This window comes from Micromonospora sp. NPDC005254 (assembly GCF_042872525.1).
Classification (GTDB): Bacteria; Actinomycetota; Actinomycetes; order Mycobacteriales; family Micromonosporaceae; genus Micromonospora.
The window spans coordinates 580,596-636,456 of sequence record NZ_JBIAKM010000004.1; the positions used below are offsets into that span (position 1 = coordinate 580,596).

General features: G+C 72.0%; 56 protein-coding genes and 1 tRNA gene (1 of these 57 running past the window's edge). 20 read left to right on the plus strand and 37 right to left on the minus strand.

What is annotated here, in order from left to right; genetic code table 11:
- Positions 1–18, minus strand: partial view of a hypothetical protein gene (locus tag ACFYPR_RS15920; RefSeq protein ID WP_354855810.1) — the beginning only. 723 nt of this gene lie to the left of the window's left edge; only the first 18 of its 741 coding nucleotides appear in the window; its start codon is at positions 16–18; its stop codon lies off the left edge, out of view.
- 167 nt (positions 19–185) lie between these two features.
- Between ACFYPR_RS15920 and ACFYPR_RS15925 the strand changes: the two genes are divergently transcribed.
- Positions 186–1,403 carry an arginine deiminase gene (locus ACFYPR_RS15925; RefSeq protein ID WP_355063441.1) on the plus strand — a complete coding sequence of 406 codons (1,218 nt, stop codon included), beginning with the start codon at positions 186–188 and terminating at the stop codon, positions 1,401–1,403.
- Positions 1,404–1,421: 18 nt separating this feature from the next.
- Here ACFYPR_RS15925 and ACFYPR_RS15930 read toward each other — a convergent pair whose 3' ends face one another.
- From ACFYPR_RS15930 to ACFYPR_RS15985, 12 genes are all read right to left on the minus strand, one after another.
- Entirely contained in the window at positions 1,422–2,309 is an 888-nt protein-coding gene (locus ACFYPR_RS15930) for a DUF5926 family protein (protein WP_387260526.1), read from the minus strand.
- 127 nt (positions 2,310–2,436) lie between these two features.
- The gene (locus tag ACFYPR_RS15935; RefSeq protein WP_355063530.1) at positions 2,437–2,853 is read right to left on the minus strand and encodes an ATP-binding protein; all 417 of its coding nucleotides are present in this window, start codon (positions 2,851–2,853) and stop codon (positions 2,437–2,439) included.
- Between the two features lie 61 nt (positions 2,854–2,914).
- On the minus strand, positions 2,915–4,369 hold the full coding sequence (locus tag ACFYPR_RS15940; protein ID WP_355063445.1) for a PAS domain-containing sensor histidine kinase: 1,455 nt from the start codon (positions 4,367–4,369) through the stop codon (positions 2,915–2,917).
- 110 nt (positions 4,370–4,479) lie between these two features.
- Positions 4,480–5,268: a glycerophosphodiester phosphodiesterase gene (locus ACFYPR_RS15945; protein ID WP_387260529.1), complete on the minus strand. Its 789-nt coding sequence runs from the start codon at positions 5,266–5,268 to the stop codon at positions 4,480–4,482.
- 10 nt (positions 5,269–5,278) lie between these two features.
- Positions 5,279–5,614, minus strand: coding sequence for a rhodanese-like domain-containing protein (locus ACFYPR_RS15950; RefSeq protein ID WP_354855816.1), 336 nt, complete (start codon positions 5,612–5,614; stop codon positions 5,279–5,281).
- Between the two features lie 59 nt (positions 5,615–5,673).
- Positions 5,674–6,636 carry an LCP family protein gene (locus ACFYPR_RS15955; RefSeq protein WP_363939075.1) on the minus strand — a complete coding sequence of 321 codons (963 nt, stop codon included), beginning with the start codon at positions 6,634–6,636 and terminating at the stop codon, positions 5,674–5,676.
- A 239-nt stretch (positions 6,637–6,875) separates the two neighbouring features.
- Complete coding sequence (locus ACFYPR_RS15960) at positions 6,876–8,135, minus strand: LCP family protein (protein ID WP_354855817.1); 1,260 nt, start codon at positions 8,133–8,135, stop codon at positions 6,876–6,878.
- 196 nt (positions 8,136–8,331) lie between these two features.
- A complete protein-coding gene (locus tag ACFYPR_RS15965) occupies positions 8,332–9,555 on the minus strand; it encodes an LCP family protein (RefSeq protein WP_387260531.1) in 1,224 nt (407 codons plus the stop codon).
- A 76-nt stretch (positions 9,556–9,631) separates the two neighbouring features.
- A complete protein-coding gene (locus ACFYPR_RS15970) occupies positions 9,632–10,609 on the minus strand; it encodes an NAD-dependent epimerase/dehydratase family protein (RefSeq protein WP_354855819.1) in 978 nt (325 codons plus the stop codon).
- A gap of 81 nt (positions 10,610–10,690) precedes the next feature.
- Positions 10,691–12,382, minus strand: coding sequence for a cation acetate symporter (locus ACFYPR_RS15975; RefSeq protein ID WP_355133797.1), 1,692 nt, complete (start codon positions 12,380–12,382; stop codon positions 10,691–10,693).
- A complete protein-coding gene (locus ACFYPR_RS15980; protein WP_234582629.1) occupies positions 12,360–12,725 on the minus strand; it encodes a DUF485 domain-containing protein in 366 nt (121 codons plus the stop codon). Before ACFYPR_RS15980 ends, ACFYPR_RS15975 begins: the two co-directional genes overlap by 23 nt.
- A 177-nt stretch (positions 12,726–12,902) precedes the next feature.
- On the minus strand, positions 12,903–13,655 hold the full coding sequence (locus ACFYPR_RS15985) for a flavin reductase family protein (RefSeq protein WP_387260656.1): 753 nt from the start codon (positions 13,653–13,655) through the stop codon (positions 12,903–12,905).
- Positions 13,656–14,117: 462 nt separating this feature from the next.
- Between ACFYPR_RS15985 and ACFYPR_RS15990 the strand changes: the two genes are divergently transcribed.
- Both ACFYPR_RS15990 and ACFYPR_RS15995 read left to right on the plus strand, forming a co-directional pair.
- Positions 14,118–14,903 (plus strand): Scr1 family TA system antitoxin-like transcriptional regulator, encoded by a 786-nt coding sequence (locus tag ACFYPR_RS15990; RefSeq protein WP_387260658.1) that lies wholly within the window; start codon positions 14,118–14,120, stop codon positions 14,901–14,903.
- Positions 14,900–15,115, plus strand: a complete 216-nt coding sequence (locus ACFYPR_RS15995) for a DUF397 domain-containing protein (protein WP_387260533.1) — start codon at positions 14,900–14,902, stop codon at positions 15,113–15,115. The genes ACFYPR_RS15990 and ACFYPR_RS15995 overlap by 4 nt, the downstream gene beginning before the upstream one ends.
- Here the strand turns inward: ACFYPR_RS15995 and ACFYPR_RS16000 are convergent.
- From ACFYPR_RS16000 to ACFYPR_RS16020, 5 genes are all read right to left on the minus strand, one after another.
- Positions 15,112–16,815, minus strand: coding sequence for an ABC transporter permease (locus ACFYPR_RS16000; protein ID WP_355063449.1), 1,704 nt, complete (start codon positions 16,813–16,815; stop codon positions 15,112–15,114). The genes ACFYPR_RS15995 and ACFYPR_RS16000 overlap by 4 nt on opposite strands.
- Positions 16,800–17,564: an ABC transporter ATP-binding protein gene (locus tag ACFYPR_RS16005; RefSeq protein ID WP_266247300.1), complete on the minus strand. Its 765-nt coding sequence runs from the start codon at positions 17,562–17,564 to the stop codon at positions 16,800–16,802. The genes ACFYPR_RS16000 and ACFYPR_RS16005 overlap by 16 nt, the downstream gene beginning before the upstream one ends.
- A 203-nt stretch (positions 17,565–17,767) precedes the next feature.
- On the minus strand, positions 17,768–19,408 hold the full coding sequence (locus tag ACFYPR_RS16010; RefSeq protein ID WP_387180704.1) for a cation acetate symporter: 1,641 nt from the start codon (positions 19,406–19,408) through the stop codon (positions 17,768–17,770).
- Between the two features lies 1 nt (position 19,409).
- Positions 19,410–19,823 carry a hypothetical protein gene (locus ACFYPR_RS16015; RefSeq protein ID WP_354857349.1) on the minus strand — a complete coding sequence of 138 codons (414 nt, stop codon included), beginning with the start codon at positions 19,821–19,823 and terminating at the stop codon, positions 19,410–19,412.
- Between the two features lie 44 nt (positions 19,824–19,867).
- Complete coding sequence (locus ACFYPR_RS16020; protein WP_387260536.1) at positions 19,868–21,211, minus strand: DUF4153 domain-containing protein; 1,344 nt, start codon at positions 21,209–21,211, stop codon at positions 19,868–19,870.
- Between the two features lie 82 nt (positions 21,212–21,293).
- Here ACFYPR_RS16020 and ACFYPR_RS16025 point away from each other — a divergent pair, with 82 nt between their 5' ends.
- The gene (locus ACFYPR_RS16025; protein ID WP_387260538.1) at positions 21,294–21,920 is read left to right on the plus strand and encodes a hypothetical protein; all 627 of its coding nucleotides are present in this window, start codon (positions 21,294–21,296) and stop codon (positions 21,918–21,920) included.
- A 100-nt stretch (positions 21,921–22,020) separates the two neighbouring features.
- On the opposite strand, the gene ACFYPR_RS16030 is transcribed toward ACFYPR_RS16025, so the two are convergent.
- The 7 genes from ACFYPR_RS16030 to ACFYPR_RS16060 form a co-directional block, all read right to left on the minus strand.
- On the minus strand, positions 22,021–23,097 hold the full coding sequence (locus ACFYPR_RS16030) for a HAMP domain-containing sensor histidine kinase (protein ID WP_355133785.1): 1,077 nt from the start codon (positions 23,095–23,097) through the stop codon (positions 22,021–22,023).
- Positions 23,094–23,771: a response regulator transcription factor gene (locus ACFYPR_RS16035; RefSeq protein WP_355063457.1), complete on the minus strand. Its 678-nt coding sequence runs from the start codon at positions 23,769–23,771 to the stop codon at positions 23,094–23,096. The genes ACFYPR_RS16030 and ACFYPR_RS16035 overlap by 4 nt, the downstream gene beginning before the upstream one ends.
- A 172-nt stretch (positions 23,772–23,943) precedes the next feature.
- Positions 23,944–24,606, minus strand: a complete 663-nt coding sequence (locus tag ACFYPR_RS16040) for a DUF5701 family protein (protein ID WP_387260540.1) — start codon at positions 24,604–24,606, stop codon at positions 23,944–23,946.
- 65 nt (positions 24,607–24,671) lie between these two features.
- Entirely contained in the window at positions 24,672–25,430 is a 759-nt protein-coding gene (locus ACFYPR_RS16045; protein WP_053651534.1) for a LytTR family DNA-binding domain-containing protein, read from the minus strand.
- Positions 25,427–26,653 (minus strand): histidine kinase, encoded by a 1,227-nt coding sequence (locus ACFYPR_RS16050; protein ID WP_354857335.1) that lies wholly within the window; start codon positions 26,651–26,653, stop codon positions 25,427–25,429. The genes ACFYPR_RS16045 and ACFYPR_RS16050 overlap by 4 nt, the downstream gene beginning before the upstream one ends.
- Before the next feature lie 32 nt (positions 26,654–26,685).
- Positions 26,686–28,257, minus strand: a complete 1,572-nt coding sequence (locus tag ACFYPR_RS16055; protein WP_354857367.1) for a sugar transferase — start codon at positions 28,255–28,257, stop codon at positions 26,686–26,688.
- Between the two features lie 264 nt (positions 28,258–28,521).
- On the minus strand, positions 28,522–29,382 hold the full coding sequence (locus ACFYPR_RS16060; RefSeq protein WP_387180687.1) for an Fpg/Nei family DNA glycosylase: 861 nt from the start codon (positions 29,380–29,382) through the stop codon (positions 28,522–28,524).
- 24 nt (positions 29,383–29,406) lie between these two features.
- On the opposite strand from ACFYPR_RS16060, the gene ACFYPR_RS16065 reads away from it, so the two are divergent.
- A complete protein-coding gene (locus tag ACFYPR_RS16065) occupies positions 29,407–30,672 on the plus strand; it encodes a glycosyltransferase (protein WP_387260543.1) in 1,266 nt (421 codons plus the stop codon).
- Positions 30,673–30,841: 169 nt separating this feature from the next.
- Here the strand turns inward: ACFYPR_RS16065 and ACFYPR_RS16070 are convergent, their stop codons facing one another.
- From ACFYPR_RS16070 to ACFYPR_RS16090, 5 genes are all read right to left on the minus strand, one after another.
- Entirely contained in the window at positions 30,842–31,564 is a 723-nt protein-coding gene (locus ACFYPR_RS16070; RefSeq protein WP_387260545.1) for a CDP-alcohol phosphatidyltransferase family protein, read from the minus strand.
- Entirely contained in the window at positions 31,539–32,606 is a 1,068-nt protein-coding gene (locus tag ACFYPR_RS16075) for an iron-containing alcohol dehydrogenase family protein (protein ID WP_355133775.1), read from the minus strand. The genes ACFYPR_RS16070 and ACFYPR_RS16075 overlap by 26 nt, the downstream gene beginning before the upstream one ends.
- Positions 32,594–33,325 carry a sugar phosphate nucleotidyltransferase gene (locus tag ACFYPR_RS16080; protein ID WP_007453659.1) on the minus strand — a complete coding sequence of 244 codons (732 nt, stop codon included), beginning with the start codon at positions 33,323–33,325 and terminating at the stop codon, positions 32,594–32,596. The genes ACFYPR_RS16075 and ACFYPR_RS16080 overlap by 13 nt, the downstream gene beginning before the upstream one ends.
- A gap of 79 nt (positions 33,326–33,404) precedes the next feature.
- Positions 33,405–34,172, minus strand: a complete 768-nt coding sequence (locus ACFYPR_RS16085; protein WP_387180650.1) for a hypothetical protein — start codon at positions 34,170–34,172, stop codon at positions 33,405–33,407.
- Positions 34,169–34,618, minus strand: a complete 450-nt coding sequence (locus ACFYPR_RS16090) for an NUDIX hydrolase (RefSeq protein WP_387260547.1) — start codon at positions 34,616–34,618, stop codon at positions 34,169–34,171. The genes ACFYPR_RS16085 and ACFYPR_RS16090 overlap by 4 nt, the downstream gene beginning before the upstream one ends.
- A 114-nt stretch (positions 34,619–34,732) precedes the next feature.
- Between ACFYPR_RS16090 and ACFYPR_RS16095 the strand changes: the two genes are divergently transcribed.
- The 4 genes from ACFYPR_RS16095 to corA all read left to right on the plus strand — a co-directional run bounded on the left by ACFYPR_RS16095 (position 34,733) and on the right by corA (position 38,319).
- Positions 34,733–35,125 (plus strand): CBS domain-containing protein, encoded by a 393-nt coding sequence (locus ACFYPR_RS16095; RefSeq protein WP_354857317.1) that lies wholly within the window; start codon positions 34,733–34,735, stop codon positions 35,123–35,125.
- Positions 35,126–35,208: 83 nt separating this feature from the next.
- On the plus strand, positions 35,209–35,667 hold the full coding sequence (locus ACFYPR_RS16100; protein WP_354857315.1) for an ester cyclase: 459 nt from the start codon (positions 35,209–35,211) through the stop codon (positions 35,665–35,667).
- 106 nt (positions 35,668–35,773) lie between these two features.
- Positions 35,774–36,868, plus strand: a complete 1,095-nt coding sequence (locus ACFYPR_RS16105) for a PLP-dependent aminotransferase family protein (RefSeq protein ID WP_355063471.1) — start codon at positions 35,774–35,776, stop codon at positions 36,866–36,868.
- Between the two features lie 302 nt (positions 36,869–37,170).
- On the plus strand, positions 37,171–38,319 hold the full coding sequence (gene corA / locus ACFYPR_RS16110; protein ID WP_354857309.1) for a magnesium/cobalt transporter CorA: 1,149 nt from the start codon (positions 37,171–37,173) through the stop codon (positions 38,317–38,319).
- A 102-nt stretch (positions 38,320–38,421) separates the two neighbouring features.
- On the opposite strand, the gene ACFYPR_RS16115 is transcribed toward corA, so the two are convergent.
- Positions 38,422–39,198, minus strand: a complete 777-nt coding sequence (locus ACFYPR_RS16115; RefSeq protein ID WP_354857307.1) for a hypothetical protein — start codon at positions 39,196–39,198, stop codon at positions 38,422–38,424.
- 84 nt (positions 39,199–39,282) lie between these two features.
- On the opposite strand from ACFYPR_RS16115, the gene ACFYPR_RS16120 reads away from it, so the two are divergent.
- Positions 39,283–39,813, plus strand: a complete 531-nt coding sequence (locus ACFYPR_RS16120; RefSeq protein WP_354857306.1) for a peptidylprolyl isomerase — start codon at positions 39,283–39,285, stop codon at positions 39,811–39,813.
- 100 nt (positions 39,814–39,913) lie between these two features.
- On the plus strand, positions 39,914–40,825 hold the full coding sequence (locus ACFYPR_RS16125; RefSeq protein ID WP_387260551.1) for a rhomboid family intramembrane serine protease: 912 nt from the start codon (positions 39,914–39,916) through the stop codon (positions 40,823–40,825).
- 4 nt (positions 40,826–40,829) lie between these two features.
- On the opposite strand, the gene ACFYPR_RS16130 is transcribed toward ACFYPR_RS16125, so the two are convergent.
- Positions 40,830–41,258, minus strand: a complete 429-nt coding sequence (locus tag ACFYPR_RS16130; RefSeq protein ID WP_354857302.1) for a PH domain-containing protein — start codon at positions 41,256–41,258, stop codon at positions 40,830–40,832.
- 118 nt (positions 41,259–41,376) lie between these two features.
- Between ACFYPR_RS16130 and ACFYPR_RS16135 the strand changes: the two genes are divergently transcribed.
- From ACFYPR_RS16135 to ACFYPR_RS16160, 6 genes are all read left to right on the plus strand, one after another.
- The gene (locus ACFYPR_RS16135) at positions 41,377–42,549 is read left to right on the plus strand and encodes a thiolase family protein (RefSeq protein ID WP_387260554.1); all 1,173 of its coding nucleotides are present in this window, start codon (positions 41,377–41,379) and stop codon (positions 42,547–42,549) included.
- 81 nt (positions 42,550–42,630) lie between these two features.
- Positions 42,631–43,644, plus strand: coding sequence for an aminoglycoside phosphotransferase family protein (locus tag ACFYPR_RS16140; protein ID WP_354857298.1), 1,014 nt, complete (start codon positions 42,631–42,633; stop codon positions 43,642–43,644).
- A gap of 112 nt (positions 43,645–43,756) precedes the next feature.
- The gene (locus tag ACFYPR_RS16145; RefSeq protein ID WP_354857365.1) at positions 43,757–44,269 is read left to right on the plus strand and encodes a hypothetical protein; all 513 of its coding nucleotides are present in this window, start codon (positions 43,757–43,759) and stop codon (positions 44,267–44,269) included.
- Positions 44,270–44,362: 93 nt separating this feature from the next.
- Complete coding sequence (locus ACFYPR_RS16150) at positions 44,363–45,055, plus strand: response regulator transcription factor (protein WP_363936271.1); 693 nt, start codon at positions 44,363–44,365, stop codon at positions 45,053–45,055.
- Entirely contained in the window at positions 45,048–46,514 is a 1,467-nt protein-coding gene (locus ACFYPR_RS16155) for a histidine kinase dimerization/phospho-acceptor domain-containing protein (RefSeq protein ID WP_387260557.1), read from the plus strand. The genes ACFYPR_RS16150 and ACFYPR_RS16155 overlap by 8 nt, the downstream gene beginning before the upstream one ends.
- A gap of 56 nt (positions 46,515–46,570) precedes the next feature.
- On the plus strand, positions 46,571–47,170 hold the full coding sequence (locus ACFYPR_RS16160) for a hypothetical protein (RefSeq protein ID WP_354857291.1): 600 nt from the start codon (positions 46,571–46,573) through the stop codon (positions 47,168–47,170).
- 42 nt (positions 47,171–47,212) lie between these two features.
- Here ACFYPR_RS16160 and ACFYPR_RS16165 read toward each other — a convergent pair whose 3' ends face one another.
- Together ACFYPR_RS16165 and ACFYPR_RS16170 are read right to left on the minus strand one after the other, a co-directional pair.
- Positions 47,213–48,814, minus strand: coding sequence for a ricin-type beta-trefoil lectin domain protein (locus tag ACFYPR_RS16165; protein WP_355133759.1), 1,602 nt, complete (start codon positions 48,812–48,814; stop codon positions 47,213–47,215).
- A gap of 211 nt (positions 48,815–49,025) precedes the next feature.
- Positions 49,026–51,212 carry a glycosyltransferase family 39 protein gene (locus tag ACFYPR_RS16170; protein ID WP_387260560.1) on the minus strand — a complete coding sequence of 729 codons (2,187 nt, stop codon included), beginning with the start codon at positions 51,210–51,212 and terminating at the stop codon, positions 49,026–49,028.
- Between the two features lie 124 nt (positions 51,213–51,336).
- On the opposite strand from ACFYPR_RS16170, the gene ACFYPR_RS16175 reads away from it, so the two are divergent.
- Positions 51,337–52,041: a glycosyltransferase family 2 protein gene (locus tag ACFYPR_RS16175; RefSeq protein ID WP_355063487.1), complete on the plus strand. Its 705-nt coding sequence runs from the start codon at positions 51,337–51,339 to the stop codon at positions 52,039–52,041.
- Between the two features lie 59 nt (positions 52,042–52,100).
- Positions 52,101–52,556, plus strand: a complete 456-nt coding sequence (gene soxR / locus ACFYPR_RS16180; RefSeq protein WP_387260562.1) for a redox-sensitive transcriptional activator SoxR — start codon at positions 52,101–52,103, stop codon at positions 52,554–52,556.
- Here soxR and ACFYPR_RS16185 read toward each other — a convergent pair.
- Positions 52,539–53,516 (minus strand): NAD(P)H-quinone oxidoreductase, encoded by a 978-nt coding sequence (locus ACFYPR_RS16185; protein ID WP_387260565.1) that lies wholly within the window; start codon positions 53,514–53,516, stop codon positions 52,539–52,541. The two genes, soxR and ACFYPR_RS16185, sit on opposite strands and share 18 nt — an antisense overlap.
- A gap of 201 nt (positions 53,517–53,717) precedes the next feature.
- Between ACFYPR_RS16185 and ACFYPR_RS16190 the strand changes: the two genes are divergently transcribed.
- Positions 53,718–53,804 (plus strand) — tRNA-Ser (locus ACFYPR_RS16190).
- A 256-nt stretch (positions 53,805–54,060) separates the two neighbouring features.
- On the opposite strand, the gene ACFYPR_RS16195 is transcribed toward ACFYPR_RS16190, so the two are convergent.
- Together ACFYPR_RS16195 and ACFYPR_RS16200 are read right to left on the minus strand one after the other, a co-directional pair.
- Positions 54,061–54,780 carry a phosphoribosyltransferase gene (locus tag ACFYPR_RS16195; RefSeq protein ID WP_387260567.1) on the minus strand — a complete coding sequence of 240 codons (720 nt, stop codon included), beginning with the start codon at positions 54,778–54,780 and terminating at the stop codon, positions 54,061–54,063.
- 28 nt (positions 54,781–54,808) lie between these two features.
- Positions 54,809–55,726, minus strand: a complete 918-nt coding sequence (locus ACFYPR_RS16200) for a DNA-processing protein DprA (RefSeq protein WP_387260570.1) — start codon at positions 55,724–55,726, stop codon at positions 54,809–54,811.
- Positions 55,727–55,861 lie beyond the last annotated feature (135 nt).

The window sequence follows — 55,861 nt, forward strand, 5'->3', positions numbered from 1 at the left end:
TGCGGGAAAGACAGTCATCGTCGTCGACCTCCGGCAAAAGGTCCCTCGAAGTTATGTCCTCACTACCCTACGTTGCCACTCCCGGTGTTCGGCAAGCCGGAGCGCCGGAGTGACTGTGGATGAATGCCATATTCATCCACAGTTCTTTTGTCGGATGCCGCCAAACCCTGCCCTACGCTGCGGGGGTGACCCACTACGTCGACAGTGAAGTCGGCCGGCTCGGCACCGTGTTGCTGCACCGGCCCGGCCCGGAACTGGCCCGGCTCACCCCTCGCAACAACGACTCACTCCTGTTCGACGCGATCCCCTGGGTCGGCCGCGCCCAGGAGGAGCACGACGCGTTCGCGGCCGCGCTGCGCGAGCGCGGGGTCGAGGTGCTCTATCTGGCCACCCTGCTGGCCGAGACGCTGGCCGTCGAGGATGCCCGCGCCGAGTTGACCGAGGAGGTGCTGCGCTCCCGTCGACTCGGCGACACGCTCCGCGCCCGGGTCGCCGACCACCTCGCCTATCTGGACCCGGCCGCGCTGGCCGACGTGCTCACCGCCGGGCTCGCCCACGAGGAGCTGCGGATCAGCTCGGAGCGGCCGGGCGGGCTGGTCTACACCCTGATGGACCGGCACGACTTCGTCATCGACCCGCTGCCGAACCTGCTCTTCACCCGGGACTCGTCGTTGTGGATCGGTGACCGGGTCGGTGTCACCAGCCTGGCCATGCCGGCCCGCCGCCGGGAGACCACCCTGACCGACGCCATCTACCGCCACCATCCGCGCTTCGCCGGCACCGAGTTCGTCTACCGCCCCAATCTGGAGCACCTGGAGGGCGGGGACGTCCTGCTGCTCGCACCGGGCGTCCTGGCGGTCGGGGTGGGCGAGCGGACCACCCCGGCCGGCGCCGAACGCCTCGGCCGGCAGGTCTTCGCCGCCGGGCTGGCCCACACCATCCTGGTGGTGCCGATCGCGCAGAAGCGCGCCACCATGCACCTGGACACCGTGTGCACGATGGTCGACGCCGACGCCGTGCTGATGTATCCGAACATCGCCAGCACGCTCTCGGCGTACACCGTGATCGCCGGCGCGGACGGCGAGGACCCGCGCGTGGACGGCCCGGCGCCCTTCCTGCGGGCCGCCGCCGACGCGATGGACCTGGACCAGCTCCGGGTCATCGACACCGGCCTGGACCCGGTCACCGCGGAACGCGAGCAGTGGGACGACGGCAACAACACCCTCGCCCTGGCGCCCCGGCTCTGCGTCGGCTATGAGCGCAACACCGAGACCAACGCGCAGTTGGAGCGGGCCGGCATCGAGGTCATCCCGATCGCCGGCTCGGAGCTGGGCTCCGGCCGGGGAGGCCCGCGCTGCATGTCCTGCCCGATCGTGCGCGACCCGCTGCCGGTCAACGGGTGAACGGGCCGCGCTTCGGGGTCAGCGGAGGGTGAGCTGACGGCCGAGCAGCCCCTGGCGGGCCCGCCGGCCGGCGGCGTCCAGCGGTTCGGTGGTGGCGAGCGCCTCCGCGTACCGCTTGGCGAACTGCGCGACCGGGTCCTCCCAGTCGTCGGCCGGAGTCTCCTCCGGCAGGTCCCACACCGGCACCAGCCGGCCGTGCGCGCGGAACATCCCGGCGAACTTGGTCTGCTCGCCGAGCGTCAGCGTGCCAGCCGCGCCGAGGCGGGCCAGCGCGTCCAGGGCGGCGTCCTCGTCGTCCGGGAGCACCCAGCGCACGTGCGCCTTCTCCGGGACCTGGCACCAGTACGCGGCCTTCGCGGCGGTCATCCGCACGGTCGGGTAGATGGCGGCGTTCGCCCGTTCCAGCGACGCCTGGACGCTCGGGTCGTCGGTCGCGCCGGGGTCGAGCCAGAACTCGAACCCGTCGTGCATGGTGATCTCCAGCGGGCCGTCCACCAGGATGTCCTGCAGTCGTGGCCCGGGACCGGGCAGCGGTGGTACGGACACCTGGCCGCCCGGCTCGGTCCGCAGCGCGCAGAGCAGCGCCTCGGCCAGGTCCCGGGAGACGTCGCCGGACTGCTGGTGGCGTTGCAGACCGATGAGCACCCGGCCGTCCGGCTTGCTCACCGCCGGCGCGGCCATCGGCAGCACCGTGGCCAGCGTGGCCGACCGGTCCCCGAATTCCTCGACGAGGGCGGGCGCCAGCCGCAGCGGCGCGGACGCGGCGGGCACCAGCTCGCGCAGCGCGATCCACTCGGACTCGTCGGCCAGCCCCTCGAACGGTCGCGGCACGAAGACGTCGCGCACCTTGTCCTTCCGGGGCGCGGTTTCGGCGGCGGTTCGCTGGCTCTTTCGACGCTTGCTCACGGCGTCACAGCCTAAGGCCCCGCCCGTCCCGCCGTGGGCCGGACCCACCCACCCCGCCGCTTGTTGATCATGAAGTTATTGTCACCGCGCACGGCGTGTCGTGGCAGTAACTTCATGATCAACGATGTCAGGCGGCTGGTACCAGGTCGGGGTGGGAGGCGGGGGTGGGGTCGAACTCCGCCCACACGCGCTGGCCCATGCCGTCGCGCTCGACGCCCCAGCGGGTCGCCAGGCCGGCCACGATGTGCAGACCCCGCCCGTCCGCGGCGTCCGGGCTGGCCGTGCGGATCCGCGGGCTGGTGCCCGCGCCGCCGTCGGTCACCCGCAACTGGATCCGCGGGCCCTCGGCCGAGGCTCGCAGCCGCCACGCCACCCGGACCACGCCGCCGGGCAGCGGCCGGGCGTGCCGGACCGAGTTGCCCACCAGCTCGGCGAGCACCGCGATCAGATCCGCGAGAAGCGCCGGCGTCACGACGTCAGCCAGGTCGTCGGCGAGCCGGTGTCGCGCCAGTCGTGCGCCGGCGGCATGGTGGGGAACCACCACGCACCACGCCCGATCCCTCACTGCCGCTGCCACCGTCGCCTCCACGTCGCGCCACCGTCGGTCAACCGCGCGGTAGCCGCACCTCTGCGACCGTACCGCCGTCGGTCCTCGGACGTAGGGATACCCATCCATTCTGTTGTTCAACGATCCGGCGGACGAGATAGAGGCCGAGCCCCGCTCCCGGGTAACCGCGCCGGTCGCCGGACTCGCCCTGCCAGAACCGGTCGAACGCCCGCTCCACGTGCTCCGGCCGGATGCCGATGCCCCGGTCACTGACCCGGAACGCGACCAACTGGCCGTCCACCCCGGCGGTGATCTCGATGGGGGAGCCCGGCGGCGAGTACTTGCCAGCGTTGGTCGCCAGCTCGGTCAGCACGGTGGCCAGGCTGGGCCGGTGGCCGAGCGCCTTGGGCAGGTCGGCGGGGAGGCGCAGCGTCAGCCGGTGCCGCAGCTCCGCCGGCAGGTCCACGATGGCGGCGCGCAACGCCTCAGCGAGGTCGAACGGGGTCGGTGGGTCGTCCCCCGGCCCCGCCTCGGCCGCCGAGGAGAGCAGCCGGTCGACCAGCCGGGCCAGCTCGTTGGCGCGCTGCCCGATCACCCGGGCGGCCTGTCGCCGGTCTCCCTCGGTCAGCGACTCCCAGTGGTCGGTGAGGGTGTCCGCGTACCCCTTGATGACGGTGACCGGCGTGCGCAGCTCGTGGCTGGTGACCGCGACGAACAGTTCCCGGTCGTGATCGCGGCGCTGCTGGTCGGTGATGTCGCGGAAGGTGACCACCCGCAGCGCGCCCGGGCCGGGCAGGTCGCCGGAGGTGATGCGCAGCCAGCGCCCGTCCGGCAGCCGGTGGTCGCGGACCTGCCCGGAGGGCGGCAACGGGAACGGCAGCGGGCCTTTCAACGCCTGCTCCGCTGTCCGGCCGGTGACCTGGGCGGCGGCCGGGTTCCAGAGCCGGACGTGGCCGTCCCGGTCGACCACCGCCAGCCCGTCGGCGAGTGCCGCCACCACCGGCCCGTCGCCGTGCACCGGCAACCCGCTCTGGTCGCCGTACATGTGCCCGACGCACGAGGCGAGGTAGGCGACCACCCCCCGCTGCTCGGCGTCCGGCTCGTCGTCTGCCGCATAGAGGGCGTGCAGGCTGCCGACGGTGTGACCGCCGATCTCGGCTCGGGCCACCACCATCCGGCGTAACCCGCTGCCGGCCAGCTCAGCGGCGAGCTTGCCGTTGAGGTCGGTCACCCGAACCTGGGCCACCCGTGGCCCGGAGAGCAGGCAGACGGTGTCCGGGTCGTCCGCCGCGAGCGGTCGGCCGAGCGCCCACTCCGCCGCGCCGGTCGCCGCGATCACCCGGCCACCGGTCGGGCCGAACTCGACGAACGCCATGCCGGTCGCGCCCAGCGCCGGTTGGGTTACCCGGAGCAGTTGGGTGAGGACCGGCAGGCCCGCGTCCCCAGCATTGATCGACTCGATCGCGACGGTGTGGCCGGCGAGAAGAGCGGGAAAATCGATACGCTCCGGCATGTGCCGAGTCTGCCCCGCCGGCCCGGCTTTCGGCACCCCCGGTTGTCGCGTAGGTGCAGGCGCTGCCGGCGGTCGGCACGCTGGACGGCCAGCTCGGCGTGGGGGCCCGTTCAGCGGTCCCGCCGGGCCAGGACGTGCGCCGGGCGGTCGGTGATGATCCCGTCCACCTCCTCGGCCAGCACCAACTCCACGTCGGCCGGCTCGTTGACGGTCCAGACGTACACCTGGTTGCCGGCGGCGCGCAGCGCGGGCAGCAGGTGCGGGCGGGCCCGGACCAGGCCGATGCCCGGCCCGGCGATGCGGGCGCCGAACGGCAGCCGGCCCAGCCGCAGCCAGGGCGGCAGCACCTCCAACAGCAGCACCGTGGGCAGCGCCGGGGCCAGCTCCCGGACCCGTCGGACGGCCAGCGGGGAGAACGACATGACGGTGAGCTGGACGGGGTCGTCCGGTGCCGGGTCGGCCAGCCCGTACCGCCGCAGCAGCTCGACCAACCGCCGTTCCACGGTCGAGCCGTAGCGGGACGGATGCTTCGTCTCCACCAGCAGCCGGACCGGCCGCCCGGCGGCGAGCACCGCGTCGAGCAGCCGGGCCAGCGTCAACAGCCGGGTGTGCGACTCGTCCGGCGGCAGGTCACCGCTCGGCGCGCTGCCGGGATGCCAGGAACCGAAGTCCAGGACGTCCAGCTCGGCCAGGGTGCGCGCGCTGACCAGACCGCGGCCGTTGCTGGTGCGGTCCAGTCGCCGGTCGTGGACGCAGACCAGATGCCCGTCGCGGGTCAGCCGGACGTCGCACTCCAGCCCGTCGGCACCCTCGTCGAGGGCGCGCAGGTACGCGGCGAGGGTGTGCTCCGGAAGGTCGTACGAGGCGCCGCGGTGCGCGAAGACCAGAGGACCGCCCATCCCGGCCGCCTCAGATGACCTGGCCGGGCTGCCCGTTCGCGTCGACCACCGGACGGCCGACCGCTGCCCACTGGCGCATCCCGCCGTCGGCGTTTCGCACCTGCTCCCAGCCGTTGTTGACCAGGTAGGCAACGACCTGGGCGGAACGTCCACCGGAGCGGCAGATGACGGCCACGTCCCGGTCGGTGGGCACCTCGGCCAGCCGCGCCGGCAGCTCCATCATCGGCAGGTGGTGGGCGGTGGGTGCGTGGCCGGCCGCCCATTCGTCGGCCTCCCGCACGTCGAGCAGGTAGGTGTCGTCGGCGATCTGGGTCACGGGCACGGTGGGAACCTGGGGTCCGAACACAGGAAGCAACACTAGATCCTCGCGGGCCGGATCGGCACCGACCCCGGCCGTCGGTACGGTCACAACCGGGTCACCCAGCGGGGATTGGCCTGCGCCCAGGCCGGTACGCGGGTCCCCCGGACGGCCTCGAAGAGCCCGTTGCCGCCGTTGTCGAGCACCACGTACGAAACCTGGTCGATGGTCTGCGGCGACGAGGGCACCTCAACGCCGCGCATCCCGTCGGGCGGCAGCGCGCGGAGCGCGAGGAGCAGATCCTCCAGGGGTACGCCGTTGGTGTCGACGGTCAACGAGCCGCCTACCGCGCGGAGCACCTGGTCCAGTTTGACGGGGTTGTTGCGCAGGTCGGCTTTGCCGGCGCTGTCCAGCATCGCCCGCAGGAGTTGCTGCTGGTGGCGCTGCCGGTCGAAGTCGCCGTTGGGCAGGTCGTAGCGCTGCCGTACGTAGTCCAACGCCTGCGCGCCGTCCATCCGCTGGCAGCCGGTGGGGAAGACGCGGTTGGTGTGGATCGAGCGGACCTGGGTGTCCACGCACATCTGCACCCCGCCGAGGAGGTCGATCACCTTCCGGAAGCCGGAGAAGTCGATCAGCGCGGCGCCGTCGAAGCGGATGCCGGTGAGCCGGTTCAGGGTGACGGAGAGCAGTCGGGTGCCGGCCTGCCCGCCGCCGCCGTGCTCGTACGCAGCATTGATCTTGTCTGGACCGCCGCCGAAGCCGTTCGCGGGCGGGATGGAGACCAGCAGGTCACGCGGGATGGAGACCAGGTACGCCTCCCGCCGCCCGGCGGGCACGTGCACGATGAGGATGGTGTCCGAGCGCTGGTCCGGTTCGCTGCTGCCGGCGCGTCGGTCGGTGCCGATGAGCAGGTAGTTGAGCGGCCCGTCCAGGTCGGTCCGGTCGGTGCGGGCGTCGGCGTCGAGCAGCTGCTCCTTGGCCACCGTACGGTCGTACCGGTGGGTCAGCGTCTTGAGCCCGATCTGGGCGAGCCCGGCCAGCAGGACGAGGGCCAGACCGACGCCGAGCAGGAGGCGTGACCAGCGGGCGCGGCGGGGCGCGGCCGGGCGTGCCCGGTCCGCTGCGTTCCGGCCCCACCTGGACGTGACCGCCTCCCCGCAGCCGATACGTGAAACCTGCTCACGTCAGGCTACGGGCGGTAGCGAACCGGTCGTCGGGCTTTCCGCGACTTCGAACGACGCGGCCTGAGGCGACGCGGCCCGAGGCGGCGCCGCCTCAGGCGAGGCGGCCTGAAGCGACGCGGCGGCCGTCACTTGCGGCCGGAGATCACCTCGGGGTGGGTGAAGACGAACTCGGCGAGCTTGTCCTGCTTGACCGCCTGGAACATCTGCATTGTTTCCTCGTTCAACGCCTCACGGTTGTTGCCGTTGCCGTTGAAGCTGCCGTTGTTGGTCTTCAGCATGGTCAGCTCGTTCGCGGTGACCCCACGCATGGTGAAGATGAAGTTCTCGATCGGCACGCCGCCGGTGTCCAGGACGAACGCCTTGCCGGCCGCCTTGATCAGCTGGTTCAGCTTGGCCGGGTTGGTCAGCATGCCGCCGTCGGTGGCCTTGCGGGCCATCGCCTTGATCAGTTGCTGCTGGTTCTGCTGCCGGTCGTAGTCGCCGCCGGGGAGGCCGTAGCGCTGCCGGGCGTAGTCGAGGGCGGCCCAGCCCTCCATCTCCTGGCAGCCCTTCTTGTGCACGACGGGCGTCATCGTCTTGCCGGTCTTCTTGGCGTCCGCGTTCCACATGGGCTTGCCGTCGACGAACGACATGTGCTTCGACTTGACCTCGTAGCTGACGCAGATCTTCACGGTGCCCAGGGTGTCGATGACGTTCTTGAAGCCACCGAAGTTGATGATCGCCGCGCCGTCGAAGCTGATCCCGGTGAGCCGCTTGATCGTCTGCGCCATCAGCTGGGCGCCGCCCTCCCAGCCGCCGCCGTTGCGGGCGCCGGCCTGGAACGCGGCATTGATCTTGTCGGTGCCACCGGTGAAGCCGCTCTTCTTGAAGGGCGGGATCTGCGCCTCGGTGTCGCGGGGGATCGAGATCAGGTACGCCTGGTCGTGCGAGGCCGGGATGTGCAGGATGATGATGCTGTCCGAGCGGACGTCGTCGGCGGCCCAACGCTCGCGCGCGTCCACGCCGAGCAGCAGCATGTCGATCGGACCGTCGAGGCTCGCGCCGCCCTCCGCGTCGGTCTTGCCGGCATCACCGAGCAGGTTGCGTTGGGCGATGTCGCCGGTCGCCTGGCCGATCAGCACCTTGGTGCCGACGATGGCCACCCCGCTGCTGAGCATCAGCACCGCGCCGAAGATCACGGTCAGTCGGGCCCAGAGCGGATCCTTGCGGCGGGGCCGCTTCTTCGCCGGCCCCTTCCCGCCTGTCCGGCCGTTGCCGCCACCCGGCGGGCGACCGCCCGGACCACCGTTCGACGGGCCCGGCTGCACCGGTATGGACGCGGCGATCCGGCCGCTCGGCGCGGCGGATCCGGCGGACGAAGGGCGACGGCTGGCCTGAACCGGCATGCGTGCTCCAGCTCGTGATCAGGAGGGGGGCCGCCCCACTGTACGTACATCAATTCGACTTTGCGAGTTCATCTGGACTCAATTGGGACGACAGGTGCCGTCAACCGGGCGATCGTCCCCATTCGATGACCGTAAAGGCGAGGTCGGCTCGCTTCAGGGTGGACCGCGTCGCCGCCGACGCGGTCCACCCCTGCGCTCAGCCGCCGTCGGTGCTCTTCGGCGGGTTGGCCTTGACCCAGTCCGCCATGGTGTCCGCCGACATGGCCCGGTACATCGCCAGCGCCTTCTCCCGGTCGGACACCACCACCGACTCGCCGTTGATGGTGTCGCTGCCCGAGTTGGGGCTGGTCAGGAACGTGAGGTTCTGCCCACGCAGGTTGCGGAACTGCACCGCCATGTCCGTCACCGAGAAGCCCTGGTCGACGGTCACCGCGGCGGTCACCGACTTGAGGAAATCGTTGAGCTTCTTCGGGTTCGCCAGGGTGCCGGTGCTCGCCGCCTTGTCCATCAGCGCCCGGAGGAACTCCTGCTGGTGCCGCATCCGGGCGAAGTCGCCGTCCGGGAACTGCTTGCGCTGCCGGATCCAGTCCAGCGCCTCGGCGCCGTCCATGTGGTTGGTGCCCTTGGTGAACGTCCGGTACGGCTTGTGGATCGAGGTGATCGTCCGCTCCACCTTCAGGTCCACTCCGCCGAGGGCGTCGGTGACCTCCTTGAAACCACCGAAGTCGATCGCCATCACGTGGTCGATCCGGACGTCGGTGAAGCACTCCACGGTGCGGACCGCCAGCGGCAGGCCACCGAACGCGAACGCCGCGTTGATCTTCGCGCGCTGGCCGGAGCCGCAGTCCGCCCCGGCGCTCTGCGGGATCGGCACGTACAGGTCACGCGGGATGGAGACCAGGTACGCCGACTGGTGGTCGGCCGGGATGTGCATCACGATGACCGTGTCGGCCCGCCACTGGCTCTTGGTGTCGACCGGCGCGTCCGGGTCCCGGGAGTCGCTGCCGACCAGCAGGATGTTCAACGCGCCGTCGACGGGCTTCGCCGGCCGACCGCCGGTGATCTCCGCGAACGGGTCCGTGCGGGCCAGGTCGTTGTTGAGGTTGCGTGCGTACAGCCAGGCGCCCAGGCCGCCGAGCAGCGCCAGCACCAGCACCGCGATCCCGGCCACCAGGCCGATCCGTCCCCAGCGCGGCCGGGGGCCACGCCGTCCCGGCCCGCCGGGCCCACCGGGCCCGCCCGGTCCCGTCGGCCCCGCCGGGCCGCCCGGACCGGGCTGCTGCTCGTCGTACGGCGGGTACCAGCGCGCCTCGGCGGGACGCGCGCGTCCGGAGGCGCCCCGGTCGGGGCTGGGCACCGAGGCGCGCCCGGCGCTGCGGTGCAGGTGCGGGTGAGGAACGCCGGCAGAGGTCGCTGACATGTAACTCAGGGTACGTAGCGGGAGCCACTACCGCCCTCAGGCGACACTCAGCTCGCGGTGCTCCGCCGTGAGCTGGTTACCCTAGCCGCGCCCGGAAATACTCGATCGTGCGTCGCAGGCCGTCTTCGGGCGTCACGGTCGGCTCGTATCCGAGCAGTTCACGGGCGAGGGTCAGATCGGGGCGGCGCATCTCCGGGTCGTCCGAGCTGCGGGTGATGTACGTCACCTGCGAGCTGCTGTCGGAGAGCGACACGATCAACTCGGCGAGTTGACGCATGGACATCTCGTGCTCGGTGCCGCAGTTGACCGGGCCGGTCTCGGTCGAGTCGAGCAGCAGCAGGATGCCCCGCACCAGGTCCTCGACGAAGCAGATCGACCGGGTCTGGTTGCCGGTGCCGTGCACGGTGATCGGCTCGCCGCGCAGCGCCTGGGAGATGAAGGTGGGGATGGCCCGGCCGTCGTCCGGGCGCATCCGCGGGCCGTACGTGTTGAAGATCCGGACGATCGCCGCGTCCAGCCCGCGGTAGCGGTGGTACGCCATCGTGGCCGCCTCGGAGAAGCGCTTCGCCTCGTCGTAGACGCTGCGGACGCCGATGGGGTTGACGTTGCCCCAGTAGGTCTCGCGCTGCGGGTGCTCCTTCGGATCCCCGTACGCCTCGGAGGTGGAGGCCATCAGGAACCGGGCGCCGTCGGCGACCGCGCGCTCCAGCAGGTGCAGGGTGCCCACCGAGCCGACCCGGAGGATCTCCACGGGCAGTTGCGCGAAGTCGGTGGGGCTGGCCGGCGAGGCCATGTGCAGGATCGCGTCGAACCGCTCGGCCATTGCCGGGTGGTGCGTCGGCAGGCCGTCGGAGAGGTCCGCCTCGACCAGGGTGAAGGTTGGCCGGTCGAGCAGGTGGGCGACGTTCTCCTTGGAGCCGGTGACGAAGTTGTCCAGCGCCACCACCGTGCAGCCCCGGGCGATCAGGGAGTCGACCAGGTGCGACGGGACGAAACCGGCGCCGCCGGTGACGAGAACGCGGTGACCGGAACCGAAGCGCTCAGCAACCTTCATGCCGGTCAGCCTACCGACCCCTGTTTACCGCAAGAGGCCCCCTGTTGACGCGTGGCGTCAACAGGGGGCCCGTGCCGCGGGTCAGTGGGCGCCCGAACCGGTGAGGGCGCGCACCTCCAGCTCCGCGTACTTCGCCTCGTCGTTCTCCTTCGAGATGAGGGTGCCGATCCACCCGCACAGGAAGCCGAACGGGATGGAGAGGATGCCCGGGTTGGACAGCGGGAACCACTGCCAGTCGTGGTCCGGGAACATCGACGTCGCCGCGCCCGAGACCACCGGCGAGAAGAACACCAGCAGCACGGCCGAGAGCAGACCGCCGTAGATCGCCCACACCGCGCCGGAGGTGTTGAACCGCCGCCAGAACAGGCTGTAGAGGATCGCCGGCAGGTTGCCCGAGGCGGCGACCGCGAAGGCCAGCGCCACGAGGAACGCCACGTTGAGGTTCTGCGCGTAGATCGACAGGAGGATGGAGATCGCGCCGATCACCAGGGCGGAGATCCGGGCGACCCGTACCTCCTGGCGCTCCGACGTCTCGCCCTTCTTCAGGACGTTCGCGTAGAAGTCGTGCGCCAGGCTGGACGAGGAGGCCAGGGTCAACCCGGCGACCACCGCCAGGATGGTGGCGAAGGCGACCGCCGCGATGATCGCGAGCAGGGCCGCTCCACCGAGGTCGCCGCCGAAGAAGTCGATGCCGAGCGCCTCGGCCAGCTGCGGCGCGGCGGTGTTGCCGGCCTTGTCCTGCGCGGTGATCGCCTTGCTGCCCACCAGCGCCGCCGCACCGAAGCCGAGGGCCAGGGTGAGCAGGTAGAAGGTGCCGATGATGCCGATGGCCCAGAGCACGCTCTTGCGGGCCGCCTTGGCGGTCGGCACGGTGTAGAAGCGGATCAGGATGTGCGGCAGGCCGGCCGTGCCGAGCACCAGCGCGATGCCGAGCGACAGCAGGTCGACCTTGTTGTAGAAGGTCTGTGTCGCGTTACCCGCCACCTCGACGCCGTAGCGCAACCCCGGTTCGAGGAACGCGCTGCCCTTGCCCGAGGACGCGGCGGCGTCGCCGAGCAGCGACGACAGGTTGAACTTGTACTTCGCCAGCACCAGGATGGTCATCAGCAGCGCGCCGGTCATCAGCAGGAACGCCTTGACGATCTGCACGTACGTGGTGCCCTTCATGCCACCCACGGTCACGTAGATGATCATCAGAGCGCCGACCATGATGATGGTCGCCACCTTGGCGGTGGCCGCGTCCATGCCGAGGAAGGTCGTTCCCGGCTTGATGCCGAGCAGCAGCGCGACCAGCGCGCCGGCGCCCACCATCTGGGCCAGCAGGTAGAAGATCGACACCGTGATGGTGGAGACCGCCGCCGCCGTCCGCACCGGACGCTGACGCATCCGGAAGGCCAGCACGTCGGCCATCGTGTACCGGCCGGAGTTGCGCAGCAGTTCGGCGACCAGCAGGAGCGCCACCAGCCAGGCGACCAGGAAGCCGATCGAGTAGAGGAAGCCGTCGTAGCCGTAGAGGGCGATGATGCCGGCGATGCCGAGGAACGAGGCGGCGGACATGTAGTCGCCGCCGATCGCCATGCCGTTCTGGAAGCCGGAGAAGGAACGACCGCCCGCGTAGAAGTCGGTCGCCGTCTTCGTCTGCCGGCTGGCCCAGATGGTGATGCCCAGGGTCACCGCCACGAACACCAGGAACAGCGTGATCGTCAGGTTGCGGGCCGTGTGGTTGCCGGCCTCGGCCGCGAGGAGCGGATTAGCCGCGAGGACCGTCTTCATGGGTCACCTCCCCGATCTCGGCACGGATCCGGTCGGCGACCGGGTCGATCTTCCGGTCCGCGTACCGGGAGTAGAGCCAGGCGATCACGAACGTGGAGACGAACTGGAGCAGGCCGAAGACCAGCGCGACATTGATGTTGCTGCCGAACAGCTTCGTGCCCATGAAGTCCCGGGCGTACGCGGAGAGAATGACGTAGAGCGCATACCACAGGAAGAACGCGACGGTCATCGGGAAGACGAAGCCGCGTAGCGCGCGGCGCAGCCCGGCGAACTCGTCCGACCGTTGCACGGCCAGGTACTTGTCCGGCTGGGAAGCGGTCGGCGCGGGTGTGTCCGTGGACATCTGTGGATCACCACCTTCACAGGCGTCGGGGGTAGTTTCGCGCACCGTAGAGAGCAGGCTCCCCGACGGGGAAGGCCGAGATCGACCCTGGTCGTCGAGTGCGCCGAGCGGTTGGCTGGCTGCGCCGAGTGACCCAGGTCACTCCGGTGACCGGTCGGTCCGGACGGGCCGCCCAGGTCAGCCCGGCAGCTCGTGGTAGCGCCCCCGGTAGTGCAGCAGCGGCGTGGCCTCCTCGGCCAGGTCGACCACCTCGATGGTGGCCTCCACCAGCAGACCCCAGCCGTACTCCCGGGCGGTGTCCAGGCGGCAGCCCACCCAGCCGCCGGCGTCGGTCGGCACCGGCCCGTAGGGCGTGTCGGTCCACGTGCCGGTGGCGAACAGCCCACCCGGGGCGGGAAAGAGGCCGGCGAACCGGTCGGCGAGCTGGCGGTGCGCCGGGCCGAGCGGCGCGACCGCGAACCGGCCCGCCTCCTCGACAGCGGCCCAGAGGTCGGACTCCGCGTCGATCAACCCGAGCAGCCGGTCCGGCTCCCCCTCGGCGACCAGGGTGGACGAGACGGTCAGGCCCGCCGGGCCGGGCGCCGTCCAGAGGGTCACCGGCGCGGCGAGCCGGCCCCGCAGCCGGCGGACCGGCGACCGCTGCCCGGTCGGCACCGCGAACGGGTCGGTGTGGTGGATCTCGGCACCCGGCTCATGATTCACGTGAAACATTGTGCCGCCCCGGCCCCGCGCCCAACCCAGGAAGCGCTCGTGCAGGTCGGCGGGTCGCCCGTTGAGCCGGGCGAGCTGATCGCCCGCCTCCACCATCAGGGTGCCCAGGTAGACCAGCAGCGCGGTGCGGTCGTGCCGGTAGTCGGCGAGCAGCGCCAGCCGCGCCGGCTGACACGGCCAGGGCGCGCCGCAGCCCCGACACCGCCACAGCGGCCGCATCGGCACGTGCGGCCGGCTCACCACGGCCCTCCGTTCGCCAGTACCGGCAGCACCCGCCGGCCTTCGCGCGCTCTGGGCGGAGGGCGGCTCGCTGTGGTGTCCGGCGTCCGGGCGCGACATGCCGCGCCCCGGCCCGCGCCGTCCCGGGCGCCGCCCGTCGGCCGCGCGCCCGCCGGTGGCCGACCCGGCACGGCCGTCGACACCGCGGCCTTCCTCCTGAGGTACGACCACCGCGCCCCGTTCCCACCGAGGACTGACCCGATCATGAGCGATCCCCTCCCAGTCGACGAGGGCCGCCCCGATCGGGGGATGACCGGGGCGGCCCGACGCAGGACCGACCGCCGGGACGTCGCCTCCACCGGCCGGGCCGCGCGTTCTCCACCCTGGACTCCCGGCTGTGGGCAGGGGAGGATTCCAGGGCTTACTACGCAGCGCGGTCACGTACTTACCGGGAAGGTAAGGATGAACATCGAGATGTGGGTACGGGCGTTGAAGGCCGCCCGGGCGGGTGCCGAGGTTTCCCAGGAAGCACTGGCGACCGTGATCAGGTGGAGTCCGTCCACGGTGGCCGCCATCGAGACCGGCCGACGCCGGCCGACCATGGAGTTCGCGGTCGCCGCGGACGACGCTCTCGCCACCGGCGGCCTCCTCGCCGAACTCCTCAGGGCCGCCGACCGACAGAGGCTGCCGAGTTGGTTCGTTCCGTGGCGCCACCACGAGGAGGAGGCGATCCGGCTGTGTGAATTCGAGCCGTGCCTGATTCCTGGCCTGCTCCAGACCGAGGCCTATGCCCGAGCGGTGATCTCGGCCGGTGGCCTGAACCCGGTCAACGTGGTGAACGACCTGGTCGCGGTCCGGTTGGATCGGCAGCAGTTGTGGCAGCGCGCAGAGCCGCCCCAGTGCGTGTTTGTCCTGGACGAGATCGCCCTACGACGCCCGGTGGGTGGGCCGGCGGCACTGGACGCTCAGCTCGGTCGCCTGTTGGAACTCGCCGTCCTGCCCAGCGTCAGGTTGCACGTGGTGCCGCTCGATATCGGGGCGCACGTCGGCCTGACCGGTGGATTTCTGCTCGCTGAACTGCCCGATGGAGAACGGGTCACCTACGTGGAGGACGTCGCTCGTGGACACGTCATTGACGACCCGGACGTCGTTCGTCTGATTGGTCGGAAATGGGATAGCCTGCTCGGCGAGGCGCTGTCCGCTGGCGCTTCGCTGGATCTGATCCGGAAGCTGAAGGTGACGCCATGACCGTTGCTCAACCGCTTTGGCGGACGTCGACCAGATCCGGCGACACCGGTGGTGCCTGCGTCGAGGTGGCGGACAATCTGCCCGGAGTCGTGCTGGTCCGGGACAGCAAGGATCGCTCCGGTCCGGCGCTCACCTTCGCTCCGGCCGCCTGGCGTGACTTCGTCGCCCAGGCCGCCCAGAGGGCCCACGGCACCGGTCGAAACGCCGGTTAACGACGCGGGGTGACCGTGGCCAGCAGTTCCGGCTGACGGCGGTCCAGCACGTCACCGGCCAGGTACGCGCCCAGCAGCGCCGCCCCCAGCCCGTACGCCGCGCCGACCGGGAGGGCCAGCCAGAGCCAGGCGTCGCCGAGCAGCGCGGCGGCCACCACCATCGGCACCGCGACCACCGCCGTGGTGATCATGGACAGCAGGGTGAGCAGGCCCTTCGCCACGCCCGCGCCACTGTTCATCGCGAACGGGTTGCTCGTCTCCGGCAGCGCGTACGCCGCGAGCACCGACACGAAACTGTTCACCGCCAACCCGACACCGTAGGTGGCGGCCAGGCTGCCCACCATCAGCCCGATCCATGCCGGTCGAGCGAGCAGCGCCGACAGCACCACCGCGACGACCGCCAGCATCGGCAGGACGTACAGCGAGAACGCGGTCATCCGCGCGCGCAGCTCGACCCGGCCGGGCACGCCCGCCACGACGTTCGCCGCGTACGCGTTGCCGTCGAAGCCGAACTGGTTGGCCAGGGTGACCGACGCGAGCACGCCGACGAAGAGCAGCGAGATGGTGACCACGACCGGCGAGCTGTCGCTGGTGGCCGCCGTGAACCCCGCGCCGTCCTCGGCCGCGAAGTCCCCGCCCGTGACATTGATCAACACGGGTACGAAGATGCCGACCACCGCGATCGTGATCAGGCTGGCCCGGCGACGGGCGTCCCGCCACCAGTAACGGGCCTCCCGGGCGACCAGCGCGCCGAACCGGTCCCGTCGGGCCCAGCCCGCGGCCCGGGGAAACAGTTGGGCGACCGCCCCACCGGTGACGCCGCGCTGGGCGGGGGCCTTGCCGGTGCTCGCCGTGCCCACCATCGCCGACTCCAGCGAGCGGGACCACCAGGCCAGCAGGGCGACGATCGCCGCCACCGTGATCAGCAGCTTGAGCGGGGCGGCCCACACCCGTCCCTGCGCCACGTCGATGCCGGCGGTCCAGGGTGCCCCGAACGGCGTCCACCCGAGCACCGTCGCGGCACCGGTCAGCCGGGTCCAGTCCGTCTCGCGCAGCGCCGCCAGGCCGAAGACCTGCAACGGACCGAGCAGCGCGGCGGCCACCGCCAGCAGCACGGCCGCCAGATCCCGCACCCGGCGGGACCGCAACATACTGGCGAATGCGCTGGTCACCGCCCGGCTGGCGGCCACGCAGAGCAACAACCCGGCGAGTACGCCGACCAGGGCCACCAGGCCGGCGGACCAGCCGCCCAACGCCCAGGCGGTCAGCACCAGCCCCAGCACGGCGACCGACATCGCCAGCACCGGCACGCTGACCAGCGCGGCGGCGAACAGGCCGGTGACCAGCGTGCGGCGCGGCAGCGGCAGCAGCGCGAACCGGGCCGGGTCCAGGGTCTCGTCCACGCCGAAGAAGACCAGGGGCAGCAGCAGCCAACCGAGCACCAGCAGGCCACCGCCGGCGGCCGCGACCAACACCGCGTACCTGCCGTTGCCGGCCAGGCCCGGCGCGGCGAAGAGGAAGAAGGCGCTGGCCGCGAACCACAGCCCGACCAGCGCGCCACCGATGAACAGCGCGATCCGCCAGCCCTGACCCCGGAAGTTGTTGCCCATCACCCGCAGCTTGAGCCGCACGAAGTGCCGGGCGGAGACCGTCCGCGCCGGACCGGCGGGCGCGGCGGCGACGTTCACCGGGAGAGCCATGACAGCTCGTCACCGGTCGCGGTGCGCCCGCCGACCACCTCGACGAAGACCTGCTCCAGCGACCGGCCGCCGCGGACGTCAGCGATCGTGCCGACCCGCTTGATGGCCCCCTGGGCGAGGATCGCCACGTGCGAGCACAGCCGCTCGACGACCTCCATCACGTGACTGGAGAAGATCACCGTGCCACCGCCGGCCGCGTACCGGGTGAGGATGTCGCGGATCAGCGCCGCCGACACCGGGTCGACCGCCTCGAACGGCTCGTCCAGCACCAGCACCCGGGGGCCGTGCAGCAGCGCGCAGGCCAGGCCGATCTTCTTCTTCATGCCCGCCGAGTAGTCCACCACCAGCGTCCGGCCGGCGTCGCCGAGCGCCAGCACGTCGAGCAGCTCGGCGGCCCGCTGGTCGACCACGGCCGGGTCCATCCCCCGCAGCAGTCCGTGGTACGCCAGCAGCTCCGCACCGGTCAGCCGGTCGAACAGCCGTACCCCGTCGGGCATCACGCCGAGCAGCCGCTTGGCCGCGACCGGATCGCGCCAGACGTCCTGGCCGAGCACCCACGCCGAACCGGCGTCCGGCCGCAACAGCCCGACCGCCATCGACAGGGTGGTGGTCTTGCCGGCGCCGTTCGGGCCGAGCAGACCGTAGAAGGAGCCGGCCGGTACGTCCAGATCGACGCCCGCCACCGCGATCGTGCCGTCGAACCGCTTCGCCAGGCCACGCAGCGCGAGCGCGGGGTGCTCACCAGTCATGGGCCCGACGTTATCCGTCGATCGCCAGTTCCGCCGTCCAGCGGCGGATGGACCCGGGGTCATCCCCGAGTCGGAGTTCGTAGCCTTACAGCGCCGCCACCCCGCCCCGGTGAGCGTTGCCGTCGCCATATCGCCGAGGTGGGGCTGTGCAGACGTCCGGATGCCCCCACATCGCCGATCTGGAATCAGCTACGCGCGCTGCCTCACAGGCGCAACGCTTCGGGGGTGTGCAGGCGCAGCATGGTGGCGGCGACGTCGGCCGGCGCCCGTCGGCGGGTCGCCATGGACACCGCGACCATCACGGTGAACGCCAGCGGCACCGTCCAGGCGGCCGGCTGCGCGGTGAGCGTGGCGGGCCAGCCCGACAGCGGCGGGCCGAGCACGGTGACCAGCACCGCTCCGATCGCCGCCCCACCGCCGGCCAGCACACCGGCGGCGGCGCCCAGGTCGGTCAGCCCTCGCCACCAGATGCCGAGCACCAGCAGCGGGCAGAAGCTCGACGCGGCGACCGCGAAGGCCAACCCGACCACCTGGGACACGTCCAGCCCGGAGACGTGCAGGGCCAGCGCCGTCGGCACGCCCCCGGCGATGATGGTGGCCAGCCGGAAGCCGCGCACCGAGCCCCGGCCGAGCACGTCCGTCGAGATCACCCCGGCGACGCTGGTCAGCAGCCCCGACGAGGTGGAGAGGAAAGCCGCGAACGCTCCCGCCGCGACCAGCGCGGCGAGCAGCCGCCCGACCAGCCCGTCACCGAGGGCCGCGCCGGGCAGCAACACCACCACCGCGTCGGTCTGCCCGCTGACGAGCAGCTGCGGTGTGTAGATCCGGCCCAGCACCCCGTACAGGGTGGGCAGCAGGTAGAAGGCACCGACCAGGGCCAGGACCACAAGCGTCGTCCGCCGCGCCGCCGCGCCGTCGGGGTTGGTGTAGAAGCGGACCAGCACATGCGGCAGGCCCATCGTGCCGAGGAACGTGGCCAGGATCAGGGAGTACGTCCCGAACAGGCCCCGGTCGTCGTCGCCGGCGGCGCTGGGCAGCAACCAGTCCCCCGCGTCGGTGGCCACCCCGGACACCTCCGGCACCGGGTCACCGGCGGCGAAGGTCAGCTCGTCGCCGGGGCGTACCTCTCGGATGTCGCCGTCGGCCAGGGTGAGGGTCGCGCGGTGCTCGACCACGACTGTGGTCGCGGCCCGGAACGTCGGCCCGTCGGGCGGCGTCACCGCCGGGCGGCCGTCGGCCTGCCACTGCAACGCCAGGAAGATCACCGGTACGGCGAGAGCGGTCAACTTGAGCCAGTACTGGAACGCCTGGACGAAGGTGATCGCCCGCATCCCGCCGAGCGCCACGTTCGCGGTGACCACGGCGGCCACCAGAAGGGCGCCCACGGGGTACGGGGAGCCGGCCACCGTGGCCAGGGTGAGCCCGGCGCCCTGCAACTGCGGCACCAGGTAGAGCCAACCGATGAAGATCACGAAAGCCGTGGCGAGGATGCGCAGACGACGGGACCCCAGCCGCAGCTCGCAGAAGTCGGGCAGCGTGAACGCGCCGGAGCGGCGCAGCGGCGCGGCCACGAACAGCAGCAGGGCCAGGTAGCCGGCGGCGAACCCGACCGGATACCAGAGGACGTCCACGCCGTACTTGAGGACGAGGCCGGCGATGCCGAGGAAGCTCGCGGCCGACAGGTACTCCCCGCCGATGGCGGCGGCGTTCCAGGTCGGACTGATCGCCCGGGACGCGACCAGGAAGTCGGAAGTGGTCCGTGCCAGCCGCAGCCCGTAGAAGCCGATCCCGACGGTGACCAGCGTGACCGCGACGATGGCCGGAACCACGTAGTCGTTGCCCACGTCAGCGCTCCGGCCGCTGCACCAGGTCGGTGAAGTCCTGCTCGTTGCGCTCGGCCAGCCGCACGTACGCCCAACCCACCGCGATCAGGAACGGGAACGAGACCAAGCCGAGCAGCAGCCAGGGCAGGTTGACGCCGGCCACGGTGGTCCGGCCGAGCGACGGTGCGATGGCGAACAGCCAGGGCAGCCCGCCCAGCCCGATGACGACCACCAGCGACAGCCGCAACGCCAGCGCGAGCTGGGCACGGACCAGGCCGCGAACCAGCGCCTCGCCGACCTGGGTCTGCTGGGCCAACTCGGCGCGGGTCCGCTCGGAGCGGGTGTCCCGCCGGGTGATGTCGGCCAACACGATCCGGGCCCGCCGGGGCGGCGGTACCGCACCGCCCGACCCCACGTCAGACAGTTGCTCGGCCACCCCGGCAGTCTTGCCCGCCCAGCGCGATTGTCAAGCGTTCGCGCTCACCAGCGCAGCTGAGCGGCACAGTTCGCCGCGCTGCTGGTCACCTGGGTCGCGTCCAGGACGGACCGGGCCCGTTCCCGGCCGAGGTTCGTCGCCCAGAAGCCGTCCTCGGGCAGCTCGAAGGCGATCCCCCGAAGCGCGCACGTCCGCATCGGCTCGGGCAGCCGGGCCAGGGCCGGTACGGCATCGGCCGACAGCCCGGAGAGGTAGGTGAGGTCGAGGCGGCCGGTTTCGAGGTACCTGTCGACGTTCCGGTCCGCGATCAGTCGGTCCGGGTTGACCAGGGCCAACCCCAGCAGCGCCAGCACCGCGGTGCCGATCACCAGTCGGGGCAACCAGTCGGCCCGTAGCCGCGCCACCGCCACGCCGACCAGGACGAAGAGCACTCCGAGCGACAGCTCGACGGTCGCCACGAAGAGCCGCAGCCGGGTGGCGCCGTACGCGTCGGCATAGACCTGCATGCGGTAGAGCGACGAGGCGACGACGACCAGGCTGAGTGCCGTGAGCACACCGAGCAGCACCCGGACCAGCAGCCGGTCGGCACCGGTGGCCTTCGGTGCCCGGCGGGCCGCGACGGCGATCACCAGCAGGGTGAGCGCGGTGACGGCGAGCAGTTGCCAGAACCCGCTTCGGGCGTACTCGGCGTAGGTGAGGCCGGCCGTACGCAACACGTGCCCCGCGCCTCCGAAGAACACGGTCAACTGCACCAGTACGAAGGCGGCGAACAGGGCGTCGAGCAGCACCAGCGGCAGGGCCCACTCCAGCCGGTGCACCGGCCGGCCCGGCTTCGCCCGCAGACTGTCCAGGTCGGGCGGCCGGCTGACCAGGTACGCGCCGCCGAGCAGGCCCAGGCCGATCAGCCCGAGGCGTACCACCCAGCCGACCACACCGCCCGGCGAGATGTCCGGCAGGAGGCCCGCCAGCAGATCGGCGAAGACCGCGTCGGCGGAGGAGAACAGCAGACCGAACAGCGTCAGCAGACCGACCGAGATCGCCAGGCTGGTCACGATCCGCCCGATCCCGGGCCCGGACGAGCGGGTGCGGTGCAGCCCGCGTACCGCCCAGGGGAGCGCTCGGACCGTCGCGGCCGGCGGCAGCGTCACGGCCAGCAGCATCCCGAACGGGGTCCGGCCACCGGTCACCGCGAGCGTCGCGGTCACCGCGGCGGCGAGCAGGCAGAGCACGAAGAGCCAACCGGCGGCCCGGACCGTGCCGACGGCGATCAGCGCGACCGTCGCGGCAGCCCAGGCGACCTGCGCCGCCCGCCCCGGTGCCCCCGTGGCACCGGGACGGACGGTGGTCGCGGCCGCTGGCGAAGCCGCCGCCGGGGTCGGACCCGGCACGGCGGTTGGACTCGGTGCAGCGGTTGGACCCGGTGCAGCGGTTGGAGCCGGCACGGCGGTTGCAGCCGGTGCAGCGGTTGGCGTGGCGGCGGTGGGAGTCGGCGCAGCCGTCGCGGCTGCCGCAGCCGTCGCGGCTGGCGGGGCCGGCGTGGCCGCCGGTGGCCGCGCGGCGCTGGTGGCGGCCGTCGTGGCGGCGTCCGGAGTCGACGCGAGGGTGGTGGCTCCCGCAGTTGCGGCTGGCGTGCCGGCGGAGGTCGACTCGGCGGTGGCCGCAGCGGGCGCAGTGGTCAGCGGCGGCGCGCCCGGTGCGCTGGGCGGCAGTCCCGGTCGGGGATCCGGTGCAGGGGACGCGGCGCGTTCGGTCAGGTCGGTTGCGGCGGACGGCGTGCCGGACCGGACGACGACTTTGGCGGTGGCGAGCGCGGCGGTGGCCGCCAATGCGGCGACCAGCCAGCCCAGTCCGGGCCGGACCACAGTCAGCACCGAGGCGCCGACGACCGCCGCCGCCGTCAACACGCCCAGGAGCAGCGGATGGGCGGTGCCGGTCGGCCCCGGCCAGCACCGCGCGAGCAGCGACGGTGGCCGTGGTCGGACGGGCTGGGCCGGCCAGGGTTGCGGTGGCCAGGGTTGGGGCCGGCCGGCCGTCGACGGGGGCGTCGGCCCGGGGCCGGCCCAGGCCTGGCCGGGCTGGGCGGCCTGGCCGGGCTGAGCGGGCTGGCCGGGCTGGGAGGCCTGGGCGGGCGGGGTGGGCTGCGGTCCGGTCGGTCCGGTCGGTCCGGTGGCCGGTGCGGACGTGCTGCCGGGGCTGGTCATGCGGCCTCTTCTCGGTGTGGCCCGTTGCTCGGGATGGTGACCCGGATGCGGCAACCGGGCTGGGAGTTTCTGGCGGCTCCGGCCGGGTCGAGGACCCCGATCTGACCGCCGTGCAGTTCGACGACCCAGCGGGCGATGGCCAGGCCCAGGCCGGTCCCACCGCCGGCCGCCCGGTCGCCGCGGGTGAACCGCTCGAACACCCGGGAACGCTCGGCCGTTGGAATGCCCTGCCCCTCGTCGCTCACCTCGACGTGGAGTTGGCCGGCGTGTTCCTCGGCGCTCACCCGCACGGTGCCGCCGGGTGGGCTGTGCCGCGCCGCGTTGTCCAGCAGGTTCGCGAACACCTGGTGCAGCCGCCACGGGTCCGCGCGCACGGTCAGCGGCACCGCCAACTCGCGGAGTCGGAAGTCCACGTCGAGCCCCGCCCCGGCGGCGCTGGCGGTGGCGTGCTCCACCGCCTCGTCCAGGAAGTCCCCCACGTCGATGCGGACCCGGCGCAGCGGCACCACCCCGGCGTCGAGACGGGACAGGTCGAGCAGGTCGGCGACGAGATGGCCGAGCCGTTCGGTCTGGGACAGCGCCGCGCGCAGGGCCGCCGGCTCCGGCTCGGCCACCCCGTCCACCATGTTCTCCAGTACGCCCTGCAAGGCGGTGATCGGCGTACGCAGCTCGTGGGAGACGTTGGCGATCAGCTCGCGTCGGCGCTGGTCCGCCGCGTGCAGGTCCTCGGCCATCTTGTTGAACGCCTGGGCCAGCTCACCCACCTCGTCGCGGGAGGTGGCGCGCACCCGACGGGTGTAGTCGCCGCGGGCCATCGCCCCGGCGGCCGCCGTCATCTCGCGCAGCGGCGAGGTCATCCCGTGGGCGAGCACCTGCGAGGTGACCAGCGCGATGCAGATGACGGTGATCGACGTGCCCGGCGGGAGCCAGCCGATGCCGTACCAGAAGTAGCCGATGGCCACCGCCCAGGAGGCGACCAGCAGGACGCCGAGCTTCATCTTGATCGAGCGGACCGGGTCCAGCGGGCGAGGCAGCGCCCGGTCCAGCCAGTCCACCACTCGGTGGTTGGTCACGCGGGCACCTCCAGGGCGTACCCGACGCCGTGCACGGTCCGGATGAGATCGGCGCCGAGCTTGCGCCGCAGGGCCTTGACGTGGCTGTCCACGGTGCGGGTGCCGGTGCCTTCGGCCCAGCCCCACACGTCGGCGAGCAGCCGCTCCCGGGGAAGCACGGTGCGGGGCCGACCGGCGAGGTGGATCAGGAGGTCGAACTCGGTCGGTGTGAGGTGCACGTCCGCGCCGGAGCGCCGAACCCGCCGCTCGGCCTCGTTGATTTCGATGTCGCCGAGCCGGATGGCGGGTGCCGCGGGGGTCGCGGCCCGTTCCATCCGGCGCAGCAGCACGTGTACGCGGGCGGCCAGCTCGCGCATCGAGAACGGCTTGGTGAGGTAGTCGTCCGCGCCGACCGCGAGCCCGACCAGCAAATCGGTCTCGTCGTCGCGGGCGGTGAGCATCAGCACCGGCACCGGCCGGACGGCCTGGATCCGCCGGCACACCTCCAGGCCGTCGAAGCCGGGCAGCATCACGTCGAGGACGACGAGGTCCGGCTGGCCGGTCCGGAACCGCTCGACCGCGCTGGGGCCGTCCGTGGCGATCTCCACGGCGAAACCCTCGGCGCGGAGTCGGGCGGCGACCGACTCGGCGATGGTGCGTTCGTCCTCGACGACCAGGACCCGGCGTTCCTTCATGGGGTCTGACTGTAGGGAGCCACCGTGGAGATCAGTGGGTGGCATTGTGAATAACCTGTGGAGAACGGTTCACCCCTGTGGATAACCCGAGGGCCATGACAGGTGGCCTCGGCGAACCCCCGAGCCTCGTTGTGGACGACCGAGCGAGCCGTCGGGGTGGCCCGTGCGCCGGTTACTCCAGGCCGACGCGTACCGGGCGGGCCGAGGCGGAGCCGAGCCAGGTGTGCGGATTGCCGTACCAGCACCAGCCCAGCTTCGGGGCGCCCTGGCTGATCCACAGGGCGGGCACCCGCTTGTCACCGCACCGGGAGCCGACCAGCGAGAAGCACCTGTTGCTGGCCAGCGCCTCCGGATGAAGCGTGATGAAGGCGAGCCCCTCGTCGATGGTGAGCGGCAGCCGATCCTGGGCGGTCATGCCCTCCATCGCCGCGGCCGGGGCGAGGTTGCGGAACTCCTCGCCCCGGTCGACGTCGAAGAGCAGGTACGCCGGCCCGGCGGGCACCTCCAGCTCCTTGATCGGGTCGAAGCGCGGCAGGTCGCCCTCGGCGTAGTGCCGGTCGAGGAAGCCGGGCTTGCGCTTGCCGGCCAGGGTGGTGAGTGCGAGCCGGGGCTCCACCCCGACCAGGTCCCGCGTGACGACCAGCAGGAACGGCACCCGGGCGTCGGTGGGCGCGGGCAGGCCGGCGGCGCCGTCGACCGCGCGGGCCCGCAGCGGCGCGACCAGGTCACGGAAGGCGCTCTCGGGCATCCCGGCCAGGGCCGGATAGCCCAGTCGCACCAGGTGGTCGAGTTGGCGGTCGAACTCGGTCTCGGCGTCGAACGGAGTCTCGTGCACGGCGGCCTCCCGGTTGTCGTATCGGCTATCGTACAACGTACGGGAGGGCCGGGAGCTTTCCCGCCTCAGCGACTCCAGTCCTGCTTCGCCGCCCTGACCAGCTTGTCCTTCAGCTCCCGGGTGTGCCGTCGGCTCACCGGCAGCTCGGTGGAGTCGACCACCACCACGTACCCGGAGTTCACCAGGCGCAGCTCCGCGATCAACTTCAACTGCACCAGGTACGACCGGTGCACCCGGACGAAACCGGCGTCCGCCCACCGCTCGGCGAGCGTGGCCAGCGAAACCCGCACCAGGTGCGACCCCTCGGCGGTGTGCAGCCGGGCGTAATCGCCCTGCGCCTCCACCCAGCGCACCGCCGAGCGCGGCAGCATCCGGGTGGTGCCGGCCAACTCGATCGGGATGGTCGGGTCCTCCTCGGCCCGGGCCAGCGCCGCCGGATGCGACGGCACCACCCGCGAGCCGATCACCCGGCGCAGCGACTCGGCCAGCCGTTCGGCGCGTACCGGTTTGCGCACGTAGTCCGTGGCACCCAGGTCGAACGCGTCCACCGCCCCGTCGTCGTACGCGGTCACGAACACGATCGCCGGCGGCCGGGCGAACCGGCGCAGCACCCGGGCCAGCTCCATGCCGTCCAGGCCGGGCATCCGGATGTCCAGGAAGACCACGTCCACGTCACCGTCGCGTAGCAGCCGCAGCGCCTCGGTGGCGTCCCCGGCGGTGTGCAGGCGGGCCACCCGGGGGTCGGCCCGCAGGTGGTACGCCAACTCGTCGAGCGCGGGCGGCTCGTCGTCCACCGCCAGCACCCGCAGGAAGCCGGTGGTCACGAGCCGGCCCGTACGCCCGGGTGGAACTTCGGCACCCGCATGCTCACCCGGGTGCCCGAGCCCAGCCCGGTCTCGACGACCAGACCGAAGCGGTCCCCGAAGACCGACCGCAGTCGCTCGTCGACGTTGGAGAGGCCGACGTGCTGACCCGGGTCGTCCCCCGGGTCGCCGGTGCTGCGGGCCAGCTCGGCGATGCCGGCGGTAAGCGTGGTCGGATCCATTCCCACCCCGTCGTCCTCCACCGTGATGTGGCATTCGGCGCCCGCGTCCCGGGCCTCGATGCTCACCATGCCCGTGCCCGGCTTGCGGGACAACCCGTGCCGGACGGCGTTCTCCACCAGCGGCTGAAGGCAGAGGAACGGGAGCGTCACCGGCAGCACCTCCGGGGCGATCTGCAACCGCACCTGCAACCGGTCCCCGAACCGGGCCCGCTCGATCGTCAGGTACCGGTCGATCGACCGCAACTCCTCGGCCAGCGTGGTGAACTCGCCGTGTGCCCGGAACGAGTACCTGGTGAACTCCGCGAACTCCAGGATCAACTCCCGGGCCCGCTCCGGGTCGGTGCGGACGAACGAGCCGATCGCGGTCAACGCGTTGTAGATGAAGTGCGGGCTGATCTGCGCCCGCAACGCCCGGACCTCCGCTCTCGCCAGCCGCTCCCGTGACGAGTCCAGCTCGGCCAGGGCGAGCTGGTTGCCCGCCCAGTGCGCCGTCTCCAGGGTGGCCTGGACCAGTCCCGGCGCCGGCACGCCGTCGGCGATCGCCACCAGTGCGCCGACCACCCGGGCGTCCGCCCCGTGCAGGGGCGCGACCACCGCCCCGCGGATCGGGCAGTCGACCCGGTCGCACCGCAGGTCGGACTCCCCGAGCACCGTCGAGCGCCCGGTGGCCACCGAGCGTTGGGCCGCCGCGAGCAGTTGCTCACCGTGGTGCGTGCCGCGCCCGTCGAGGGCGAGCACCTCGTCGGCGTCGGTGAGCGCCAGCCCGACCGCGCCCACCAGGGCCCGCAGATGGCGTACGGCCTTCGTCGCGCCCGCCGCGCTCAGCCCCGCCCGCAACGGCTCGGCGGCCAGCCCGGCGGTGTGCAGCACCTCGTAGGTGGCCCGTTGGGTGGCGGTGGCGATGCCGCGCCGGGCGCGCAGCCGCAGCACCGCCAGCAGGGCCGCGGTGAGCGCGGTGACCAGCGAGACGACGCCGACGACGGCGGAGAGGTTGCCACCCACGCAGCGATCCTGACGGCTCGCGGCCCTCCGCGCTAGTACGCGCCCTTGCGGGCGAGCACCACCCCGACGGTGCGCCACAGGATGCTCAGGTCGTACGCCAGCGACCAGTTGTCGACGTAGTACAGGTCCAGCCGGACGGCCTCGTCCCAGGACAGGTCGGAGCGGCCGGAGACCTGCCAGAGACCGGTCATGCCGGGGCGGACCAGCAGGCGACGCCGCACGTCGCCCAGGAAGTCGCCGTCGTCGGCCGGCAGCGGGCGGGGCCCGACCAGCGACATCTCACCCCAGAGCACGTTGATCAACTGCGGCAGCTCGTCCAGCGACGAGGCCCGCAGGAAGCGACCCACCGGGAAGACCCGGGGATCCTGCTTCATCTTGAACAGCATGCCGTCGGTCTCGTTCTGGTCGGTGAGGCTGGCCAGCCGGTCCTCGGCGTCGACGTACATGGTCCGGAACTTCCACACCCGGAAGGTGCGCCCCTCGTGCCCCACCCGGGGCTGGCGGAAGAACACCGGCCCGGGGTCGGAGATGCGGATCGCCACGGCGATGGCGACGAAGAGGGGGATCAACAGCAGCAGGCCCAGGCCGGCGGCGACCCGGTCCATCAGGTTCTTGGCCAGCAGCGCCGGCCCGGAGAGGGTCGGCTCCTCGACGTGCAGCAGCGGCAGACCCTCGATCGGCCGGATGTGCACCCGAGGGCCGGCGATGTCGGTCAACTGCGGTGCGACCACCAGGTCGACGCCGGAGCCCTCCAACTGCCAGGCCAGCCGGCGCAGTTCGCCCGGCTCGGCGCTGGCCGACCCGCAGACGGCGATGGTGTCCCCACCGACCTCGCGGACCAGGGCGAGGACGTCGCGGCCGGCGTGCACCGGCACCGGGGTCGGCACCCCGCGGGCCGCCGCGTACCCGTCGGTGATGTGGATCGCGACCGGGACCAGCCCGGCGTTCGGGCTGCGGGTGACCGCCGCGTAGACCTCCAGGCACTCCGGCAGGGTGCCGACCAGCACCATCCGGTGTGCCGCCTGGCCGGCCCGCCGGCGGATGTAGTGCAGCGCCCAGCGGGCGACGAAGCGGCCCCACAGGATCAGCAGGAGCGCCCCGAGCAGTGCCGTGCCGACCGTCCAGCGAGACAGCGCGGTCTTGGTGGCGAACGCGAGGAAGGAGACGCTGGCCGCGACCGTGACGGCGGCCCGGATGACCCGCTTGAACTCGTCCGGCCCGAGCCCCAGATAGCGCCGGTCGTACGCCCGGTTGCTCCAGAGGATGACCACCCAGCCGAGCGGCAACAGCAGGTAGGAGACGGTGTGGAACCAGGTCGGATCCTGGTTGGTGCCGGAGAAGCCGGAGGCGGCCTGGTCGAAGAGCTGGATCGCGATCCAACTGGCGAACGCCGCCGCGCCGAAGTCGAGCAGCAGCAGGATGGCGGTGTAGGGGCGGTGCCAGCGGGAGACACGGCGTCGCGCCCTGGCCCACGCCGACCGAGGGACGCCGTTGTGTGACGGCGGCGTCGGCGGCTGGATCTCGAAGCTGTCGACGTGCCGCACGAGTCTGCTCCGGCCTTCGTTGGATACCGGGCGCTGGAGGCTTGCCGTCACCTCACCCATGTCCTCCCGCATGACACGGGCCGCTCACTCGGCGTGAGGGCCCGGGTCGCCCACCGTCCCAGTCTCCCACGCGGGCTCCGACCGGTCGTCGCCCCGAAGGAGATTGGCGACCGATGGTGCCGGCGGGATCTGGCCGGCTCCGCACCATTTCAGAAGCCGGGGACCGGGCCACTATACCGATGGATGCGCGTGTGGCGAGAACGGTGGACGGGAGCTTCGGCTCAGTCTGGCCGATTCCGCTCCGTAGTCGCCGAGTGCAATTACTCACCGTACAAGTCGGGACAACCTTCGGTCAGCGAGCGGCTTGCCGCCCGTCTGGCACGTCGCGCAGTACTGCAGGCTCGAATCGGCGAACGACACATCGCGCACGGTGTCCCCGCAGACCGGGCAGGGCAGCCCGGTGCGGGCGTGCACCTTCAACCCGGACCGCTTCTCACCCTTCAGCTCGGCGGCACGCTGGCCGAGGGACCGCTCGACCGCGTCACCGAGCACCTGGCGGGTCGCCGCGTGCAGGGTGGCGAGTTGGGTGTCCGTGAGCCGGTCGGTGATCGCGAACGGGGACAGCTTCGCGGCGTGCAGGATCTCGTCCGAGTACGCGTTGCCCACCCCGGACAGCACCGACTGGTCGGTCAACACCCCCTTGACCTGTCCGCGCCGACTGCGCAGCCGCTCCGCGAAGGTGGGCAGGTCGGCGGCGAGCGCGTCCGGGCCCAGCTTGGCCACCCCCGGCACCGCGGCCGGGTCGGTGACCAGGTAGGCGGCCAGCTTCTTCTGGGTGCCGGCCTCGGTGAGGTCGAAGCCGGAGCCGTCGTCGAGGCGGACGCGCACCGCGATCGGGCCCTTGCCGGGTCGCAGCGGGGTGGTGGCCGGGAACGCCTCCCGGTAGTGCAGCCAGCCCGCCCGGGCCAGGTGCACCACGAGGTGCAGATCACCCTCGACGACCACGTCGAGGAACTTGCCGTGCCGGCGGGCGTCGACCACCGCCCGACCAGCGACCGCGGCGGGTGCCGGGTCGTACGTCTTCAGGGCGCTGATCGCGGCGATCTCCAGCCGGTCGACACGCCGCCCCACCGCGCGCTGCCGCAGGTAACCCGCGAGCGCCTCAACCTCCGGTAGTTCGGGCACCAGCCAACGGTAGCCTTCTTTCCCGTGAGAATCGTGGTGGCGCACAACCGGTACCGGGAAGCTCAGCCCTCCGGCGAGAACACGATGGTCGACTCGGAGATCGCTCAGCTCACCGCTGCCGGCGTCGAGGTGCTGCCCTTCATCCGCAGCTCGGACGAGATCCCGTCGATGTCGAAGGCGGCCAAGGCGCTGCTGCCGATCTCGCCGATCTGGGCGCCGCGTGCTCAGCAGGACCTGAGCCGGCTGCTCACCGAGCACCGCCCGGACGTCCTGCACCTGCACAACCCGTACCCTCTGATCTCGCCGTGGGTGGTGCGGACCGCGCACCGGCACGGCGTGCCGGTGGTGCAGACGGTGCACAACTACCGGCAGGTCTGCTCGTCGGGGATCTACTTCCGCGACGGGGTGATCTGCCAGGACTGCAAGGGTCGGGCGCTGGGCGTGCCGGCGATCAAGCACCGGTGCTACCGCGACTCGACGGCGCAGAGCGCGCTGATGGCGACCACCCTGGCCGTGCACCGGGGCACCTGGCGCTCGGTGGACCGGTACATCGCGCTCACCACTGCCATCGCCGACCACCTCCGCGATTACGGCATTCCGGACGACCGGATCGTCGTGAAGCCGAATGCCGTACCCGATCCGGGCCGGCCGGCCCCGCTGGGTGACGGCTTCCTCTACATGGCCCGGCTCTCGCCCGAGAAGGGTGTCGACCTGCTGCTGGACGCCTGGCGTCGCCATCCGGTGGGCACCCTGGGCACGCTGCGCGTGGCCGGTGACGGCGAGCTGCGCCCGCTGGTGGAGGCCGCCGCCGCCGAGCGACCCGACGTGGTCTACCTCGGTCAGCTCGACCGCGTCGGGGTACGCGCCGCGGTCGAGGCGAGCGCCGTGGTGATCGCGGCCTCGATGTGGCACGACGTGCTGCCGACCGTGATCATCGAGGCGCTGGCCAGCGGTCGGCCGGTGCTCGGCACCGCGTTGGGCGGCATTCCGTACCTCGTCGGAGCGGACGCCCCGCACGAGCCTGCCGGCACCGGCCCGGCCGAGACCGCCTCGGCGGTCGCCGGGGGCGGCGGGCCGGTCATGCCGGCCGGGATCGGCCTCGGCGAGGCAGGCTGGGTGGTGGCTCCGGAGCCGGCCGCGCTGGCGGCAGCCCTGCCGGTGGCCCGGGCCGGCGCGTCCGGGCTCACCCTGGCCGCCCGCGCCCGCTACGAGCGGACCTTCCACCCGGACGTGGTCACCAAGCAGCTCATCGACATCTACGCGGGGATGGCCCACGCCGTAACGCCGTAACTCCGGAGCGCGGGAGGAGAGCACCTACTGTTCGCTCCCTTTGCTCTGCTTCAGCGGAGGAAACACCCGGTGTCCGGATATCGGACGCCACGTGTTTCCTGGGCTGAAGCAGAGCAAAGGAGGACTCGAACACCCTTGGCACCGGTCTGGGAGTGGCGCGGGCGGGAGGTCAGCGCAGCGAGGCGCGGGCGGAGAAGGCGATGCTGGCGAGCAGGAAGCCACCGTTGACGATCGTGAACGCGATGATCACCCACAGGACCAGCGCGGGGGCCACGGCCAGCACCAGGGCCGCCACGAAGACCACCGCGCCGTAGTCGCGCACCAGCTTCACGAGGCGTACCGGCAGCGAGGTCGAGGTGACCATGCTGGCCGCGTTCGGGCCGGACTGCATCACCGACGTCACCAGGTTGACCATCCAGGTGCCGGCGAAGGTCGCCACCAGCCAGGTCGGCGTCGACGGCTCCTGTGCCACGGCGGTGGCGGCCAGGGCGGCCACCAGGGCGATCTGCGCGGCCACGTCGCAGAGCACGTCGACGCGGGCGCCCGCCGCGCTGCCCTGGCCGGTCACCCGGGCGAGCTGCCCGTCGGCGCAGTCCAGGGAGTACGCGACCTGCCAGCCGATCAGGGCGAGCAGGCCGACCACCCAGGCCGGTACGTCCCCGTCGGCGACCGGCCCGGCGAGCGCCACCACGGTGACGGAGGTGGCCAGCCCGAGCACCAGGTTGGTGATGGTCAGCGCGGTCGGGCGCAGCCCGAGGCGTTGCGCGACCAGCGCGAAGACGGCCCCCAGCCACTGGCTGATCGACTCGCTGAACAGGCCGCCGCCCCGGTTCACCCGGTGGAAGTCGGCGACGGTGGGACGGGGGTCAGCCAAGCTGGTCGCGGATTGCACCGGCGTAGTCTGCCAGCCGCTCCCGCGTCTCGGTAGGCGACAAGGCCAGGTGCTCGAGGATCGTGTACCGGTCCGGTCGGGTACGCGGAGCGAACTGCACCGCCTCGATGAACTGGTCGTCGGTGAGCGTCACCTCGGCGGGGAGTCGGGGCAGGCCGTGCCGGGCGAGGCAGGCCGACATCTCCCCGAAGCGGCGCAGGTCTCCGCGCAGCCAGGTGCAGAATAGCGCACCCAGCCCGGCCAGCTCGCCGTGCGAGGCGGTGCCCGGAAAGAGCGAGTCGACCGCGTGCATGATCTCGTGGCAGCCGCCGCTGGCCGGTCGGCTGCTGCCGCAGACCGCCATCGCGAGGCCGCTGGAGATCAGCGCCTCGGCCAGCACGGTGACGAAGGCGTCGTCGGTCATGTCGCCCGGGTGGTTGAGCACCGCCTCGGCGCCCGCCCGGGCCAGCGAGGCGGCCAGCCCGTCGACCGGCTCACCGCGTACCTGCCGGGCCAGTTCCCAGTCGGCCAGGGCGCTGATGTTGCTGATCACGTCGCCGATGCCGGCCCGGTTGTGCCGGTCCGGGCCGCTCTCCACGAAGTCCAGGTCGACGATCACCGCGATGGGGATGTGCACTCCGTAGGAGCCCTTGATCCCTTCGGTGATGAGACTGGCCACCGGGGAGGCGATCCCGTCGTTGGCGAGGCTGGTCGCCACCGACACCATCGGCAGCCCTCGGCGGGTGGCCGCGTACTTGGCCACGTCGATCGTCTTGCCGCCGCCGATCCCGACTACCGCGTCGTACGACCGGGCGCGAAGTTTGCCGCCGAGGTCGTCGGCGGCGTCCAGGGTCGCCCCGGCGACCGTGAACACGTCGGCCGTCCGCAGCGACGGCCGGATCAGCTCCGCGATCTGCGCGCCCTGACCCGGACCGACCACCACCGCGACGTCGCCCCCGGAGGAGATCCGCCCGTCGGCCAGGATCGCGCCCAGGTCGGCGACCGCCCCGCGTCGCACGTCGATGTGCAGCGGGGTGAGGACGCTCCGAGCTAGTAGCGGCACGCGATCTCCCGCGCGCGGGCCAGGTCGGCGTGGTTGTCGACCTCGACCCAGGGGACGTCGCCGATCGGCGCAGCCCGCACCTCCCCGCCCCGGTCGGCGAACTCCTGGTAGCCGTCCTCGTAGTAGAGGTTCGGGTCCCGCCGCCAGGTCGCCTCCAGCGCGTCCGCGAGCGCGTCGGCGACCTGCGGCTCGATCAGCGTCGCGCCGATGTACTCCCCGTACGCCTCGCCCGGGTCCATGATCTTGGTGATCCGGGTGAGTTGGCCGGCGGCGTCGAAGGTGGTCTTCATCTCCTCCTCGGCCAGCGGCTTGAGGGTGTCCACCGCGAGCAGGATGCCCGGGCCGCGCTCGGCCAGCAGGGTCTTCTCGATGCTCACCGGGTGCACGGTGTCCCCGTTGACCAGCAGCACCCCGCGCGCGAAGTACTCCCGGGCCAGCCAGAGGGAGTACGCGTTGTTCCACTCCTCGGCCTTGTCGTTGTGCACCAGGGTGAGCGTGACCCCGTACTTCTTCTCCAGGTCGGCCTGCCGCTCGCGGACCGCGTCCGCCGCGTAGCCGACCACGATCACGATGTCGGTGAGCCCGACCTCGGCCAGGTTGCCCAGCGCGATGTCCAGGATCGTCGTCTCGCCGTCCACCGGCACCAACGCCTTGGGCAGGGTGTCGGTGTACGGGCGCAGCCGTCGTCCCGCTCCGGCCGCGAGCACCATTCCGATCATCGCGACATCCTTCCTCGTCCTGCTCCCCGTCACCGGTGGAGGATAGCGCCGGCCGGCCGTGCCGCTCCGGCCAACCGGGTCAGCCGGGCAGCGCCGCCAGGTCGGCGAGCATGGTCAGCCGCTCCTGGGCGTCGAGCGCGGCGTACGGCCCGGCGGCCCGGCGGTCGGTCTCCAGCTCGATGGCGAGCCGCTCGGGGCCGGCGGGCAGGGCGGCGACGCTGGACGCGGTGTGTCCGGCGGCCGTCCAGGCGGCGGCGTGCGCGTCGGCCCGGTGGTAGCGCAGCGTGCCGAGCCGGTTGAGCAGCAGCACGCCGGGCGGGGTGCCGTACGGCTCGTGCGGGGGCGCCAGCGCCGCGAACGCCGACCCGTTCCGGTCGCCTTCGGTGTCGGCCAGCACCAGGGCGTACGTCAGCAGCCGGCCGAGCGCTGCCACGAGCCGGGTGACCCGTTCGTCGTGCCCGGCCCACAGCTCCTCGGTGACCTCGGCGTGCACCTGGTACAGCTCGGTGAGGAAGGCGGTGCCCCGCTCGGTGGCGGAGAGCGCCCCGTCCGGGCGGCGGTGGAGCATGCCGTACGCCACCTGCTTGTCCACGGCCCGGCGGACCGTGACCGGGTCGGCGTAGCGGGTGATCGCCGCGAAACCCGGCCCGTCGACGGTGCCGCCCGGCGCGGCGAGGCGGGTGCGCAGGTCCACCAGGAAGCCGTTCGCCGTCGGCCCGCCGTACCGCTGGCTCAGCTCGGCCCCGCCACCGTCGCGGCCGGCCAGCATGCCGGCGCGGAACGTCCGGTCCACGGCCGGGGCGAGCAGCCCGGCGATCCGGTGCGGCGCCAGCTCGACGGTGTTCACGGATCGATCGACCGCAGGACGGCGAAGCCCTCCTCCGCGATCCGCCGGATCAGGCCGTCGTTGACGTCGCGGTTCTCGTCCAGCACGGTCACCTCGTGCTCGGCCAGCCAGCGGTACTCGGTGTGCTTGCCCGCCTCCTGCGTCGGGTGGTCGAGGTCGCCGTCCACCCGGACCAGGAAGTCGTACTCGATGCGGGCCAGGCCGTCGTCGCCGACGTAGTGGTATTCGCCCACCTGGCCGAGGACGTCGGAGACGAGCCACCCGGTCTCCTCGGTGACCTCCCGGCGCAGCGCCTCGTCGATCTCCTCGCCCGGTTCCAGATGGCCGCCGACGACGTCCCAGCAATTGGGAAACAGGCGTCGGTGGGGTGAGCGGCGCTGGAAGAAGATTCGGCCGTCGTGGTCGACGATCAGCGCGCCGGCGCAGCGCAGGGGCTCGGTGGACACGCTTCGACAGTAGCGAGCGGCCCGGCATCGCGACGATGCCCGGTCTTGTCCCGGAAACATCCACCGACGACCATGTGCGTACCGAATGCCACCGTCCCAAAGGGGTGATGTGTGATGCAGGTACGGGAAGCGATGTCCAGCCAGGTCCTCGTCGTCGGTCCGGAGCACACGCTGCGTCAGGCGGCCCGGATGATGTCGGCCCGCGGTGTCGGGTCGGCGGTCGTGATCGACCCGGACTCCGAGGGCGTGGGGATCATGACCGAACGCGACGTGTTGAAGGCCATCGGCGCGGGCCTCGACTGCGACACCGAACGCACCGGCGCCCACCTGACCTGGGACGTGGTCTACGCGGGGCCGGAGTGGACGGTTGCCGAGGCCGCCGCCGCGATGGCCCGGGGCGGCTTCCGGCACCTGGTGGTGCTCGACGGCCGGGAGGTGGCCGGGGTGATCTCGGTCCGGGACATCATGCGGGTCTGGGCGGAGAGTCAGGTGGCCGCCACGACCTGACCCGCGCAGGTGTGCCAGGCCGGATCGACGGGTAAGGATCCCTCGCGGGCGCGGAGATGCCGTGGCCCGCGGGGGAGGGCCCGATGCGTGACGCGGAGCGCCTGATCGAGCAGCAGTACGCGATGCTTCTGCGGCGGGACGTGGCCCGGCTGCCGGACCTGTACGCCCCGGAGGCGTTCTACGCCATGCCGGGTGTCACGGTCCGGCCGATCGAGCTGCCCGCGCTGCTGCGCACCTGGACGGGCGCTTTCGCCGACCTGCGGGTCGACCCGTTGGGCGTGGTGCGCACGTCCGGCGGCGCGGCCGTGGAGCTGCGCCTCACCGGCACCCACACCGGCACGCTGCACTCGCCGTACGGCACCGTCGCTCCGACCGGCCGTTCGGTGAGCTGGGAGGTTGCCGACGTGGTCCGGGCACGCCGGGGTCGGATCGTCGCGTGGCGCTCCTACTTCGACTGGAGCCAGCTCCTCGACGCGCTCGGCGTGCAGTTTGAGGGCCTTTCCCGGGCGACGCAGCACGACTCGCTCGCACTTCCGGTCTGATCTGACGGCGACCGGCCGACCCGGGTCACCCGTCCCGGTGGCTCAGGATGCGGACATCGCCGTGCCGTCCGCGCGTCCCCCGCCGCCGCCCGTACGCTCAATATCCATGACCGCCGAGCAGCTGATCTCCTTTGCCCGTGGGGCGCCCTCGCTGGACATCGTCGATGTCGAGGGGCTCAAGGCCGCCGCCGTACGCGCTTTCGACGCCGACCCCGCGGGGGTCACGGCCTACGGCACCTCCGTCGGTTACCTTCCGCTGCGGAAGTGGATCGCCGAGAAGCACGGGGTGGAAGCCAACCAGGTGCTGGTCACCAACGGCTCGCTCCAGGCCGACGCCTTCCTCTTCGACCACCTGGTCCGTCCCGGCGACGCGGTGGTGGTCGAGCGTCCGACGTACGACCGCACGCTGCTCAACCTTCAGCGGATGGGCAGTGAGCTGCACGGCATCTCGGTCCAGCCGGACGGTCTGGACACCGCCGAGCTGCGCAAGCTGCTGGAGTCCGGGGTCCGCCCCCGGCTCGCGCACGTCATCCCCAACTACCAGAACCCGGCCGGCATGACCCTGTCGCTGGAGAAGCGCCGCGAACTGCTCGACCTGGCCGCCGAGTACGAGTTCACGATCTTCGAGGACGACCCGTACGCGGACATCCGCTTCCGCGGCGAGGCGCTGCCGTCGATGCTCTCGCTGGACACCCGCAACGTGGTCGTGCACGCGTCGAGCTTCACCAAGACCGTCTGCCCGGGCGTGCGGGTCGGCTATCTGGTCGGTCCGGCGGATCTGATCGCCGACATCGCCAAGAACGCGACGAGCCTCTACATCTCGCCCGGCATGGTGTCGCAGGCGATCGTGCACCAGTTCTGCGTCTCCGGCGACATCGACCGCTCGATCGAGACCGTTCGGGCGGCGCTGGGCGAACGCGCCCGGGTGCTGGCCGAGTCGCTGCGCCGGCACCTGCCGCAGGCGCGGTTCGTGGAGCCCGACGGCGGCTACTTCCTGTGGGTGGAGTTCCCCGAGGACGTGCTGGTGGACCGGCTCGCCCCGGCGGCGGCCGAGCGTGGTGTCGCGGTGGTCAAGGGCAGCGACTTCGTTCTCGACGGTGGGCGGCACGCCCTGCGGCTGGCCTTCTCGGCCGTGACGGCCGACAAGATCGACGAGGGTGTCCGGCGGCTCGCGGCGGCCGTCGAGGCTGTCCGGAGCTGATTTCTGTCGGGTTCCCGACAGAACGACAATGCCGGCCGTCCCGGGACTCCCCAGCGGGCGGCCGGCGGCTCACAATGCTGCGAGCGTCACCCGTCAGGTGTAGCGGGGGTCACCCCGCCGCCACCTCGGGCACGCGTGCAGCACAACCCCCGCCCCCACGGGCGCCGGGTGGGCCGTGTCGTCCTTCACCCCCCGATGCGGCCCGGCCCGCCCGGCGCCGCACCCGCGACCGCCGTCACACCTGCCGGTGGCGACCACCGGCGTAGCCTGCAAGCCGCAGGCGAGCGCGGGGAGGTGTCGCGATGACGGATCGGGCAGAGCGGGGCCGGACGGTCCCGCTGAACACGTCCCGGGTGCTGCGACCCCGGGCCTGGCCGTCCCCGGTCCGGGCGGTGACCAGGATGCTCAACGCCGACGGATCGCCGCCCACTCCGGCCCCCACCGGCGCCGGCCGCAGCGGGGTGGTCGACTGCGCGCTCTACATCGACGGCAAGCGGCAGCCCGGCGACTGGAACTACGCGGACGCGTTGGAGGCGGCACGCCGGGAGGAGCACGGCTTCGTCTGGATCGGGCTGCACCAGCCGGAGCTGGCCGAGATGTCCGCCATCGCGGAGACGTACGGCCTGCACGAGCTGGCCGTCGAGGACGCGGTGAAGGCCGAGCAGCGGCCCAAGCTGGAGCGGTTCAACGACGTCAGCTTCCTGGCGCTGCGCACCGCCCGGTACTGCGAGCACACCGAGTTGACCGAGACCTCCGAGGTCGTGGAGACCGGTCAGGTGATGCTCTTCATCGGCCCGAACTTCCTGATCAGCGTCCGGCACGGGGACGCCTGCCGGCTCTCCCCGGTCCGCGCCGACCTGGAGACCAAGCAGGAGTTGCTGCTCCAGGGCCCGTGGGCGGTGGCGTACGGCGTGACCGACCGGGTGGTCGACCTCTATCTGGAGGTGGCCGAGCAGCTTGAGGACGACCTGGATCAGCTTGAGGCCGAGGTCTTCGACCGCAACAGCCACGGCCGGATTCAGCGGATCTACCAGATGAAGCGGGAGCTGGTGGAGTTCAAGCGGGCGGTGATCCCGTTGCAGCGGCCGCTGATGAACCTGACCTCCCAGGTCAACCGCGATGTGCCCAAGGAGATCCGGCGGTACTTCCGGGACGTGCAGGACCACCTGAGCCGCACCGTCGAGCAGGTGAACTCGTACGACGACCTGCTGAACTCGATCCTGCAGGCGCGGCTGGCCCAGGTCACCGTCGACCAAAACAACGACATGCGCAAGATCGCCGCGTGGGCGGCCATCGCCGCGGTCTGGACCTCCATCGCCGGCGTCGAGGGCATGAACTTCGACAACATGCCCGAGCTGAAGATGACGTACGGCTATCCGGTGGCCCTGGCTCTGATGCTCGCTGTCTCCCTGGCCCTCTACCGCTGGTTCCGCCGCAACGGCTGGCTCTGACCCGCGACGGCGCGGGCCGGCGCGAAAGGCTCTGAGACGCGAAAGCGCCGGCGAGCGGGGAAACCCGCGTCGCCGGCGCTCGCTGCGCTGCTGTGTCCGGGGTCAGCGGCGGCCGTTGGTGCGGGCGGTGTCCTTGCCCAGGGCCTTGGTGAGGTCGTCGGTCGGTCGCCCGGAGACGTCCGTGGCGCCCTCGGCGACCGACGGGACCTTGCCGGTCGGGCGGACACTGGTCGGCGTGGCCGTGCCGGTGGTGCTGGCGCTGTCGCCGCCGGCCACCGCCGAGCTGCCGGCGCCGGTCATCCCGGCCATGGCGGACCCGTCGGTCCCCTTGGTCGCGCCCGGCGCGGCCGGCGTCTGCACCTCGATCGACTCGACCTCGTCGCGCATCGGCTCCAGGGTGCGGGTCGGGTCGTACTCCGCCCACTCCTGCTGCTCCCGGCGGCGACGCAGGGCGACCGCACCGGCCAGGCCGGCGATGGCGCCCGCGGCCAGCAGGCCGGTCATCATCGAGCCGCGACGGCGCGGCTGCTTCTTCTTACCGGTGATCCGCATGGTCTTCGACTTGGCCTTCCTGGTCAGCGGCCCTGCCTGCGTGGCGCCGTCCCGGGCCGCCGCCGCCAGCGGTGCCAGCGTGGTGAGTGTGGTTCCCCAGCCGGTCGACGCGCGGTCGCGCACCTTCACCGCGGCCGGCCCGACGTAGCCCCGGGCCACCTGGACCCGCGGACCGACGGTCGCGCCCGCGCCCTTGGCCGCGTGGTTGGCTGCCTGCATCAGGTGGCTGATGCTCTGGTTCAGCTCTGCCTTGGCGAGCTGGCCCTGGGACTGACGCCGCCCGAATCCAAACACGGTCCTACCTCCTGGGAGTTGTTCCTTCGTCATCCTCCACCTTCGGATGCCTCCGCACTGCCAGATCGGGCACATGGGAGGATCCGCATGGAACTGACCAACGAGTGAGGAGTACCCGTGGCCGAGGCTGTCTACGCCACCCTGCACACCAACGCTGGCCCGATCCGGCTGGAGCTCTTCGGAAACCACGCTCCGAAGACGGTCCGCAACTTCGTCGACCTGGCCGAGGGCAACCGGGAGTACACCGACCCGCGCACCGGTCAGCCGGGCAGCGGGCCGTACTACGACGGCACCATTTCGCACCGCGTGATCAGCGGTTTCATGGTCCAGATGGGCGACCCGACCGGCACCGGCCGGGGTGGGCCGGGCTACAAGTTCGCCGACGAGTTCCACCCGGAGCTGCGCTTCGACCGGCCGTACCTGCTGGCGATGGCGAACGCCGGACCGGGCACCAACGGTTCGCAGTTCTTCATCACGGTGTCCCCGACGCCGCACCTCAACAACCGGCACACCATCTTCGGCCAGGTCGCCGACGAGGAGTCGGTGAAGGTCGTCGACTCGATCGCGAACACCCCGACCGGCCCGAGCGACCGTCCGCTGCAGGACGTCGTCATCGAGCGGGTCGAGATCGAGCGGTCTGCCGCCTGACGAACCCGCGAGGTACCTTTGCTCGCATGATTGAGCGCTCCGGAGCACCGCGCCGGCCAGCGTCGGTGAGCCGCGCGATGGCGGACGGAGGATCGGCCCGGTGAGCGAGTCCCCGCCGACCACCCCGGTCTGCTACCGGCACCCTGGTCGGGAGACCTACGTCCGGTGCACCCGCTGCGACCGGCCGATCTGTCCGGACTGCATGCGGGAGGCGTCCGTCGGGCACCAGTGCCCGGAGTGCGTCAACGAGGGACGTCGCACCGTCCGGCCGGCACGTACCGCCTTCGGTGGTGGTACGGCCGGCCGGCACGGCTACGTCACCAAGGGCATCATCGCCCTGAACGTGCTGGTCATGCTGCTGTCCATCGCCTCCGACCGGGGCGGGGACGCGGCCCTGGGCGGCTCCGGCTTCGGCGGGCTGATGGGCGGCGGCACCCCGCTGACCAACTGGGGTTCGGTGCTCGGGCTGGCGGTCCTCCCCGACGGCACGCTCGGCGGCATCGCCGAGGGCCAGTGGTATCGGCTGGTCACCGCGATGTTCCTGCACTACGGCGTGATCCACCTGTTGCTCAACATGTGGGTGCTGTGGGTGCTGGGCCGGTCGCTGGAGGCCAACCTCGGGCCGCTGCGCTTCGGCGCGCTCTATCTGGTCGCGGGCCTCGGTGGCAACGTGGCCGCCTACCTGTTCAGCGCCCAGAACGCGCCCACCGCCGGTGCGTCGACCGCCGTCTACGGTCTCTTCGCCGCGCTGCTCATCATCGAGCGCAAGCTGGGCCGGGACATCTCCCGGATCATCCCCATCCTGGTGATCAACCTGGTGTTCACGTTGACCGTGCCGGGCATCTCCATCCCCGGGCACCTCGGCGGCCTGGTGGTCGGCGGGGCGATGGCGGCGGTGCTCGCGTACGCGCCACGTGGTCGGCGCACGCTGGTGCAGGCCGTGGGCGGCGCGATCATCCTGCTGATCCTGCTCGGCCTGGTCCTGTTCCGCACCGCGCAACTGCTGAGCTGACGGCTCAGGGGTGCCGCCGGGCGGCGAGCAGCTCGGCGGCCACCTCCTCCGGGGTGGTCCCCAGGTCGTACCTGCCGAACAGGTGCAGCGACTCGCCCGCGTCGATCTCCAGGACCTCGCCGCTCACCCCCCACCGCTGCCGGCGGTCCACGGTGATCGCCTCGACCGTCGGCCAGGGCAGCAGCCGCCGGCCGGCGAAGCCGTGGATGACTGTGAGCCCCGCCGGATCGACCGCCAACCGGACCGGCGCCACCAGGTCCCGGACCGCCCAGGCGGCCAGCGCGACGGCGGCCACACCGGCCACGACCAGCCGGATCGGATCGCCGTCGGCGAAGAGCAGACCGAGGGCGACCAGCAGCACCGCGCCGGCCAGCTTCGCCACCGGCAGGTTCGTCGGCACCCGCCACTGCCGCACCGGGGAGGTCTCGTCCACCCGCCCAGCATGCCAGCGGTCCGCGGCTATTGGGAGTCGCGGCAGCTCGCCCCGCGGGCGGACGAGGGGTCCACGCACGACGTAGGATCGGGGCAGCCCAAGTTACCGGGGAGTAAACATGAGTGACGCGGTCATCGTCGGCGCGGTGCGGACCCCGGTCGGGCGGCGCAAGGGCAGCCTCGCCGGCGTCCACCCGGTCGACCTGTCGGCGCACGTGCTGCGCGCTCTCGCCGAGCGCACCGGCCTGGACCCGGCGCAGGTCGACGACGTCTTCTGGGGCTGCGTGTCCCAGGTCGGCGAGCAGTCCTGGAACATCGCCCGCAACGCGGTGCTCGCCGCCGGCTGGCCCGAGACGGTGCCCGGCACCACGCTGGACCGGCAGTGCGGCTCCAGCCAGCAGGCCCTGCACTTCGCCGCCGCGACAGTCCTCTCCGGCCAGGCAGACCTGGTGGTCGCCGGCGGGGTGGAGTCGATGACCCGGGTGCCGATGGGCTCCAGTGTGGCGGGCGGCATGCCGTTCAGCGATCAGCTCCGCGCCCGCTACCGGGGCGTCGAGGGCTTCGCCGACGACGCACCGCTGCCGTTCAACCAGGGCGTCGGGGCCGAGCTGATCGCCCGCCGGTGGCGCCTCTCGCGTACGCAGCTCGACGAGTTCGCGCTCGCCAGCCACGAGAAGGCAGCCGCCGCGCAGGACGCCGGGGCGTTCGACCCGGAGCTGACCCCGGTGCCGCTCGCCGATGGTGGCAAGTTCACGGCCGACGAGGGCATCCGCCGGGACACCTCACTGGACAAGCTCGGCGAACTGCCCACCCCGTTCCGCGCCGACGGCGTGGTCACCGCCGGGTCCGCGTCCCAGATCTCCGACGGCGCCGCCGCGCTCGCGGTGACCACGTCCGAGTGGGCCAGCCGGCACGGACTGCGCCCGCTGGCCCGCATCCACACCGCAGTGGTCGCGGCCGACGACCCGGTCACCATGCTCACCGCGCCCATCCCGGCCACCGCGAAGGCGCTGCGCCGCGCGGGGCTGGGCATCGAGGAGATCGGGGTGTACGAGGTGAACGAGGCGTTCGCCCCGGTGCCGCTGGCCTGGCTCGCGGAGACCGAGGCCGACCCGGAGCGGCTCAACCCGCGCGGTGGCGCGATCGCCCTCGGGCACCCGCTCGGCGGCTCCGGCGCCCGGCTCATGACCACGATGCTTCAGCACATGCGGGACAACGGGCTCCGCTACGGCCTGCAGACCATGTGCGAGGGCGGCGGCATGGCCAACGCCACGATCGTCGAGCTGGTCTGACCTCGCCGCTCGCGGCCAGCCGAGGAGCACCTCGGGAAATGCTCTCGCCCCGCGTCGGGCACGCCGCCTAGGGTGCCCATCGTGACGACGATTCCCGACGAGCGCGCCCCCGACTGGTCCAGCGTGCAGTGGCAGGAGCAGGCCCGATCCTGGGTGGACGAGCAGCTGAGTCGGGCTGGCCGGCGGGTCACCGGGCCGGTGGAGCCCCGCGTCCGGCCGTGGTCGCTGGTCTGGCGGGTGCCGACCGACGGCGGGCCGGTCTGGTTCAAGGCCAACAACCGGGGCACGACCCACGAGGCGGTCCTGATCGCGACGCTGGCCGGGCTGGCGCCCGAGCGGGTGCTGGCCCCGATCGGGGTGGACCGGGAGCGGGGCTGGGCGCTGCTTCCCGACGGCGGCGAGTCACTGCGTGACGTGCTGGGCCGCGACCCCGACCTGGCGCACTGGGAGCGGGCGCTGCCCGGGTACGCGGCACTCCAACTCGCCACCGCGCCGCGCGCCGACGAACTGGTCGCCCTCGGCGTACCGGACCACCGCCCGGAGGTGCTGCCCGGACTGCTCGCCGAACTACTCGACGATCGCGAGTCCCTGCGCGTCGGCGCGGAGGGCGGGCTCGCCGTCCCGACGTACGAGCGGCTGCGGGCGGAGCTTCCGGCGTACGCGCAGCGGTGTCGCCGGCTCGCGGACATCGGCATCCCGGCCACCGTGCAGCACGACGACCTGCACGACGGAAACGTCTTCGCCGGCCCGGCCGGGTACCGCTACTTCGACTGGGGCGACGCCTCGGTGGCGCACCCGTTCGGCACGCTGCTGGTGACCCTGCGCTCCATCCGGTACGCCACCGCGTTGTCGGCGGACGACGCCAGCCTGGCCCGGCTGCGCGACGGTTACCTGGAGGCGTGGACCGATCGCTATGACCGCCGTACCCTCGTCGAGGCCGCTGACCTGGCCATGAACCTGGGCGCGGTGAGCCGGTCGCTCTCCTGGCGGCGGGCCCTGGACACGGCCGACCCGGCCCGCGCGGAGTACGCCGAGGCGGTGCCCGGATGGCTCGCCGAGCTGTTCGCCGCCACCCCACTTCAGCCCGAACACTGACCGACATCCGTCCAGGTCGGAAGTCGGACAGGCGGTGCGACGTGCCGCGTGGAACTTCCAAAATTCCGACGTGACCCACATCACCGGTGCCGGGGAGGTCGTTGGGCAGGTCATGGACGTCTTCTCCCGAACGTTCCTCCCGGCCGCCACCGAGGCCGGCCTGGCCGTACAGACCGTGAGTCGGCACATGCCGGTCTTCCGCCGCTGCGTCGGCTCGGGTGACGCCACCATCCTGGTCACCCGTTGCAGCCGCCCCGACCGCCCGGTCACCGGCGACTACCTGTTGCTGCTCACCCACCGCCGACTGGTGGTGACCCAGCAGACGAGGCTCCTGCACCGGCTGCGCCTGCACCTCAACACCGAGCTGCGCGAGCTGAGCAACGTCACCTGGAGCCCGGACCCCCGGCTGGGGTCGGTCGAGCTGGCCGCCACCGCGATCGACGGGATCCGCGAGCGGTTCCTCATCCGCACCAGCCACCCGAAGCAGGTGTGGCAGCTCGACGCGCTGCTCAACCACGCGTTCCGGACCCGTCTGCGGGCACCCCGCGAGCGGATCGTCGCCACCATCGGTGACACGCCGGCCGCCGTCCGACCCAGCGTGTTCCGCCCCGCCGTGGCGCGCTGACGCCCGGCGGGCCGGTCGCCCTTCACGTCTCCTTTACCGAACTCGAACACGCACCGATCGCGCCGAGCCGACCGGGTCGGCAATCATGGGCCGGTGACCCTCGAACCCCCGCACCGCGGGCTCGTCCTCGTGGTCGAGGACGAGCCGGCCATCGCCGACCTGGTCCGCCTCTACCTCACCCGCGACGGGTTCGGCGTTCACCTCGAACGCGACGGCGAGGCCGGCCTGAGCGCCGCCCGCCGGCTGCGCCCGGTCGCCTGCGTCCTGGACATCGCCCTGCCCGGTCTCCCCGGCACCGAGATCTGCCGCCGGTTGCGCGAGGCCGGTGACTGGACGCCGGTCATCTTCCTCACCGCCCGCGACGACGAGGTGGACCGGATCGTCGGCCTGGAGCTGGGCGCCGACGACTACGTCACGAAGCCGTTCAGCCCGCGCGAGTTGGTCGCCCGGGTACGCGCGGTGCTGCGCCGTACCGCCGGTGGCCCCGAGGGCGCGGAACGACCGCGCATCGTCGGCCCGGTGACCCTCGACCCGGCCCGACGGACGGTCACCGCCGCCGGCGTACCGGTGCAGCTCACCTCCACCGAGTTCGACCTGCTGGCGCATCTCATGGGCCGGCCCGGCCGGGTCTTCACCCGGGAGGAGCTGCTGGCCGGCGTCTGGGGCTACGCCGCGCACGCCGGAACCCGCACGGTGGACGTGCACGTCGCCCAGGTGCGGGCGAAGCTCGGCCCGGCAAGCGTCATCCGTACCCACCGGGGCGTGGGGTACGCGGTCGATGCCTGAGCAGCCCGTGCGCTCCGAGTCGCCGACCATGGCTCTGCCGGTGGTCGGCGCCCGCCCGCCGGCCGCACCCCGGCGCAGGCGGCTCGGCCGGACGCTGACCGCCCGCGCGGTTCTGGTCACCTGCGCGGTGGCACTGGTGTCGGTGCTCGTCACGGCCATCGTCGCGGTGCCACTGGCGATCCGCGGCGCGGAGCGACGCGACCAGCAGGCGCTCGCCGCGCAGGCCCGACTCGCCGCCGAGGTGTTGCGCACCCGACTGGACCGGGGTCGCACCGCCGACGAGGAGCGGCTCATCCAGCAACTGCGCGACCAGGGCATCGACGCGTACCTGATCCGGCGCGGGACCGTCGACCGGTCGGGCCTGCCGGCCCGCGTGGTGCAGCGGATCGGGCAGGGCCGCAACGTGTCGGCCCGCCGTCCGGTCAACGGCCACCGTGCCCTGGTGGAGGGCCGGGCGCTGCCCGGCGGCAACGGGGTGGTGCTGTCCCGCGCCACGTCGAACGGCCTGTGGGCGCAGGTGCTGCTCAGCCTCTGGTTGCCGCTGCTGGCCGGGTTGGCCGCCGGCGTGGTGGCCGGCCTCCTGCTGGCCCGTCGCCTGGCCCGACCGATCCGCGTCGCGGCCACCGCCGCCGCCCGACTGCGCGCCGGAGACCGTGCCGTCCGGGTGCCGGTCGAATCGCCGGACGAGGTCGCCGACCTGGCCGAGGCGCTGAACGGCCTGGCCGCGGCCCTGACCACCAGCGAGGGCCGGCAGCGGGAGTTCCTGCTCTCCGTCTCGCACGAGCTGCGGACCCCGCTGACCGCGATCCGGGGGTACGCCGAGGCGCTGGCCGACGGCGTCATCGACGCGGACGACGCCGCCGGCACCGGCCGGACCATGCTGGCCGAGGCCCAGCACCTGGACCGGCTGATCGGCGATCTGCTGGCGCTGGCCCGGCTGGAGGCCGCCGACTTTCCGCTGGAACCGGTGCCGGTCGACCTGACCCGGCTGGCCGCCGAGGCCGAGCCGACCTGGTCGGGTCGGTGCGCCGCGGTGGGTGTGTCGTTCCGCGTGGAGACGCCCGGTCAGCCGGTGTCCGCGTACACCGATCCGGGTCGGATCCGACAGGTGCTGGACGGGTTGCTGGAGAACGCGCTGCGGGTCGTACCCCCGGGGGCGCCGGTGGTGCTCGCGGTCCGGCCGGTCGGTGCGGACCCGGCGGCCGGCGGTGTGCTGGAGGTCCGCGACGGCGGACCCGGCTTCACCGACGACGACCTGGCGGTGGCGTTCGAGCGGGGGGCGTTGCACGAGCGCTACCGAGGGGTGCGCAAGGTGGGCAGCGGGCTGGGGCTGGCACTCGCCGCCGGGCTGGTCCGCCGGCTGGGCGGCGAGATCGTCGCGGGCCACGCGCCCGAGGGCGGCGCCGCCTTCACGGTCCGGCTGCCCGGTGATCCTTACCTGACCCGAACATCGGCCTGACGGTCCGCTCGTCCTCGCGGGGAAGGCTGAGGGCTCCACGGACGAGAGGGAGAGTCATGCCACGTTGGGGATTCGTCACCGGCACCACGGCGCTGCTCGCGGCGGTCGCGCTCGGCGTCAGCGGCTGCGGCGCGGCCGAGGTGGCCAGCCAGCCCGCGCGGGACGCCGCGGTCGAGGTCGCCGCCGCGATGGGTGTGGAGGGCCAGGCGCTGACCGCGATGGGCTTCGACGCCACCGACCTGGACGTGCAGACCGTCGCCGCCCCGGCCACCCCGACGCCGGGCGCCTCCCCGACGGCTCGGGACAAGGACCGGCAGAAGCGCGGCGAGGAGTGGCGCAAGCGCCACCAGGCCCGCGTGCAGCTGCGCAAGAACACCCTGCACGGCGAGGCGGTGGTGCAGACCAAGGACAACGGTACGCAGACGGTCGCCGTGCAGCGCGGCGAGGTGACCGCCATCGACGGCGACTCGATGACCGTCAAGTCCACCGACGGTTTCACGATGACCTGGACCTTCGGCGACGACCTGCGGGTCGTCGAGCGGCGCGCGACGGTGCAGCCGAGCGAGGTCAAGGTCGGCGCGAAGCTCGGCGTCGCCGGTGCGAAGGACGGCGACAAGGGCGTCGCCCGCCTCATCCTCATCCCGCGCGACAAGTGAGCGACGGGCCCCCGGGTGTACGCCCGGGGGCCCGTCACTGTCTCAGTAGACGCGGGAGCCGATGAAGTCGTCGTGACCGTAGCCGACCGGGTTGGCGAAGCTGCGCGACTCGTACGACCACTGCTGGCGGGTGCTGCTGGAGCAGGTGGCCAACCGCAACCGGGGGGTGCCCAGCCACGGGTTGTCGAACGCCACGCAGAGGTTGCTGGCGCTCGCCGGCTTGAGCTGGTTGCCGGCGAACACGAACTGCTGGGCGGCGGTGCCGTTGCAGTCGTAGACGTTGACCGCGGTGCCGGCGGTCATCGAGCTGTTGGAGACGTCCAGGCACCGGTCGTGGGACAGCTCCGAGTGCAGCGAGCGCCGGGCGGAGTCGTACCAGAAGCCCTGGTTACGACCGCCGTGACAGGTGTACGGCTGCTGGGGGGTGCCGTTGCGGGAGTCGTACCCCTTGCCGTCGACGCAGGTGCCGGTGGCGAGGTTGCGCAGTTGCTTGAACTCCAGCAGGCCCGGGTAGAGCACACCACTGCCGGTGCTGGCCGGGTCGACGCAGCTGGCCCGCTGCTGCCCGGAGTTCCAGAACTGCGTGATGCACTGGGCGAACATGCCGTGCCCGCGGGCGTTGGGGTGGAACGACTGCCGGGCGGCGTTCTCGTCCCAGATTCCCACCTCGATGTAGAGCCCGCGAACCGAGGTGTTGTCGGTGCACGCCTCGTGGCCGTGGAAGAGCCGGCTCGCGTCGAGGTAGCGGGTGCCGGTGTTCGCCGCGGCGGTTCGCAGCGCCGACTCGAACAGCGGCACCGCCTTGTTCCGGGCGAACGCGGCGTCGGCGAGGTAGAGCAGGCAACCGCCGGAGTACCAGCCGGGGAAGTTCGGGTTGTCCTCGACGTCGGGGCTGCCCGGGCTCGGGTAGGACATCAGCACCAGCTCGTAGTCCGAGCGCAGGTAGCCGGCGTTGGTCATGGTCTGCCGGATGTCGTTGAGCGCGTCGGTCACGGCCTGGCGGCTGCCGTCGGTGCGGATCGTCCACTGGTCGGTGTAGGTGGGGTAGCAGGCGCCCTGGAAGAAGACCCGGCGTATGGCGCAGTCGGTGGCGACCGGGCCGAACTGGATGGTGCCGTCGCCGTTTGCGCCGACCACCACCCAGATCAGCTTGACGTGCGTGTTGCGCGCCTTGATCCCAAGGTAGTCGCCCTGGTTCAGCTCGTTGTGCTGCGTCGGGCCACCGGCGATGAGGTTCCACGGCGTGGCGCCGGAGCAGGCGAGGTTGTACTGGGCGTCCGACGGGATGCCGGTGCGGAACACCGCCTGGTCGTATGAGCGGTCGCACCAGTTGCCGGCCTGGTGGGTGCCGGGGACATAGTTGCCGACGCCCTCGCCGGAGATCTCGCTGTCGCCCATGGTGATCAGTGCGGTGCGGCGTTGCTCGATCGGGCGGATCGCGGGGCTGCCGTAGAGGGCGGTCGCCTCGGCGGCCCGGATGGCCTCCAGGTTGGCCGGGAGTGGTGCAACGGCGGGTCGGTCGGCGGCGGTGGCGGGGGCGGCCGGTCCGGCGAGCATCGGCAGGACGAGAGCGGCGACGGCGACGGCGACGGTGGTGGCCCGTCGTCGGGTCGCGCGTTTGGGCCTGGCGGGGGTGGCAGGCATCGACACACTCCTTTCGGCTCAATCGTGGGAGGTCGATTGAGTTACCAGACGGTAACGTGCGGATCAACAGATGTGAATGCGCCTCGGATCCTTGCGCGCGGGATGCAGAACCGCCCGGATCGGACGATCCGGGCGCTCGGCTCGGCTCGGCTCGGCTCGGCTCGGCTCGGCTCGGCTCGGCTCGGCTCGGCTCGGCCCGAGCATCCGGCGATCAGCGGCCGGGCGGCAGGGCGTAGCCCACGTAGCCGCGGAACTCCAACCGCCAGCCGGCCGGAACCAGCTTGGCGCAGGCCGGCTGACTGCCGGTGCAGACGATCGCGTCCACCGAGGCCGGGTCGGCCGGCGGCCGTTCCGGCAGAACCGACTGCAACGACACCAGCTCCGGCGGGCCGCCGTCCGGCTGGCGCAGCAGCAGCCACCACGGATACTCCCAGTTGTCGTTCTGCTCCACCAGCCCGATCCGCCGGGCGCCGCTGTCGCGGACCGCCGCCGCGGCCCAGCGGAACTCGTCGGCCCACTGCGGCCGGCGCACGAACCGGGTGTCCCAGTCCGAGGTGGTGAAGACCGAGCCGGAGCCGACGAGCCGGCGCGGGAAGCCGTACGACAGCGCCAGCACCCCGGCCAGCGCCGAGGTGGCCAACACGGCGACGGTCGCCACGGTGGCCACCGACCGCCGCCGTGCCGTCACCCCGGGCTCCGGGCTCGCGTGGCGGCGCAGGAGCGCGTCCAGCCACAAACCGGCGAGCGGCACGGCGAGGACCAGGGCGTAGAGCAGCAGCCGGTTACCCCACGGCTGCCACTTGAGCATCGCGGTGTGCAGCAGCACGGTGGTCAGCACCACCACGGCGTACGAGCGCAGCGGACCCACCTGCCCGGGGTCGAGCCGGCGCGGGCGGACGAGCGCGGCCAGCGCGCCGAGCAACGCGAGTGCCCCGGCGATCGGGAACGCCACCCGGTCCTCGTCCGGATACCAGGCGGGCACCGGGAAGACCTCCCGACCGAAGGTGATCGCGCGGTCCTGAGGGTCGACACCGATCACGTCCGCGCCCTCGATGATCGCGTCCGCGCTGGCGCTGCGCAGCGGCGCCAGCGGCGTGTCGAACGCCGTGTGCCCGATCCGCAGCGCGTTGACCAGGATCGACGCCGGATCGTGCCGTTCCATCGGGATCGACTCCCGCAGCCGCGGGGGGCCCAGCGGATGCCCGAACTCGGCGGTCACCCGGGTCAGGAACGGGCCGACCACCAGCGCCGCCACCACCAGGATCAGCGCCGAGCCACCGACGACGCGGGCCACCGGAGCGACCGGCCGAACCCGACGGGCGGCCGGTGCCCGGTCGGCCAGGGCCAGCCGGAGCTGGGCCAGTCCCCACAGCACCAGCAGCGGACCCACCGCGATCAGGCCACTGGTCTTGGTCACCGCCGTCAACCCGGTGGCCGCGCCCAGGCCCAGCAGCGTCCCCCAACCGGTCCGCCGACGCAGCCCGTCCAGGACGAGGGTCGCCGCGCACGCCACCCACGCCGCGCAGACCAGGTCGGTCTGCGTACTGGTCGCCTGGAGCACCACCATCGGGGTGCTGGCCAGCACGAATGCGGTGATCAACTGAGCCCGCCGGCCGCCGCCGAGCTGCGCGGTGATCCGTGCGGCCACCAGCAGGCAGAGCACCCCGGCGGCCCACTGCACCAGGTTGTGCAGCGCGTCTCCGCCGGTGAGCAGGCGCAGGTGCAGGAGCAGGTACTCCGCGCCGGGTGGAATGGTCACCTGCCGGTGGATGGCGGTGGGCCAGAAGTCCAAATCACCCTGGGCCACCCAGTGCTCGACCTTGGGCAGGTGGTAGGTCTGCGAGTCGAAGTTGTTCGGCTCGGCCAGCAGCGCGACCAGCAACTCCAGCAGCACCAGTCCCCCGATGCCGCCGGCGAGCAGCCGCTCGCCCCGACTCGCCGTACGCCAGATCTCGGCTGCCCTGCGCAGGCCGGCGCGTACCTCACCGGTCGGGACCGGCGTGGCGTCGCGCCCGCCGGCCGGGCCGCGGTCGGCGAGCGGGACGGACGTCTCCGGGCCGCCGCCGGCGGTCACCGCCGCGCCGACCGGCACCCGCCGGGACGTCGCGGCGGGCACCTCGGCGGCCGGCGTCTCCCGGCGCCAGCGCAGGCCCACCGCCGTCGCGGTGGCGAGCAGGAAGAGCAGCCAGGCGGCGACGAACGCCGGCCGGGTCAGCGCGTGCAGCGCGCCGAGCACCTCGACGACGAGCACGGCGTACGCCCCGGCGACCAGGGCCGCGCGCACCGCGGCGAGCCGTGACGGCGACACCGCGTCGACCCCGCGGGGCTTCGTCGCGACCGTGAGCAGGAGCACCGAGGCGGCGGGGAGCACCGCGAGCAGGGAGCCGGCAGCCGACATGGCGGGAAGTAAACACCATCGCGCTGAGCCCGCCACGCCGACTGTCCGACGGTGGCGGCCACCGTCGGGCTGACCAGCCAGGCTAGGCTAGGCCCGACGTGTTGTCGCCACCGTGGAGATTCCCGTGAAGCTCTCGATCCTCATGCCGGTCTACAACGAGGAAGAACGCATCGCGGATGCCCTCAAGCAGGCGTTGGCGGTTGACTACCCCTGCGAGATCGAGCTGGTCGTCGTCGACGACGGCAGCCGGGACGGCACCGGCGAGGTCCTCGGCCGCGCCGACGACGCCCGCCTACGGGTGATCACCCACCAGCGCAACGCGGGCAAGGGCGCGGCCATCAAGACGGCGGTCGACAGCGCCGAGGGCGAATACATGGTCATCCTCGACGCCGACCTGGAGTACGACCCGCAGGACATCCCCAAGCTGCTCGCCCCGGTGCTCGACGGGCGGGCCACGGTGGTCTACGGCAATCGCACCTTCGGCAGCCACAGCGCCTACAGCTTCTGGTACGTGATGGGCAACAAGGGCGTCACGATGGCGGCCAACGTGCTCTTCAACTCGTACATCGGCGACCTGGAGACCTGCTTCAAGCTGATGCCGGTGGAGCTCTACCGGTCGCTGGAGGTGCGCTCGCGCGGCTTCGGCATGGAGGCCGAGGTGACCGGCAAGCTGCTGCGCCGCCGGATCCGCCCGTACGAGGTGCCGATCAGCTACCGGGCGCGCGGCCGCGAAGAGGGCAAGAAGATCACCTGGAAGGACGGCGTCGAGGCGATCTGGATCCTCGGTCGCGAGCGCGCACGCCGCCGTCCCGCCGCCGCGACCCGCTGAGCGCTCATCCGTTCGGGCTAGCCTTGAGTTGAAGTCCACTTCAACTCAAGGACCCGGTGATGCAGGACTCGTTGACGATCGGCGAGCTGTCCGTCCGCTCCGGCGTCGCGCCGTCGGCGCTGCGCTACTACGAGCGGCTCGGTCTGATCCGCGCCAATCGCACCGGCGGAAACCAGCGCCGCTACGCCCGCACCGAACTGCGACGGGTCGCCTTCATCCGGATCTCCCAGCAGGTCGGCGTCTCGCTGGACGAGATCCGCGCGGCGCTGGAGTCGCTGCCCGGCGGCCGTACCCCCAGCCCACAGGACTGGGAGCGGCTCTCCGCGAGCTGGCGCGGCCGGCTGGACGAGAAGATCCGGCTGCTCACCAAACTCCGCGACGACCTGGACGGCTGCATCGGCTGCGGCTGCCTGTCCCTGCAACGCTGCACGCTCTACAACCCGGGGGACGCGCTGGCCGGCGAGGGCCCCGGTGCCCGGCTCATGCTGCCCCGCGCCTCATCCGATGGTGAGTAGCACCTTCCCGACGTGGTCGTTCGACTCGATCAGCCGGTGCGCCTCGGCAGCCTCGGCCATCGGCAGCCGCCGGTCCACCACCGGGCGGATCGCGCCGGCCTCGACCAACGGCCACACCTCATCGCGTACGCCCCGGACGATCTCCGCCTTCTCGGCCAGCGGTCGGGAGCGCAGCGTGGTCGCCGCGACGCTGGCCCGCTTGGTCAGCAGCGCACCGAGATCCAGCTCGGCCTTGCGACCACCCTGCAGCCCGATCACCACGAGCCGGCCGCCGGTCGCCAGCGCGGCGACGTTCCGGCCCAGGTAGGACGCGCCCATGATGTCGAGGATGACGTCCGCGCCGTGGCCGTCGGTGGCCTTGCGGACCTCCTCGACAAAGTCCTGCTCCCGGTAGTCGATCGTGTCCGCCGCGCCCAGTTCGCGCAGGCGGGGGTGCTTGGCCGCGCGGGCGGTCGCCAGGACCGTGGCGCCGAGGGCCGCCCCGAACTGGATCGCGAACGTGCCGATCCCGCTGCCCCCGCCGTGCACCAGCAGCGTGTCACCCGAGCCGAGCCGGCCCACCCCCACCAGGTTCGACCAGACCGTGCAGGCCACCTCCGGCAGCGCCGCGGCGTCGACCAGGTCGACGCCGGCCGGTACCGGCAGCAGCTGCCCGGCGGGCACGGCGACGCGCTCGGCGTACCCGCCGCCGGCCAGCAGCGCACAGACCTCCTGGCCGACGGCCCAACCGGTCACCTCCGGGGCGATCGCGTCGATAACCCCGGAGCACTCCAACCCGAGGTACGGGGGCGCACCCGGCGGCGGCGGATACTGCCCCTGCCGTTGCAGCAGGTCAGCGCGGTTCACCGCGCTGGCCCGCACCGCGACGATCACCTCGCCCGGACCGGGCTCCGGGTCGGGGACCTCGGCCCAGACCAGCGCGTCGGGTCCACCGGGCTGCGGAACGGTGATGGCTCGCATGGCCTCAGTCTTACCCGATGCCCCGGGGGGACGCAGGCGCACCCCGGTGCCGGGGCGCCGGCGCCGCAGGCGTGGCCCCGCGGCGGCCACTGTGGACGCCTCGTCACCCGCCTGGCCGGCGCATTCAGGGAGGGACGCCGAGCCGACCGGTGGGTGACGTGGCAGACTGTCCACGGCCGTACACCCGCGGGTGGCGGTCCGGGAGGGTTCGCCTAGTGGCCGATGGCGCTGGTCTTGAAAACCGGTAAGGCAGCGATGTCTTCGTGGGTTCGAATCCCACACCCTCCGCGTCCCGAGCAGCACAAATGCCCTCTGACCAGCGCCGCGCGGCAATGGCCACCGGGAAGTGAGCGCGCGAAGCGCGCCGTTTGGGGGTTTGTCGGCTGATGCCTCGATGCGAGCGTGGCCAGGTAGCAGCCCGCTACGGGGGAAGCCTTCGGCACGCAAAGGCACACCGCCCACTCGGCGCGAGGCCGAGTGGGCGGTATGGGAAGGCCCCGGTGCGGGCGTCAATCAGAGGTAGACGCCTGCGGGTAGCCGCTAACTACCCGTCGTCTAGTGCACAGCGGGTGAGGTCGAACTCGGGCGCGGTTCGCAGCCGATCAACTAACGGCTTCGACGGGCCAAAGTCGGGGTTGACTCTCCGGCCGATGACCACCGCTGCAACGGCTACTGCGCCGGCCGCCTTCAGAGCGAATGCCAGCGACTGCACCCGCCCTCCCGTCGTCCAGGTGTCATCCAAAAGAAGCACTCTGCCGCCGGCTGCGCTGCCCTCCGGCAGGTAGAAGCGGTCGGCGTGGAAGCTGCGATCGTCCGCGCTGTAGGCGGAGTTTGAGACGGCGTGGAGAGCGGGGAGGTTCAAACGTTTAGCGACGATGGTCTCCAGCGGGTGCTCACCTTGCCGCCCCCGCGTGGAGGGGACCGTAACTATATGGGTAAACGCGCCATCGAGAGCGGCTGAGAAACAATCCCAGTGATAGGCGAGATACAGAACCGCCAGTGACGAGAGGTTTTGCATCGCCATGGCCGACCTCTGCATGGCCTTGTAGGCGATCAGGCTGTGATCGTGCTGGGAGCCTTTGACCGAGTAGGCGATCGGAGCAACGATGTCCGCTTGGAATCCGCCAGATGCCGAGCGATGTTGGCCGCACTGGTAACACACCTCGAAGCCATTGCCTGCATTGCTGCGACAGACAGCGCAGATGCCATCTCCTGGTGGCAGCGGGTTGCGCAGATAGTTGCGCTGTCGCTCGACCACCTGCATCTCGTCATGCTGGGCCTCCGCCCATTGTCTAAAGATCGACAAGGCGCGGCAAACCCTCAAGTGCCTGAGGCGAATCAGGTATCTGTCGCACGATGTGGTCAACCGTTGCAACCAGCTCGTTAGCCGTTGACACGACATACACGCCCGGTCGCTTGGCGTACTCACGTGCCCAGTCATGCTGGAGAAGCGAATCAGCAAGAACCACAGGTCGTCCGTGCTGAAGAGCAAGTCGGGCTTGCATCCGCGCTCCGCTGCGATATGCCGCCTCGACAACGACTGTCGCGGCGGCATAGCCGCTCATGACTGCGTTCCGCATGGGGAAAGTATGCTTGCCCGGTGGTGCCTCTGGCCAGAACTGGCTGAGCACTAGCCCGTCTTTTACGATCTGATTCTGCAATGACCGGTTTCCGGCAGGATAGTACCTATTTACGCCGGTGCCGATGACCGCGACCGTGCGTCCACCCGCGCGCAGCGCTGCCGTGTGTGCCGCCGTGTCAATGCCCGCGGCAAGACCTGACACGACGGTGATACCCGATTCTGCCAGCGCGGTGGCGCAAGTCTGAGCAATACCGATGCCCTGGTCAGTGGGTTTACGCGTTCCGACCACTGCCACCGCTCGGCGATCCTCAGCGAGGGTTCCCCGCGTGAACACGACTGGCGGCATCTGGTGAATATCGCGCAGCCGCGCGGGATAGGTGTCATCGAGCAGCGTATGTATGCCGATCCCGTCTACCGCCCACGCTTGCAGCTCGTTCCGCGCAGCGTCCAGCGCGTCCTGGATCGGGTCGTCAGCAAACAGGGTCTCGCCCGCGCCAAGTTGGCGCCGCAGGACGGTCAGAGCGCTGCCCTCGGTAAGCACCTCGGCGGCTATCTCTGTCCAGCGAGCGCCAGGCCTGCGCAGCAGCGCCACGAGGGCTGCTACTTGGGCCTGGCGGTCATCCGGCATGGCAATGATCCTAGGAGTGCTCTGTGCAGGCGGCAGCGACACGGGGCTCATTGCCGCTCCTCCCTTCGGTTGGCCTTTGACTCTAAGTCTCGTACAGGCGTACGACGGTTTCCGTTTGGCCACGATCGCGCCATT

Bases quoted from the DNA above. Each gene is read 5' to 3' on its own strand.
- ACFYPR_RS15940 (WP_355063445.1), bottom strand. From the start codon at position 4,369: ATGCCGGAGCGTATCGATTTTCCCGCTCTTCTCGCCGGCCACACCGTC.
- ACFYPR_RS15945 (WP_387260529.1), bottom strand. From the start codon at position 5,268: ATGGGCGGTCCTCTGGTCTTCGCGCACCGCGGCGCCTCGTACGACCTT.
- ACFYPR_RS15960 (WP_354855817.1), bottom strand. From the start codon at position 8,135: ATGCCGGTTCAGGCCAGCCGTCGCCCTTCGTCCGCCGGATCCGCCGCG.
- ACFYPR_RS15965 (WP_387260531.1), bottom strand. From the start codon at position 9,555: ATGTCAGCGACCTCTGCCGGCGTTCCTCACCCGCACCTGCACCGCAGC.
- ACFYPR_RS15970 (WP_354855819.1), bottom strand. From the start codon at position 10,609: ATGAAGGTTGCTGAGCGCTTCGGTTCCGGTCACCGCGTTCTCGTCACC.
- ACFYPR_RS15975 (WP_355133797.1), bottom strand. From the start codon at position 12,382: ATGAAGACGGTCCTCGCGGCTAATCCGCTCCTCGCGGCCGAGGCCGGC.
- ACFYPR_RS15980 (WP_234582629.1), bottom strand. From the start codon at position 12,725: ATGTCCACGGACACACCCGCGCCGACCGCTTCCCAGCCGGACAAGTAC.
- ACFYPR_RS15985 (WP_387260656.1), bottom strand. From the start codon at position 13,655: ATGCGGCCGCTGTGGCGGTGTCGGGGCTGCGGCGCGCCCTGGCCGTGT.
- ACFYPR_RS15990 (WP_387260658.1), top strand. From the start codon at position 14,118: ATGAACATCGAGATGTGGGTACGGGCGTTGAAGGCCGCCCGGGCGGGT.
- ACFYPR_RS15995 (WP_387260533.1), top strand. From the start codon at position 14,900: ATGACCGTTGCTCAACCGCTTTGGCGGACGTCGACCAGATCCGGCGAC.
- ACFYPR_RS16000 (WP_355063449.1), bottom strand. From the start codon at position 16,815: ATGGCTCTCCCGGTGAACGTCGCCGCCGCGCCCGCCGGTCCGGCGCGG.
- ACFYPR_RS16005 (WP_266247300.1), bottom strand. From the start codon at position 17,564: ATGACTGGTGAGCACCCCGCGCTCGCGCTGCGTGGCCTGGCGAAGCGG.
- ACFYPR_RS16035 (WP_355063457.1), bottom strand. From the start codon at position 23,771: ATGAAGGAACGCCGGGTCCTGGTCGTCGAGGACGAACGCACCATCGCC.
- ACFYPR_RS16055 (WP_354857367.1), bottom strand. From the start codon at position 28,257: ATGGGTGAGGTGACGGCAAGCCTCCAGCGCCCGGTATCCAACGAAGGC.
- ACFYPR_RS16080 (WP_007453659.1), bottom strand. From the start codon at position 33,325: ATGATCGGAATGGTGCTCGCGGCCGGAGCGGGACGACGGCTGCGCCCG.
- ACFYPR_RS16095 (WP_354857317.1), top strand. From the start codon at position 34,733: ATGCAGGTACGGGAAGCGATGTCCAGCCAGGTCCTCGTCGTCGGTCCG.
- ACFYPR_RS16100 (WP_354857315.1), top strand. From the start codon at position 35,209: ATGCGTGACGCGGAGCGCCTGATCGAGCAGCAGTACGCGATGCTTCTG.
- ACFYPR_RS16105 (WP_355063471.1), top strand. From the start codon at position 35,774: ATGACCGCCGAGCAGCTGATCTCCTTTGCCCGTGGGGCGCCCTCGCTG.
- corA (WP_354857309.1), top strand. From the start codon at position 37,171: ATGACGGATCGGGCAGAGCGGGGCCGGACGGTCCCGCTGAACACGTCC.
- ACFYPR_RS16115 (WP_354857307.1), bottom strand. From the start codon at position 39,198: ATGACGAAGGAACAACTCCCAGGAGGTAGGACCGTGTTTGGATTCGGG.
- ACFYPR_RS16135 (WP_387260554.1), top strand. From the start codon at position 41,377: ATGAGTGACGCGGTCATCGTCGGCGCGGTGCGGACCCCGGTCGGGCGG.
- ACFYPR_RS16145 (WP_354857365.1), top strand. From the start codon at position 43,757: ATGGACGTCTTCTCCCGAACGTTCCTCCCGGCCGCCACCGAGGCCGGC.
- ACFYPR_RS16155 (WP_387260557.1), top strand. From the start codon at position 45,048: ATGCCTGAGCAGCCCGTGCGCTCCGAGTCGCCGACCATGGCTCTGCCG.
- ACFYPR_RS16160 (WP_354857291.1), top strand. From the start codon at position 46,571: ATGCCACGTTGGGGATTCGTCACCGGCACCACGGCGCTGCTCGCGGCG.
- ACFYPR_RS16165 (WP_355133759.1), bottom strand. From the start codon at position 48,814: ATGCCTGCCACCCCCGCCAGGCCCAAACGCGCGACCCGACGACGGGCC.
- ACFYPR_RS16170 (WP_387260560.1), bottom strand. From the start codon at position 51,212: ATGTCGGCTGCCGGCTCCCTGCTCGCGGTGCTCCCCGCCGCCTCGGTG.
- soxR (WP_387260562.1), top strand. From the start codon at position 52,101: ATGCAGGACTCGTTGACGATCGGCGAGCTGTCCGTCCGCTCCGGCGTC.
- ACFYPR_RS16185 (WP_387260565.1), bottom strand. From the start codon at position 53,516: ATGCGAGCCATCACCGTTCCGCAGCCCGGTGGACCCGACGCGCTGGTC.
- ACFYPR_RS16195 (WP_387260567.1), bottom strand. From the start codon at position 54,780: ATGCAGGTGGTCGAGCGACAGCGCAACTATCTGCGCAACCCGCTGCCA.
- ACFYPR_RS16200 (WP_387260570.1), bottom strand. From the start codon at position 55,726: ATGCCGGATGACCGCCAGGCCCAAGTAGCAGCCCTCGTGGCGCTGCTG.